The sequence below is a fragment of the Bacillus sp. Marseille-Q1617 genome, from assembly GCF_903645295.1.
In the GTDB taxonomy this organism is placed as follows: Bacteria; Bacillota; Bacilli; order Bacillales; family Bacillaceae_B; genus Rossellomorea.
Window position 1 is genome coordinate 518,181 of the sequence record NZ_CAHJXM010000001.1, and the last position, 57,671, is coordinate 575,851.

Sequence of the window (57,671 nt, forward strand, 5' to 3'; positions counted from 1 at the left end):
TTTCTTTCATTTCATTCACCCCATTCTAATCTCTATTACCTTAGTATATGTAGCTTGTAATATAGTCGAAACAGACATTAGCACAGGGCAAATGTCTGTTTCTCCCGTCTCATTTTTTTCTTTTCTTTTGAGCTATACTGATGCCGCCGCTGATGACTTGCAGTCTTACATATCCATCTCCATCGATCCAAATGAAGAAGTCACGGCCGGCTGCTAAAAACGTTCCCTGTTTATCAAGCAGCTTACTGCCTGCATACACATTGATCTTGTCACCGAGTGTGAAATGTTTATTCAAGATCGTGGTATACGATTCTTCAACTACCTCGTCGTTGGCTGCTGGAGACACTGTTTCCCCTGCATTTTCTTTACCTTCTGATTCGGAGCTATGAGTTGAATCGGTGGTTTTGTTTTTATGATTGCTAGGTTGGGCTGGGGCTTTTTCCTGAGTTTCTGCCGGTTGAACCGGTGTGCTCGAGTGGACGGCGGCATCTTGTGCCGGGGTAACGTCCGGCTCCTCTTCAGTAATTTCTTCAATCCGTTCTTTGTGAGCAACGGATGGACTGTCACCGTCTAATTCCTCGTCATCGTTTTTGGTGATGGTTTCTTCTTGTTTTGGTTGTTCCGTTGAGTCAACAACTAATTCTGCCGTCTGAACGGATGGAGTATCCTCGTTCTGACTTTCATCTTCGAAGATCAGGTTTTCTTCTTGGAATTCTGCATCAGTCCTATCGGATTCTTCCACTTCGTCAGGTGTAATGGCCGCTGGAGGAAGATCCTGTTCTAGTGCGGTGATTGTGCTCATTTCAGTTTCACCAGGAGTAGGATCCGCCGTTTCTTCTGTGTCAGCTGAAGCGTCAGGATGGTTGAATTCCAAGTCTGACTCCACGCTTGAATCTGTTTCTTCCTGTGTGTGTTGATCAGCAGGTTCGTCTTCTTCGTCTTCAGCAGGTTCAGCTGCAACTTCTTCTTCATACTGGACAGATGGAGTACCCTCGATATGGTTATCAGATTCCTCTTCAATGAGTGTTTTTTCCTCTGAGATGCTTTCAAGCGCTGTATCGGATTCTTCTTCATCCTGAATGATGCTGTCTGATGAGAAGTCCTGTTCAAATTCAATGGCCGTGTCCGTTTCAATCTCAACAGGTAGGTGACCCTCCGTTTCTTCTGTATCATCTGAAGTGTCAGGATCGATGAATTCCAATTCTGATTCCTCGCTGCTGTCTGTTTCTTCCTGAGTGTGCTGGTCAACAGGTTCAGCTACAACAGGTTCTTCATATTGGACGAATGGAGTATCTTCGATATGGTAATCGGATCCCTCTTTAATGATTGTTTTTTCCTTTGAGATGCGTTCAAGCGTCGTATCGGATTCTTCCTCTTCATCCGAAGTACTGTTGTCTGCTGAAAGATCTTGCTCGAAATCAATGGCCGTATCCGTTTCAACGGGGTGGTGATCCTCCGTTTCAGCTGAAATGCCAGGGTGGATGAATTCCAATTCTGATTCCTCGCTGCTGTCTGTTTCTTCCAGAGTGTGTTGATCAGCAGGTTCACCATCAATCGTTTCTTCATGCTGGACGGATGGAGTATCTTCGATATGGTTATCGAATTCCTCTTCAATGATTGTTTTTTCCTCTGAGATGCGTTCAAGCGTCGTATCGGATTCTTCCTCTTCATCCGAAGTACTGTTGTCTGATGAAAAATCTTGCTCGAAATCACTGACCGTATCCGTTTCAACGGGGAGGTGATCCTCCGTTTCAGTTGAAATGTCAGGATGGATGAATTCCAATTCTGATTCCTCGCTTCGGTCTGTTTCTTCTGATAGATGGTGATCTGCTGAGTCTTCAACTATTTCTTCCATCTGATTGGATGAAGTATCTTCGCTCAGGCTATCAAACCCTAGATCAGGGTCCATTTTTTCTTCAGAAACAACCTCAGGTGATGATTCAGGTTCTTCGTTTTCTTCGATTGGAGGGATGAATTCCAAGTAGGATTCCTGGCTTCTCTCTGTTTTTTCTGGAGAAGGTTGAACCGCTGAATCGCCAACCGTTTCTTCCGTCTGAACGGATAAAGTATCTTGGATCAGGCTGCCGGATTCGTAATTAGAGACTATTTTTTCTTCAGGAATTTCCTCAATGACTGGTTCAACTATCTCGATTTCTTCACCTGTGGTGCCGTCTTGCTCATAATCGGTAGTATTTGTTTCTGTTTCAGCAGTGTGGTCATCCAATGATTCTTCCTGCTCTTGAATTGTGTCAATAGGAAGGGTGTCGAAGTGATCTTCTTGACCGGCGGGGGTTTCTTCCTGGAAATCATCAACTTTAGGTCCTGCTTCTTTCTTGTCAGGGGATGCCGCACCATTGTGCAGGCGGTCAGATTCATCTGCAAGTGGATCGTCTGCTTCTTCTTCCATGATAGAGTGGTCAATTACTTCCTCCGTGTCAATTAATGCTTCGCCCCTGTTTAGGTCGTCTGATTGCCCATCTGGTTCTTCAACCAATTCATCTTCTAGAGGGCTGTATGCTAATTCTTCCGTTCCATCGGTAAGACTTTTATATTCATTCGTAACTTCCGATTCTTCAAAAGTGACTTCATCTATAAAATGATCAACAGGTTCCACCGTTCCGGTTGATGGAATGTTGTCTTCATGATAGCTCTCATATACAATCCCCGCGTCATCCCGCATGATTTCTTCAGTAGTCTCATCGGCCTCTGTTAATACACCATCTAAAATGTCATCTGGAATGATGGCATTCTCGTGTTCATGTATACCATCCAAATCGGTATCTAAAGAATGATACCCTGCTGTTTCAACATATTCAGCTGTTGTATAAGGCTCATCGGAGACGTGATCGAATTCGGCAGTGAGCTCTGATTCCTCTGCGTTTTGTTCTGAGTCAACGGTTTCGTTATGGACTGGATCTTCAATGAGCGTGTCGTAATCATCTGCTTCTAATTCCGGCTCTGGAGACTCTGGGATTATTGGTTCATCGTTTTCGGGTGTGTCTTCCTCCAGTGGGACAAAGGTTTCTTCGACTTCGACTTCTTTAATCTGGTCGTCAGATATACCGCTCACATCTTCTATTGAAGAAGGGGCAGGGAAGTCAGTTGCTTCTTCACGGCTATGATTCAACAAGCATGCATCAGGAAGTTGAACAGAATCCTCTGCTTGATGACGATCCGGCAGGTGCCCGGTATCACTCAGAAACGGCTCCGCGTGGTCGATTGTTTCCTTCGTTTTCTCAACTTTAGCTCCTTTTTGAGAGGCAGCAGGCTTTTTTGGCCTGTGCACTGGTTTAGTGGCAGAATATTTTAATTGGTGCAGACTTTTGCTGCGGTCTATATAGTTGATTCGTTTAAACGGGCTCTCATCCCGCGGTGCGAGCCGCGGACATTTTCCACGTCTTTTAGGGCGTTTATACTTGGATATTTTAGAAAGAATCACGCTTGGCTCTGCATCATTATCCAGTGTGATATCGAAGGCAGGCCTATCTGATTTAGGGTGGTGAGCAGCTTTTTTGTTAAGGCTGTTCACCATGCTGTAAATCAATTCGGAAACGTGTGCCTGGTCCATTGAAGCATGCAGCTGCTGGGGAGGCGGAGGAAAGATGTACGGTTCTTTATCTTCCTTTAGGTAACGGATGAAAATGGATTGATTGTGGCAGGGAACCAGTAAGTCTCTGTAATAATACAAGGAAAAAATCCTTGGGAGTAGGTGTTCGTTTATAAAAAGATAACAATTGGGCATGGTTTTCTCACCTCCATGTCTCTCTATCTTCTTATAAATTATTCAAACGCCCGATTTGAGTGAGTGGAATTTGCGATTCTACTGCAAAATAGGCTATACATTCTGATTTTACATACATATATTGATTATGAATTGCAGACTAAACGCAAAGGAGTGTAAACGAATATGAATGAAGTCAATGAGCCCTCTGGTAACGACAGAGACCGCCTCGATGATCAAGGTCATTCAGAGCAATCACCTGTGGAACAGGAAGGAATGACAGGCGGGGGGACTGAGCAGCCTGTGGAGAAGAGTAAGGGAAAATCTTCATCTGATGGGGATTTTAATCAAATTCCAAATAAGACTCTCGCAGAAGTGTTAAATAGCATCTTCAGCTTAGGCGATCATCTTGAACTATTATATGAAGATGATCAAATCGATGACAATGGAACATTTGTAGCTGCTTTTAACAAGACGCTCTTATGGGCCGATCATGACGGCAACTTCAATGTGACCGATCTAAATGGTCCGCTTTCTGTAAAGAAGGTGCCTTCTAAGAGGAGGCGAAAGAAGAAACAGAAAGAGAACAAGAGAGGACACCGCGACGAAGAAACGAAGGATCCAAAGTCCATCATGGAAGATGTCATGAACAAGATGGAAAATGAAGACAGCGAGAACGAAACAGAAGAAAATGTGATCCTTCGAGTCATGCATGAAGACAGTGAAAATGAAGAAACGTCTGAAGTCACCTTCGAAATCATCGACGATTCCTCAGAAGATTCAATGGATCAGGAGGAAACCTCTTCGGAGGAAGAAAACCTTGACGAAGCCGGATCTGATGTGGAAGAAATCACTATTGTGATGGATGAGGAGGAAGATCACTCTGAGACAGACGGCAATCTTGAAGTATCTGTAGATGATACAGATGCGGAAGATGAAGACTCAGAAGAAGAAATTTCTCTGGAATTAGCCATTGAAGAAGAAATCGACGAAGAAACAGAAGAAGAAACCGACGAAACCGGCGATGAAGCATACGAAGAAATAGAAGAAGCAGAAGCAGAAGATGAAGCTGCAGAAGAAACCGACGATGAATCAGATCAAGCAGATGAAGAAGCAGAAGAAACGGAAGAAGCCGGAGAAGAAACCAAAGAAAGCATGAGTATTGAGATAGCTGAGGTTCACGACGAGGATGAAGTTGAAGAAGAGCAGGCCATTTCACTAGTAGAGTACGAACCAGAAAAAGACCAGGCTGTTTCACTAGTAGACGAATCACTAGAGACATCCGACACGGAGGAAGAGGAAATGGAAGAAGCCTCCGAGGAAGGATCGGAACCTACTCTCATTGCAATTCCTGAAGGTCCATCACACGAGGAAAAGAGAGATTAGTCTAGTAAAATCTTTTGAAAAAGCAGAAATTTTTTTGAAATCTAGTTATCTGCCTTTACGCATCAACAAATCCGGCATAAATATAGAGTAAACACCGAAAGGAGGAAACATAATGGCAAACTTATTTGGAAAGTGTGGAAACATGGCTGATTTCCTTAATAAAATTTTATCTATGGGTGACAAAATCGAAGTGTTGTCCGGTGACGACGAAATCGAAGAGGGTTCATTCATCGGTGCGAGCGACAACTTTGTAGTTTGGGTTGACGACGACGGGGACATGAACACTTCTGACCTGAACAGTGTGACTGTTCGTAAAGTATAGTCACATTCAGACTGAAAATGACTGGAAAACATTCCAGTCATTTTTTTCTGAAAAAAAATGAAACGATAGGTAAGCGCCCTATCAAATTTCATTTTATTTAATATAAATATATAGACTGATTGATTAAAGGAAGAAGGGAGGAGTCACAATGGGACTTTCTGAAAAGTTGAATAGTGTACTAAAGCTTGGTGACAAAATCGAGGTACTATCAGGTTCTGATAAAATTGACTGCGATGGAACATTCATTAACGCAGAAGATCACTATCTAGTATGGTCTAATGGAGATGGAGACATTTTATTTACTCAGCTGGATAATGTAACGGTTAAAAAGGTGTAATGATATAGATTGACATTTGCAGGTGCAGTACTTTTGTGGCGAAAGTACTGCACTATTTTTATGGATCGGTGTTGGGGCCGCCGGTCGAATGTTATAGAGTACATGGCGGAGATCTTTTTGCTCATACCATGACACGGGGGAAGACGATGTTCATTGCCGGCTTGTCCTATTTGGTATCATGAAAGATTCCTCATTTCTTATGGGGATAGGAGGACGCAGCATGTTCATGTTCGACTCGATATGTGTCGGCTTGTCCGACGGTAAATCTTTTTGAAGACTGTCTTTCCCCTATGTCACGGGAAAGACAGTCTACGAAAGGCGCCGTCTATTTATGTTTTTTCCAGGCATCAAATAGCTTTGGGTTCACACTCTTCACATGCAGAAGGAACTCCTTGGCTAATCCGAATTTATCCATTCCTTTTAACAGCTTCGTCGGAACAGGGGAATCAGAGGTGAACGCGCGTTTATGATCAATGACCTTGAAATCGCCATTTTCATCCATCAGCATATGGCGAACCTCCGTATCCCATCTTGTGAAGCCTAATTTCTTGAATTCATCCAGAACGAATAATATCCTCTTCGTCATATCTTCATCGATTGTCCCGTGCCGTTTCATATGGCGGGCAAGGGAGATCCCTTTGATGAACTCCATTACGATATAATTGTCGCCGTATTCATACAGCCGGGGCATAATGGATGAAGCTTGCCCGATTTGCATTGCCTCCAGTTCCCTTTGATGTGTTTCTTCTTTAAAGAAGTATTTTACGACTTTATTGTCGGCTACTTTGTAAATTTCTCCGTCTTTCCCATCACCGATCATATCAAAGGCTGCAAGATCCTTTTTCGTGATTTTCTTGCTTCCGTTAAATAGATTCTCCACCGGTCTTCACTCCTTTACATAGAATTCTTACACTTTTTCTATATTGTATGGAGTTGGAAGCGTTTATGTAACCGAGCCAAACGTTGAATTTACTAGAAAGGCTGCCAAGCTTTCCGCCATATTGGCTTAGAGCAGGGGTCTGTTATTTGCATGAGCTATTCTTTTGGGAAGAGGGGCCGTGATCTTTATGAGTGTATGAGGTGCTTAAGGGATCAGCTCATATTAGAAAGGGTCCAAGAAGATGAGCCTTCTTGGACCCTTTGACGGCAGGGACTGGGACTGCTGAGCATTTCTACAGCTTCCGCAGTTTATTACTAAGGTATAATGTACCTGACGTTTATCGTTCTACCTTATTCCCTTCGAAAATCTGCACATCGATCGGGGCTGCCATATATTCAGGAGCTCTACCCGCGAAGGAAACGAAATGGCTGCTTGTGTTGTGAGCTTCCACAGCGGCCTGGTCTTTCCAAATTTCAACCATGGTGTAAGTGTGGTCTGTTTCTGTCGATTTCATCAAATCGTAGGAGACATTGCCGTCTTCTCCCCGTGAGGCAGCGACCAGGGACTGCATTTCCTCCAGGAATGCCCCTTCTTTTTCAGGGATGATTTGAAAATGTGCGTGTATGATGATCATATAAATTCCCCATTTCTTTTATAGAATGATTTTTTCAAGTGAAAGGTGGGACAGGGAGCCTGTCCCTTGTCCCGGATTATTTCCACTCTGTAATTTTTTCGACCGGCAGGCGTACGGATTTGTAGCCTGCATCGGCTGCTTTACCGATGGATATGAGCATGACCGGGTAGTAGCGCTCTTTATCCATGCCGTATGCTTCCGCGATTTGATCTTTTTCATAGCCGCCGATTGGATTGGTGTCGTAACCGTGGGCGCGGGCTGCGAGCATCAGCTGCATCGATACAAGGCCGGCGTCAATCAAGTTCATTTCTTTGTATTGTTCTGCTGGCATTACATCAAGAAGGCCTTTGATTGAAGGAAGCTGGCGGTCCCGTACTTCAGCCGGCATATAGCCTTTTTCCACGGCTTCATCATAGATTTCATCCGCGTAATCCAGGCTGTTCATGTCAACAAATACAGCGATGACTGCTGAAGATGTCTTCACTTGCGTTTGGTTGAACTTGGCGAGCGGTGCCAATGTCTCTTTTCCTTCAGGGCTGTCGATGACAAGGAAGCGCCATGGCTGAAGATTGACTGAAGAAGGGGCAAGCGTCGCTTCTTGCAGAATTTCAGTCATTTCTTCTTTGCTGATTTTGACAGAAGGATCATAGTTGCGGATCGAGCGGCGTCCTGTGATGATGTCTTGAAAGTCATTGATTCTTGTTGTGTTCATGTTGCAAAACTCCTTTATATTAGTGTTGAATATCTTTTACATTTTGCTGAATTCGGATGAGTAAATCCGAAAGCATCTCTTGTTCATCCATGCTGAAACCTTTCAGCACCTGGGTAATGAACTGCTTCTTTTCCTGACATAACGCTTTGATTTTTTCCCTTCCTTCATCTGTCAGGCTGACAAATGTGACTCGGTTATCGTCCGGATTCTTTCTGCGTGATACCATTCCCTTGGCTTCAAGCTGCTTTAAATGCCTAGTAACAGCCGCATTGTCGATATTCACTTCGCGCTGCAGGGCACGCTGGCTGATTTCGTCAACTTCCATCAGCTTGTGCAGCAGGTCCAGCCGCGATTGGCTGATACCGGTGCAGCGTTCAAATTTCGGGCTCAGCTGTTTATAAATATCATTCAGATGACGTAAGATCTTTTCTTCGCTGGACAAAGCATTCTCCTCCTATAGAAGATTGAGGGGTCAATTATTGACACGTCAATTAATATAATGCACCTTGGTTTCGAAGTCAAAACATCCGATTCGCCTCTTACTCACTGACGGACAATTGATGAAAAAGAAAACACCCTGAATCCTTATGGATCCGGGTGTTTTTACGTTTTTAGTCATTCGTTTTCTCCAGAAATCACCAATACATCTTCGCCTTCGGATATCGTTTTCTCAATATGCTGCTCTCCCCATGAACAGAGCATCTGCAGGGCGGGAGCCAGAGAGGTGCCGTAATCAGTCAGTTCATATTCCACTTTCGGCGGCACCTGATTATAGATGATCCGGTTTAGGACGCCATCTGCTTCGAGCTCCCTCAGCTGCTGGGTGAGCATTTTCTGGGTGATGTTCGGCATCATCCGTTTCAGCTGGCTGGTGCGAAGCGTGCCGTTATCAATCAGGTGGCAAAGGATGACGACCTTCCATTTCCCGCCGATGACTTCAAGTGCCGCTTCCACAGGGATATTGTACTTCTTCATTGGTATACCTCCTCTAAGTATCTTTTCTTACTGTATAGCTTGTTCCTTATGATAGTGTTCATGAGATTATTTACAGATGAATATAACACAGCCGATCATCCTTTCCTAATGGGCGGATTGCCGGCTTATGGTTACTTCCGGGTGCGTATTGCACTTTAAAGTGCGTACTTCTCAAGCTTTCCGGAAGGGTGCATAATCGACCCTGTACCTTGATGGTACGACAAATTTCAGGACCATTCCATACGGTACTTGCAGGTGCCTATGGAACTTCACGGTACCTACAGCACTTTAAAGTGCGTAATTCCAATTTGGAACCATACGCCTCATAATGTTGGATATGCGGGAAAGCGAAAGGCGCCTTCGGGAGTACCGGGTGTTTAGTATGTAAAAGCTGGGTTTCGCCCCAATAAAATGAATTTAATCTATAAGGAGGAATTCTCTCATGAGTTCTCATGCACATACAATCAATCACTCAAAATCAAAAGGAGGGACGCCGGCATTATTGGCGCTGGCGATCTCCGCGTTTGGAATCGGGACGACGGAATTTGTCCCGGTTGGATTATTATCATCCATTGCAGATGATTTATCGATTTCGATCACACTTGCCGGATTATTGATTTCCGGATATGCAGTCGGAGTGGCGATCGGTGCCCCGATCCTTACTGCTTTGACAAGTAAAATGAGCCGGAAGACGCTGCTCATGTCCCTGATGATTTTATTTATCGCAGGGAACTCTGTTTCTGCGTTGTCATCGAGCTTCGGGCTGCTTCTTGCCGCCCGGTTCATCACGGCCTTTTCACATGGTATCTTCTTTTCAATCGGTTCGACGATTGCCGCGGATTTAGTGCCTGCCAATAAACGGGCGAGTGCGATCGCATTCATGTTTACCGGTCTGACCGTCGCGACCGTTACAGGTGTCCCGCTTGGAACGTTCATCGGGCAGGCGTTTGGCTGGAGAGCGACGTTCTGGGGAGTGGCCCTGCTCGGAATCATCGGCATCATAGCCAGCTCCATTCTTGTACCGAAAGACTTAAAAGAAGCACCACCTGCGAAATTCAGTGAACAGCTGAAGATTTTACGTAATGGAAAGTTACTATTGGCGTTTACCATCACAGCACTTGGATATGGCGGGACATTCGTGGCATTTACGTATCTGACTCCGCTATTGGAAAATGTCACAGGATTCAGTTCAAAATGGGTAAGCATCATCCTGCTTGTCTATGGAATCGCAGTTGCGATCGGTAACGTGGTCGGAGGGAAAGCTTCGGATAAAAATCCTCTTAAGGCATTATTCTGGATGTTCATCCTGCAGGCGGTCATTCTCGTTGCATTGACGTTTGCGGCACCATTCAAGACTGCCGGATTGATCGCAATCTTCCTGATGGGATTGTTTGCTTTCATGAATGTTCCGGGGCTCCAGGTCCTTGTCGTGAATCTGGCGGAAAAATACGTGCCATCAGCCGTTAATGTGGCATCCGCACTGAATATCGCGGCCTTCAACGTCGGGATTGCCATCGGATCCTTTGTCGGCGGCATCATCGTGGATGGCATCGGACTGATTCATACACCTTGGATCGGTGCTCTGATGGTCGGTGGAGCCGTGTTGCTGACGGCTTGGCTGCGCCGGTTGGAGCGGTTTTCAGCTTAAACAAATCTATTATTCTGCAAATCGCCCCGTGAATGGCACGGGGCGATTTTTATATCCTTGGAAATGTTCTACTGGTGAGCAGTGATTATGGTAAAATTAGGATAAATAAGTATGGCTGTCTTTTAGGATGAGTCTTTGTTGTGGGAATTTTTTTAAATCAATGGAAATGACAACAGGAAGGAACTGTGAATCTACTAAAATAGAATTCGGAATGGGGGAGCAGGATGGAACGTTTAGTCATCATGACCGTCGGCAAGACACACAGCGGAAAGTCGACATTCGCAACGAAATTAGAAAAACAACTGGAGAACGCCGTTGTGGTCGATCAGGACCGCCATGCAGAGTTCATCAACACATATTATAGTAAGTTATTGGCAAAAGAGGGCCCGAACACGATCAAATATGCCGTTACGAAGACGATTGTCGATCATGCAATCGAAGAAACCGGCTGCCATCTCATCATCTGTAATTCCAACCGAAGCAGGAGCGGGCGGCAGGATTTGCTTGATTATTTTCACAATAAGGGGTTCACGAGTATCCTGGTCAATTTCGATTTGCCCGACCGTGTTCTGAAGGAACGTATTGCAGCTAGTTCAAGAAGTAAAAAAATTTTCAGGAGTGCTGCTACTTTTGAAGAAGTGCTTGCGCGGCAGAATGCAGAGTCGGACAAAAATGGTGTGACCTCTCCGGTGGAAGGGGAAGCCGATTATTTATTTGTCATAAGGGATACGAATGATGTTAGTGGAGTGATCCAAGAGATTGGGAGGATTTCTTCTAGTAAAAGAGGAGGGGACTTATGAACATCGGACACGAATATTTGAAAATAATCATTGAACGATTTAAGAGCGTGAAAAGCCTGGGGGATAAAACCATTAACCAATTATCTGAAGAAGCCATCTTTTGGATGTATAACAATGAGTCAAATAGTGCAGCAACCATCGTGAAGCACATGAGCGGAAACATGCTTTCAAGATGGACGGACTTTTTGACTTCAGATGGCGAGAAGGCTTTTCGGAATCGGGATGAAGAATTCAATCATGATCTTTCTTCGAAATCAGAAGTGAAGTTGGTATGGGAAAAGGGCTGGCAGATTCTGATGGATGCATTGACGGGGTTGACTGAACAGGATCTATTAAAAACCATCACCATTCGGGGAGAACGTCATTTGGTGATGGAGGCCATCGAGAGGCAGTTGGCCCATTATGCGTATCATGTGGGACAGCTCGTATATATCGGTAAACAGGTAAAAGATGATCGCTGGAAAAGCCTCAGTATTCCAAAGGGAAAATCAGAGGAGTATTTAAAAGAGATGCTCGATAAGCATCATGGCAGCTAAGCCGGGAAATGCGGATTGGCTGATGCAGGTTAAAATGTTCAATTCAAAGGAAAAACTCGCCCGAATAACAATCAGGCGAGTTTTTTAAATTCAAGATTTCAACAAGCGCAATCCATTTAAAATAACCAAAATCGTACTTCCTTCATGCCCGATGACCCCATATGGAAGGTCAAGCAGCTGCAGAAAGTTGGAAGCGATCAGGACCATGATGACGCCGATAGAGAAGACGACGTTCTGCTGGACGATACGCTTCATTTTCTTCGATAGTTTGATAGCTTCAGCGATACGGGTGAGGTCGTTTTTCATCAGTACGACGTCCGCGGTTTCAAGGGCGACGTCTGTTCCTTCACCCATCGCGATGCCGACGTTTGCCGTTGCGAGAGCAGGGGCATCGTTGATTCCGTCTCCGACCATTGCGACCGTTCCGAAGTGGTTCTTCAGTTTCTTCAGTTCTTCCACTTTCGTTTCAGGGAGGCATTCAGCGATCAGGGACGTGACGCCTGCTTCTTTCGCGATGGCATGGGCGGTCTTTTCATTATCACCGGTGAGCATGATCGTTTCGATGCCTTCTTTTTTCAGTAATTCGAGGGCTTCGATCGTTTCCTTGCGAACGACGTCTTTCAGTGCGATCAGCGCTGCGATTTCACCATCTTTAGCGGCGAAAACCGTGGTTTTACCTTCTGATGCGAGCCCGCTGTAAGCACCGTTCATGTAATTGGCGGCCTGTTCTTTTCCGACAAAATCAGCTTTCCCGATTTTCCACTCTGAACCGTCTACTAAGGCTTTGACACCCCAGCCTGACACGTCTTGGAGCGAATCCGGCTGGAAGAGGCCAGTCTTCAATTCCTTGCGTACATGCCCGACGATTGCCTGAGCGAGCGGGTGGTTCGATTGATTTTCAATGGAAGCGATGATGGTCATGACTTCCTGCCCGTCAAATCCTTCAGCGATGAGTGTATCCGTAACGGCAGGTTTCCCTTTCGTAAGTGTACCTGTTTTATCAAATGCAATGGCTTTCAGGTTGCTCAGGTTCTCCAGGTGGGCGCCTCCTTTAAAAAGGATCCCGTGGCGTGCGCCGTTTGAGATGGCAGACAAGCTTGCCGGCATGATCGATGCTACAAGGGCGCAAGGTGAAGCGACAACGAGCAGTACCATCGCGCGGTAGAAGGTCTCCGTCCAGCTCCATCCGATCAGGAAATGAGGGAGGAACATCATCAGGAAGACCACGGCAAGGACCACTTTGACATACGTGCCTTCAAAGCGTTCGATGAACTGCTGGGAAGGGGATTTTTCACTCTGGGCGGATTGCACAAGGTCAATGATTTTCTGGAATAATGTTTCGCTGCTCGGCTTAGTCATTTCGACGGTGATGGCACCGTTGATATTGACCGTCCCGGCGAACACTTCATCGCTTGAAGCTTTTGTGACCGGCACCGCTTCACCGGAAATCGCGGCTTCATCAATGGAAGTCTTTCCTTTTACGACTACCCCATCAGTAGGTACACGCTCACCAGGCTTGATCAGAATGTGGTCACCGATATCAAGGCTCGAGACATGGACTTTCTTTTCACCTGAGTAAGTCACCAGCCAGGCTTCTTCCGGCTGCATTTCCATCAGGGCGGAGATTTCTTTCTGACTCTTGTTCATCGTGTATGTTTCAAGGGCTCCGCTGACTGCAAAGATGAAGATGAGGATGGCACCTTCCGTCCAGTAGCCGATGATGGCAGAACCGACCGCTGCAAAAATCATCAGCATTTCGACATTGAGTTCCTTGTTCTCAATCGTTTCTTCGATTCCTTCCTTGGCTTTGGCGAATCCCCCGATCGCGAAGGCGAGCAGATAGGAGACGGTGCTCAGAGTGTCAGTGTCTCCTTTCGAGAAGAGCCATCCCAGCAGGATGAACACACCGCTTACAAGCGCTGCGATCAATTCAGCGTGTGGTTTTATTTTTTCAAGGAAATGGATCTGTTCTTTGGGATTTCCGAGTGACATGGCTTTGGATTGTGAGCTCATAGGGTACTCCTCCTTTTGTTTAAATGAAAATAGGAATTTCTAATTGATAATAATAATCAACGTCATTATCCTTATAAAACGACGAAAGCTGCCACCTGTTAAGGATGACAGCAAATCTATGCGTGTGTGGATTGGACTTTTTAAAGAAGTTTTTAATTTATAATTATTATAATCTGATAGTACCATATCTTTATGTGAAAGAAAAGGATTTTGTGCGGATTAATTTTGTGTGACTTCCCGGCGCCTGTTTTGAACGGAGAAGACGAGAAGGCTTACGAAAATCACAAGCATCATCAAGCTGATCATATAGAAGAAGCTCGGTCCGCTGAACCATTCGATCACGATCCCGCCGATGAACGGGCCCATCATGCTACCGAAGCTGAAGAAGATGCCGCACATGATATTCCCGGCAGGAAGCAATTCCTTCGGAAGAAGATCGGTCATATAACTGATTCCGAGGGAGAAAGTCGATCCGACCGCCATGCCGGCAAGTGTGAAGCAGGTGAATAAGCCGATTGTTGATTCCGAGACGAAACCGGCAGCGGTAAAGCATAGGAATCCGATCATCATGACGATGAGAAGGACATTCTGTCTGCCGTATTTGTCACTCATCACACCGAGCGGTACCTGCGAAATGATGCTTCCGACAGCGAATGCAGGAAGCAGGATCGAGACGGCTTCGACCGATATTCCGTTTCGGAGGGCGAATACCGGGAAGTTTCCGTTGAGCGATGCTTCAAGGAAACCGTAGCCAAGCGGCGGAAGAAGCGCGACCCATGCATATTTCAAGACCTTCCCGAAGCGCTGGAATGATCCTAGGAACGAAGCACTGCCTATATTTTGCTGCTCGGGGAATTCGTTTTTCAATTTAAAGACGAAGCTCCAGACGAGCAGGCTCAAAGCCGAAGAAATCATAAACGGAAGCGCCTGGCTGTACTCGATGAGCTGTGCCATCAGCGGTCCGACCGCAAATCCTATTCCGAATGAAACCCCGTAGATCGATATGTTTCTGCCGCGATGCTCTTTTGGTGAGAAAGATGTGATCCATGTTTGGGTGGCGAAGTGCAGCATATGATCGCCGATCCCGATGAACAAACGGAGCGCAAACCAAAACCAGAACGACTTCCATAATGGAAAAAGGAAGAGTGACAGGGCGACAACGATTCCGCCGATGATGATCATCGGTTTGTAGCCGATTTTCTGTAGCGGTTTTTCCATCAGTGGTGAAGCAAGTAAGATTCCTATATAGAGGGCGGTGGCGTTCAGGCCATTCAATGAAGAGGAAAGGCCGTCCTGCTCGAAGATGATCGCGATCAGCGGCAGGAGCATCCCTTGAGAGAAGCCTGAAATCGCGACGATGGCCACCAGTACCCAGAAGCGGAAAGATAATGATTGATTCATGTGCAAAAACTCCTAAACTAGTAATTTCCTTATTAGATGGTACCCCGGATTCGATTGTTTGGCAATGGGGAGCGGATAGAGTAAAATTTAGAGCAATCATGATATGAGAGAAAGGATGAGGGTAATGGAATTCAAAATGCAGGAAGGCGGATTTTATTCTGACCTGGGATTTGGGAAGCTGGAGGTGTCAGGTAACGAAGAGTATGGATTCCGTCCATTCCAGCTGCTCGTTTCGTCTATAGCGGTCTGCAGCGGCGGTGTCCTTCGAAAGGTGCTCGAGAAAATGCGTATCGAATTCGATGATATCCATATTAAAGCGGATGTCGTCAGAAATGAAGACGAAGCGAACCGTGTAGAAGAAATTTCGCTGCATTTCACAATCAAGGGAGAGAATCTGAACGAGAAGAAAATCGAAAAAGCCATGAAGCTTACACGCAAAAACTGTTCCATGGTCCAATCCGTGCAGGACTCCATCAAAATCGAAGAAACCTTCGAACTCGTCACGCAGTAACGCACTGCAGTAACGAGGGACGGGCCTTCAAGGGAGAAATCATTTCCCTTGAAGGCCCGTTTTTTTTGGTTTCAAGCACGGTAGAATGTGGGAATAAAGTGGTATCAGCTGGTAAAACCAAAACGAAAGGCCCGTCCCAGACTGCGTTAATGCGTTAAAAGCCCGTCCCTCACTGTGCTAAAGTGTCAGTTCCTGTGGCTCCTTGCCTGGTTTTTCGTAGTAGAGGATGGTGGCCGGGCTTAGTTTGAGCAGCATGTATTCAGGGTCGTCGGGGCTTGCGATCCAATGCTTGAGCTGTTCCGACCAGAATTTTTTCTTGAGTTCTGCTGAGTCCTCGATGGATGCCTTCGCTTCTATTTCTACATAATGTTCATGATCTGAGTCGCGGTCATAGCCGAGGAGGATATGAACATTCGGATTTTGCGCGATATCCTCCGCTTTATGGGCGTGCTCATTTGTGGCTGTGTAAAGAGTTAGATCATCATTGTTGAACATCATGAAACGTGAATACGGCTTGTTGTCACGGATGGTTGCGAGTGTCCCGACCTTGTGGTGGGAAAACAGCTTGGTTACTTTACCTTTTAGCGTATTTGTCATAAAAAGTCCCTCCTGGAAAAAGTTCTATCTATTAATGTGTCTTTTCTCCATGGGTTTCATGAGTTTGTTGGCAAAAAAAATTTACCGTCTCCATACACTAGGTAAGGGACCTTAAATATTCTTAGGAAAAGAGGACTGCACTGTGCATAAAATCTTCTTGATTCTTGTATTGGGAGGCGTTCCGTTATCAGTCATCGGAAATCTTCTTCACTGGCCGACCGTCATGATGTTTGCCGTGTACTGTGTGACGATCATCGCACTTGCAGGCTTTATGGGAAGGGCGACGGAGAGTCTGGCCGTGATTTCCGGCCCGCGGATCGGCGGATTGTTGAATGCCACCTTCGGAAATGCAGTTGAACTTATCATCTCTATCTTTGCGTTAAAAGCAGGACTGATCGGTGTCGTACTGGCCTCACTGACAGGGTCTGTACTTGGAAACCTGCTGCTGGTGGCGGGACTTTCATTCTTCGTCGGGGGGATCAAATTCAAACGCCAGAAATTCAATGTGTTCGATGCCCGCCACAATTCGGGCCTCCTGATGTTCGCTGTCATCGTCGCGTTCGTCATCCCAGAAGTGTTCGCACAGGAGATGGATGATGCAGCAACGATGACGATGAGCCTTGGAGTGGCAGGCATTCTGATCGCACTTTATTTATTTGCGCTTTTCTTCAAGCTCGTCACGCACCGCGGGGTATATCAGCATGATGAGGGTCATGGAGAGCATGCCCATGAAGAAGAGCCGGAATGGAGCAAAGGAAAGGCACTCCTCATCCTGGCGGCATCCACGGCAGCCGTTGCATACGTATCAGAAAGCTTAGTGCACACTTTTGAAGAGGTCGGCACTGCTTTCGGCTGGAGTGAGCTGTTCATCGGGGTCATCATCGTCGCGATCGTCGGGAATGCCGCGGAGCATGCTTCCGCCATCATCATGGCCTATAAAAACAAGATGGACATCGCCGTCGAAATTGCAGTCGGTTCAACCCTGCAGATTGCCATGTTCGTCGCACCGGTGCTCGTGTTCATTTCGCTGTTCTTCGAAACAAGCATGCCGCTCGTCTTTACCCTGCCGGAGCTGGTCGCCATGGTATCAGCAGTACTTGTCACAATCATCATCTCGAATGATGGGGAGACAAATTGGTTTGAAGGACTCACCTTACTGGCCGCTTACTTTATCATGGGTATCGGTTTTTATCTTTTGTAATGAGGCAGCTTTAGAAAGAGCAAAAGAAAGATCAGGAAGCCCAGGTGGCAGTTATGAAACCAAAAAAACAGCGGTGTCCACGAATGGACCCGCTGCCTTTTTGGGAAAATAGGAATTACTTATGAAAAACTGTCAGCATTCTAAGATGTCTGACAACCCTCCAGGTGACTTCATTATAAAATATTTATCGAATTTTGTAAATATTCTTTCAGTTATTAGATTTTATTTTTTTCATGGATAAGCTCCTGCAACTATGAAAAAACTAAGGGCAAACCCTTAAGTTAAAGTTGAAAGGAGTCTATTTAAATGAAATTAATGCGTACTGTTCTCATGTTCATTCTCGCATTTTTTGTCGCCGCTTCCGGCACACATGCTGAAAAGAGTCCCGCTCCGAAAAAAGAAGCGGATTCTGCAAAAGTCACGATTCCCAATTCCGTCCTGAACATTGCGAAGGAAAACACATACCCGAATTCCACGCAGGATCAGCCTTATCTGCAGCCTAGCGAATTCACACAGGAGCTCTTGGATACCGCCAATGTAAGAATCGAAAACCCGAACTTGATCCGCATTCTGAATGAATCTTCGATAAATAAGGCGCCGACCATCGGATTGCGCGCGACCATCTATTTAGGGGAATGGCCGTTGAATTACGCTTCGACCGAGACATCCCCCAACTGGGAATACCAGAAGATCAACACGAATTATTATGATAACCGCGGTGGAAAAGGCAATTACCAAATCCACTATGTACAAGAAGCACAGAAGGTAGTCAAAGGCGGCCTGACGGCGAAAGTCCCTCATGCTGACGATGTCGAAAAAATGATGATGATCAAAGCGATGGACAACTCACAGCTTCCGCTCGCGTTCCAGACGATCGTCGGGGCAGGCACGAAGAAGAACCAGGTTTATAATATTTCGCCAAAACGCCTGGGTTATCTCTACGCCTACGCACCTGCCATCAATGAAAAAGGGAAAGTGACCTACGGGGAAGTATATCTGCAAATGAAAGGGACCAAGCGTTCAATTGTCGTCAAAAATGTGACGTCCCAAGGAGTAGGAGCATGGATCCCAATCCAGGATCACGTGCACTTTGGATTCATGGCAAGTGAAGTACCGAGATAATCGAATGAATGAGGCCCGTCTTCTAGCGAATCAAGCGTTCAGAGGCCGGGTCTTTATTAAATGTTTTGGAAAATGTTTAGAATGTGTCGAATGGTGGAATATAAATATCTCCAACAATACCTTTAAATTTTTTTAGGCATATGTTATAATATTCAGAATACTCTAAATAAAAGGAGGGATACTTTCATGGAATATTTATTAGTATTTGGAGCTGTACTTGTGTTGGCGACAGCGATGAGACTCTGGTTCGGATCGAGGCGCGCGAAGTATTATGCAGAACGAATCAAGCGCTATGGACTAGGTGAACAGCCATTTGAGAAAGCGGCCCGTGAAACGGCACCGATCAACAACAAAACACCTAAATAAAAACACTTCGGATCTCCTGTTCCGGGGTGTTTTTTTTGTTTGATCGGGGGCATGAAGAACTCCTATTTAAAAAAAGGACCCAGCTTCAAGTGGAAGCTGGGCATTTTATGGTTAACGTTCGATCAGAGCTTTTCGCTTAGAAAAATCGACATCCTTATAATACATGGATTTCACCAATACATTCGGTCCCAGACAGCGGGCTGCCGGACAGTGGCAGTTCAACTCCTTTGCAAGCTCCTGATCCTGCCATTTATCGAAGATGTCAGGAAGGGCATCATTCATGATATTGCCAAGCGGCGGTGTGTCACCAAAGTCAGTTACGATGACATCGCCTGTGAAGATATTGACGTTCAAGCGGGATCGGCCGTCAGGGTCATTGCGCACACTTACATTTTTGGCAGCGTACAGCTTCTTCAGCAATTCACGGTCTTCTTCTGATGAACTGCATGGGTAGAACGGCAGTGTACCGAATAGCATCCACACATCTTCATCACGGAACTGGAGGATGTTTTTAATGGCCTCGCGGGTTTCATCGAGTGATAGAGTCTCAAGGCTTGAAGCGAAGTCTGAAGGGTACATCGGATGAATTTCGTGACGTCCGCACTTCATTTCATCGACAACCTGGCGGTGGATTTTTTCAAGATAAGGAAGCGTATTTTTGTTCAGCATCGTCTCGGCCGATACAAGGACACCGGCTTCAGAAAGCGCGCGGCTGTTTTCGATCATCCGGTCAAACAGCTTCTGACGCTGCTCGCGGGTAGGCTTTCTCTCCATATTGGCAAATCCGACATCAATGAACTCATCCGTGGTGCCCCAGTTATGGGAAATGTGTAACACATCCAGATACGGGGCAATCAATAAGTAACGGTCAAGGTCGAGCGTCAGGTTCGAGTTGATCTGTGTATGTACGCCTCTGGAATGTGCGTATTTAAGAAGGGGGAGCACAACATGTTCCACTGATTTTTTTGAAAGCATCGGCTCGCCTCCGGTAATACTAAGAGAACGGAGCGTCGTGATTTCATCAAGGCGCTGAAAGACGGTATCCATCGGCAGGATCTCAGGATCCTTCGGCGTCAGAGTGTAGCCGACTGCACAGTGCTCACACCGCATATTGCAGAGTGTGGTCGTCGTAAATTCAATGTTGGAAAGCGTGATGCCGCCATGCTCCTCAACATCCAGGTAAGCCTCCCAAGGGTCATGGTCAATCGACATTTTCTTGAAGAGAGTGGTTGGTTTCATATAGTAAAAACTCCTTTACAATAAGTCACTAACTCATTATTGAAAACTGTGCCCCCCCTTGTCAATCCGAAAGTTATTGGTTACCATAATAAAGGTATGAAAGGAGAGATTCTCTTGGGCAAAGCCGTAAACGATAAAAACTCACAGGTTGATTACCTGAAACAGCGTTTGAACCTGTTTGTCGATGTGTTAGATTCAATCGACCCCGAGCAGGCTGATGTAGAAGATATCGATCGTTTGATTTCCATGATCGATGATATAGAGACGAAATGCGAACAGTTTAAGAAGAGTGAATGAGAGTCCTGGTGATGGGGCTCTTTTTTTATTATAGTTCTTATTTACCTATATTGCCTCTTTGGATAAAAGGGGTTCTTTTGTATTAAAAAGGAAAACAACTTAGAGTTTATCGGTGATTTTTGTCTCATTTATACTGGAAACAGTGGAAATTTTTTTCAATTTATTTATAATGACTAATTGTGATTAATTTACCAAAATAGGAGGAAAATTACATTGAAGAAAATGTTATTCGGAAGTCTATTGTTAGGAGGCCTATTGCTGGCTGGAAATAGTGCTTCTGCCAACGAACCAGAATTTACTGTTAAACAAACTGATTCATCTTTAAATGTACATATTCATGAAAAGGCTGATTACTACAAAGTATATAACAAGGGGGAATTAATTTATGAGGGTACTTCCCCGGATTGGAAAGATTCAATACAAGAGGACTTTAATAAATACAAAGTAGGAATCTATGAAAATAACAAACTTGAAAAAGTAGTAAATGTAAAAGTGGATAACCAAAAAGCTGACCAGACAAAATCAACTAAGTCGATCATGTATAACCAGCAAAATAGTTTGAAAGAAGATGTCATGTCCAAAAAAGTAAGCGGTAATACACTTGAAAATATCGCCACTTCTGAGGAAGTGAAATTAAAATGGGCGTCACTTCCAGACGATGACGGATTGTACGAGATTTATAAAGATGGGAAAAAGATAGGTCAAACCAAAAATTTGACTTTCACAGACCGGAATGTAAAACCAGGTGAAAGATATTCATACAAAGTCATTAGCGAAACCGAAGTAGATCAGGAACAAAAAAACCTGATCAATGAGCAAATTGGTCAAGAGAAGCTGAAAGAATTCAACCCCCGGCAACTAAGAGAAATGTATGCTGTAAAAGGATCTCTTACAAATATTGTTAAGACTCCTGAAAATACCGAATCCTATTTAGTGGAAAAAGAAGCCTTAATTAAAACGCCAGAAAGTGAATCGGGAAATAACTTGTTAAAAGCAGCATCCTTCCCTGGCACCTCAGATTGGAGAAATTACATTTTCAGATATACGACTTTTATACCGCAAGACTCAGTAGAAGACCCTAAGCCTTTTAACGGAACTTATCTGAAGGGTGACGGCAGAGGGTATAATTACTTCTCTAATTCTTATCGAACAAGAGTTGATGTTAATGCATACCTTACGTGGAATGACTTTTTCTATAACAAAGATGTTGGTGAGTCCCATCGCTGCAGTGATTCAGCTTGTACCGACATTATTGAAAGTGACACAGCTTCTGAATCAGGAATAGAAGTACTCGAGGATTACTCATCAAGCAGTAAAATGCAATGGAGAGTAAAGCATGATGTGGGTATTCCATTTGGTGCAGAATATCCAAATATTACTTACTATTATGATGCGACCCTTACCTCTTCTCCTTCTTTAAGTATTAATGGATCACACGATAAAGCTCCGAGCCATGAGTTCTATATGGCTGTATATGCAAGTGATGTAATGGTGCCATTAGAGAAATACATGGTAGATAGCGAATGGGATTTCATTATGTTAGCACCGGGTATGCCGCAAGAATATTTTAATATTTCCATGTAACACAGACGAAGGGATCCATTTAAAGAAATGGATCCCTTTGGTTATGTAGCTTTTAATCTTTTTAATTTTACTAAGGAATTAATCATCCAGTATATGAAAGCAGTTGCAAAAATGGAAAAGAATATGTCAGGATTTTCGAAAAAGGGCTGATAATCATTGAAAAAATGATAAATTAAATAATGGAAAATAAATGAAAAAGTCAACAGGATGAATAGTCCGGGAATGGAAAAACTTTTAGCAGACCACTTTTCGATAAGTATTTGAATTGGAGTTGCAATGATCAAATAAATCAAAAAAAATAAAGCAGTGTAGGCTATAAATACAAGTATTGTAGAAATTGAAAATTCTTTCATGATTTCCCTTACTCCGTATTCTGAAATAAGGTAAATACAACTGATGACAGAGGAAGATAGTAATGCTGCCAGTATTCTTTGTTTCAAAATCCTTACCTCCCAGTCTAGATGAAATATTTTAGGACGGCCTTATTCTATCTTAGGTGGAAATTACAGTCAATATTTCTTTTTCCATATTATACAAACTGAATCTTTTGTAATAGGAAGCAATATACATAGGGGTATTTGGCTTTATTTCCCGGAAAATGATGAACCCTGTCAAAATCCCCCTGACTTCCGGAAGGGATTTTATCCCCTGAGTCAAATATATAACAGTGGTTCACATATAAAGGAGAGATACATATGCAAATCCAGGCGATACATAAAGAGCAGTGCCCCGCAGCGAAGGAAGTGATCCTGGCGGGTTTCCTTGAGCGATTCGGTTTCATCGACCACACCCTGAACCCCGATATCCAGGACATCTGGAGTGAATACATGCAGGGGGATGATTTATTATTTTATGTGGGGATGGACGGGGATAGAATGGTTTGTACCGGGGCGATCCGGAGGGAATCCGAAGATACGTTTCAGGTCGTGAGGATGTCTGTGTTGAAGCCTTACCGGAAGCACGGACTCGGCCGGCGGATGCTTTCCCATTTGGAAAATAAGGCACATACCCTGGGCGCACGGAAGCTGATCCTTGAAACGAATAAACAGTGGGCGGATGCCATTCAATTTTATAAAAAGAACGGGTACTCGGAGACTCATGAGGATGAAGTGTCCTGTTATTTCCAAAAGGAATTTCCTTTGTGAAATCCCTTTCAATCCGATTCTTATAGGAGTATAATGATTGGTGAAAAATCATGAATCGTTTGTACAATTCAAGTGGTAAAGGGGAATGGGGAAGAATGATGAATAAAGAGACATTGCAGCAAAGTATGTATGACTTGATCGTGGAAACGTCCACGAACCTGCCGAAGGATGTGCGCCGTGCGATCCGTTCTGCGAAAGAGCGAGAGAATGCGGGGACGCGAGCGGCGATGAGCCTTGATACGATTTCGAATAACGTAAAGATGGCGGATGACAATGTATCTCCGATTTGTCAGGATACAGGTCTTCCTACATTTAAAATAAAGACTCCGGTCGGTGTGAATCAGCTGGAAATCAAAGATGCGATTTATGCGGCGATGGTACAGGCGACGAAAGACGGTAAGCTGCGTCCAAACTCAGTTGATTCATTGACCGGCGCGAACTCAGGTGACAATCTCGGTCTTGGTACGCCTGTCGTCAAGTTCGAGCAATGGGAAAAGGATTATGTGGATGCGCGTCTGATTTTGAAAGGCGGCGGCTGTGAAAATAAAAACATCCAGTACAGTCTTCCTTGTGAACTTGAAGGGCTGGGCCGTGCAGGGCGCGACCTTGACGGAATCCGCAAGTGTGTGATGCATTCCGTGTACCAGGCACAGGGTCAGGGATGCAGCGCCGGCTTCATCGGAGTCGGTATCGGCGGAGATCGTTCTTCAGGATATGATCTGGCGAAGGAACAGCTTTTCCGTTCAGTCGATGATGTGAATCCTAATGAAGATCTTCGCAAGTTAGAAGAATATGTGATGGATAACGCGAACGAACTTGGCATCGGGACAATGGGCTTCGGCGGGGAAACGACGCTTCTTGGCTGTAAGGTCGGCGTGATGAACCGCATCCCTGCAAGCTTCTTCGTTTCGGTTGCGTATAACTGCTGGGCATTCAGACGCCTTGGTGTAAAGCTTGATTCCGACGGTGGAATCGCTGAATGGTTCTATCAGGAAGGCGACAAGATTGATTTGACTCAAGGGTCCGAGGCACAACTGGAGACGGCAGCTGCTGATTCTGGAGAAACGCCGAATGTAGTGACGCTTCAAGCGCCGATCACAGAAGAGCAAATCCGCGAACTGAAGGTGGGAGACGTTGTGCAGATCAACGGCCGGATGTATACGGGACGCGACGCAATCCACAAACATTTGAGTGACAATGATGCGCCGGTTGATCTTGACGGGCAGATTATTTACCACTGCGGACCGGTCATGCTGAAGGACGACGAAGGCAACTGGCACGTGAAAGCGGCTGGACCGACGACGTCGATTCGTGAAGAGCCTTATCAAGGAGACATTATGAAGCGTTTCGGTATCCGCGCGGTCATCGGTAAAGGCGGAATGGGTCCTAAGACGCTTGCTGCCTTGAGGGAGCACGGCGGTGTTTACTTGAACGCGATCGGCGGAGCGGCGCAGTATTATGCTGACTGCATCAAAGGTGTGGACGGAGTAGACCTGATGCAATTTGGTATTCCTGAAGCTATGTGGCACTTGAATGTTGAAGGGTTCACTGCGGTCGTGACGATGGATTCTCATGGCAATTCCCTTCATGAAGAAGTGGATAAGTCATCATTGGAGAAGTTGGCGCAGTTTAAGGAGCCGGTTTTTAAATAAGAGAATAGAGGATGTCAGCGGAAGTAAGAGCTGGCTTTTAGGAAATGTCCCGTGATTTTTCACGGGGCATTTTTATGTAAATTTTCGGACCATTACTTTTGGGTGCATGGTAAAATAAGGGTATTATAATTTTTTAAAAACATATAGGATGGAGAATGTCGGATGAGTTCAAATCAAAGTACGCAACAAGCATCTACACCGCCAAAGCATATCGTCTCTGCTGCCACGATTGTCATTAATAATCAGGGGGAGATGCTTCTGATCAAAGGACCGAGAATGGGCTGGGAAATGCCCGGTGGCCAAGTGGAAGAAGGTGAATCGCTGAAAGAGGCGGCAATCAGGGAAACAATCGAGGAATCCGGGATCGAAGTCGAAATCACTAAGTTCTGCGGTATTTTTCAAAACGTGGAACAATCAATCTGTAACACGTTGTTTTTGGCCAAGCCGGTTGGCGGTACGCCGACCACTTCTGATGAGAGCCTTGAGGTTGGATTTTTTCCTATTGAGCAGGCGCTGGAAATGGTGACGTTCCCGAATTTCAGGGAGAGGATCAGATATTGTCTGGACGAAGAGACTCATCCGTTTTATGTAGAGTTTTAAGGATCGCCGGATTGTCATAGGATATGAAAAGGAGGCGATGGCTATGTGGTGGTTCTGGGTCATGATTGCAGGGATTTTGATTTTTGCCTATTTCATCGATGTACGCAGGAAGAAAAGGAATAACGATGATCACCTGCCTGGGATCAATCCAGGTGCGAAGCCGGGGGAGGATCAGAATTATTCGGTGGGGAGTCATAGGGATTCCGGCGGGAGTACAGGACAGTGAATAGTTGTCAGTTAGTTAGGTGAATTTTTTAAAACGCAGCAGGTTTGGTTTTCGCTGCGTTTTTTGTATGAATTAAAGTCGGTCATTACCTAAGAACTTTCCAATAATCGCCATGTTTAGTATACTACAAGCAAATGGAGGGATCGTATGAAACGGATAACATTTATCCTCATGATGGCGGCTGCGGCTGCATTGATTCTGGCTGGTTGCAGCGAACCTGCCAATAAGGTGAAGATTAAGACGATCGACGGTGTAAATATTGAAAAATTACAGGAAAAGACAGGTACATACGTCGGGGACAATAGTAGCGTATACAGCATCGTTCAGCAGCTTGCCGGCGGTGAAACCGTGAAAGGGCTCGATTTGTCCGGTGAAAGGATTAAGGTCACATACGGAATAAAAGAGGGTTCCGAGATTTCTGAGGAACAATTGAACGAATATTGGTTTAATGGGCAGAATGTAGATAAAAAGAACTTTTATTATAATGCCATTTACCTGACGCTTCTGGTGCCGAATGCAAAAGGGTTTGAGTTCAGCATTGATGAAACCACCGTGGCTGTCACGAGACAGCAGGTAGAAAAGGAGCTGAAAGAGGAATTCAAGAACTATCCCGATGTAAATGATGAGGAAGCGGTCAGGAAGTTCATTGAGAGTAATAAGTCTAAATTAAAGGAACTCGCAAGCGAGGAGTATCAGGCTTTTCAGTAGAAGCTGGGTGGAATTTGGAGAGATGATTTGATTTGTTCAGGGCAAGGGTTCGGGGTTCGTAAGCTGAGAAAAATCGACAAATCGAGCAAAAAATCCTGAATTCGAGCAAATATGTTGGATTTCGAGCAAATATTCGGAGTGCCCGAGCAAAAATTCCAGATTTCGCGCATAAAAGCTGCCGTGAACCTGATCGCACACAATTTGGATACTTTTAGTAAGCATGAAACCATCAACTTCTCAAAAACTAAAGAAAAAGAATGAGAAGGAAGGTTAATATGGCCAAGTTACTGAAAATCCTATTGATTGCATCCCTATTCGTATTGATCATGCCGGCTAATGCAAAAGCCGTTTCGAATAATCCGATTGGCTGGGGCTTTAAGAAGAGCCGCGACGAAGTGCCGGCGGAAGCAGGATCTGCCCATGACGCACTGCTTGAAAAGTACGGGGCTTTCTATAAAGGGTCCCCTGGTAAAAAAGACATTTACCTCACTTTTGATAACGGCTACGAAAATGGATTCACGGAAAAGGTGCTTGATGTACTGAAAAAAGAAAAAGTCCCGGCAACGTTCTTCGTCACAGGGCATTATCTGCTCAGCGCTGAAGACCTTGTGAAACGAATGGTGAAAGAAGGGCATATCGTCGGGAATCACTCCTGGCACCATCCTGATTTTACCGCTACCACCGACCAGCGGGTGCGGGAAGAGCTGGAAAAAGTCAAAGTAAAAACCGCTGAACTGACAGGTCAGAAAGAAATGAAGTATCTCCGTCCGCCTAGAGGCGTATTCAGTGAGCGTACCCTTCAAATTGCCCAGCAGGAAGGCTACCGCCACGTCTTCTGGTCACTTGCATTCGTCGACTGGAAAACAAACGAACAGCGCGGATGGCAATACTCCTACGACAACATCATGGCGCAGATCCATCCGGGTGCCATCATCCTGCTGCATACGGTCTCCAAAGACAATGCAGATGCTCTGGAAAAATCAATTCAAGATCTTAAGAAACGCGGGTACACATTCAAAAGCTTGGATGAACATCCGGCAATGAAATAAGAGGGACGGGCCTTTAGTTCGCTAAAGGCCCGTCCCTCGGCGCGTTAATGGGTTAAAGTTATTCGTTTTATCAGTTGTACCAAAGCACAATTTCTTCAGAATTTTTCTTTCCGCATTCTGTCAGTTTGTACACGTTGTCTGCCATATCGTTTGTTGTGGAGTATTCGATATTCGTACAGGTCATGATGATCAACTCTCCTTCTCCAAACTTATCACGTCGGGAATCCGTTATGGATTTAAAAAACATTCCGTCGTAACTTAGATCCTGCAGAATCGGATCGCCTTCCTCTGTATAGTAAACGATGCGTATATTGTCTTCCATTCCGCTTTGCGCATTTTCATAAAATTCATCAAAGCGCTCAAGATTCTCAACATTCCCATGTGTATTCACGATATCCGTTTCCTTTGGTTCATAGTCCTCGACCGGTTTCCCCACTTCCATCTCAACCTGATCCCCCGGCTCGTCACAACCTCCAGCCAGCAATACAAGCAGCATCCCGGCTGCCATCCACTTTTTCAAACCCACCAGCCCCTTTTACCGTATTCTACCACACTAGACGTACCGTAACGTTGAAGGGTTACACCCGGCATATGCTATAATACACATACGAGTTTTGACGCGGAGGGATGAGGACGATGGTAACGAGGAATGTTAGGATTGAAGGACCTTATAATTTCGACCGGGTGCTGGACAGGCTCTCGCTCGATCCGTTGAATGCAGTGGACAAGGATGACCGCAGCGTGAAGGTTCCATATTATCTCCCGCATGGCGAAGGAGAGGTCATCAAAGTACAGGCAATCGGCACGACGGACGACCCAGAGTTCACTATTACGTTTGAAAACGAGGATAACCTTGAACAGAAGCACAGCCGGATCGCAGAGATTTTTCAGTGGCATATCGGGCTTCACGACGTGCACGAGCACTTCCTGCAAACTGAGCTGAAGCCGATCTTCGAGGAGCATATCGGCACGCCGATCATCCTTGAATTTGATCCGTTTGCCACGATTGTGAAAAGCATCATCCACCAGCAGCTCAACCTGAAATTTGCATTCACGCTGACGCACCGGTTTGTCACCACATATGGCTGGCAAAAGGACGGCGTCTGGTTCTATCCGTCACCTGAAAAAACGGCCGGAATCACCGTGGAAGAACTGAGAGAACTTCAATTCTCACAACGAAAAGCGGAGTATGTAATCGGCCTCGGCCAGAAGGTGGCGAGCGGTGAGTTGAACCTGGACTCACTTGCCCATGAAACGGACGAAACCATTATTAAAGAGCTCACAAAAATCCGCGGCATCGGACCATGGACGGCACAGAGCTACCTGTTATTCGGACTCGGACGCCCGAATCTGTTTCCCACAGCCGATATCGGCATTCAGAACGCCATCAAACTTTTATTCAAAATGGACCGGAAGCCTACCCAGGAAGAGCTTGAACAATTCAGCTCGCCGTGGCATCCTTATTTAAGCTATGCATCCCTGTATTTATGGAGAAGTATCGAATAGAACGGACGTGAATCAATGAAAAAGCAATACACGAAAAAAAGGCAAGGCAACAATAATGAAGTGAAAATAGAGCTGAAACAGCAGTTTCCTCTTACGATAAAAAAAATCGGCATCAACGGGGAAGGCATCGGGTTCTTTAAACGAAAGATCGTCTTCGTACCAGGAGCGCTGCCAGAGGAAGAAGTGGTCGTCGAAGTCACCAAGGTGCACCCGAAATTCACCGAAGCACGCATCAAGAAGATCCGGAAGAAGTCACCGCAGCGCACGAAGGCACCTTGCCTCGTCTACGAAGAATGCGGCGGCTGCCAGCTTCAGCACCTCACCTATGAGGGCCAGCTCGAAGCGAAGCGCGACATCGTCCTGCAATCGCTTGAACGTCATACAAAACTGAACCTTGACGAGCTCGACATCCGTCCGACGATCGGCATGGAAAATCCGTGGCACTACCGGAACAAGAGCCAATTCCAAGTGGAGTCCCATAAAGGGAGAGCCTTCGCCGGCCTCTACAGCATGAACTCAAACAAGCTGATCAACATCGACGAATGCATCGTCCAGCACTCGGCAACCAACAAGGTAACAACCGAAATCAAGCGCATCATCAACGATTTCAACATTCCTGTGTTTGATGACAAAAAGAAGAAGCCGATCCTGAGAACAATCGTGACACGTGTCGGATTCGAAACGGGACAGGTTCAAGTGGTACTTGTTACGACAGAGAAAAAGATTCCACGCAAGGATTTACTGATTTCTGAGATTGAGAAACGCCTTCCTGAAGTCGTTTCGATTGCACAAAACATCAACCCGAAGAAAACAGGCATCATCTTTGGAGATGAAACCCTTCATCTTTCCGGAAAAGAGAGCATCGAAGAACGACTTGATGAGTTCACATATGAACTTTCAGCACGTGCCTTCTTCCAGTTGAACCCGATCCAGACCTCGAAGCTTTATAACGAAGCTAAAAAGGCAGCGGGACTGACCGGAGAAGAAAAGGTTGTCGATGCTTACTGTGGAGTAGGAACAATCGGATTGTGGCTTGCTGACGGAGCTAAGGAAATCCGTGGAATGGATGTTATTAAAGAAGGTATCGACGACGCCAAGAAAAACGCAAAGCGATTTGGAGTCGACCATGCCGAATATTTTGTCGGCAGTGCGGAAGAACTCATGCCGAAGTGGAAAAAGGAAGGCTGGAGACCGGATGTGGTCGTCGTAGATCCCCCGCGTACGGGCTGCGATCAGAAGTTCCTTGATACGATCAAGGAAGTGAAGCCGAAGAAGTTTGTGTATGTGAGCTGTAACCCTTCTACATTGGCGAAGGATATTGAGTATTTGAAGAAGCAGTACACTGTTGAATATTTGCAGCCGGTGGATATGTTTCCGCAGACGGCGCATGTGGAGTGCTGTGTGTCGATGAAATTAATTTAAGAAAAAACAGTGGAAGGCAAGAATCGGTAATGGATTCTTGCATTTCCATCTGCTGTTATTTCAATGCGTTCAATTAGGCGATGAAGAATATTAGGTGTAAGTTCTTTAATGTCCTTGAATTCTTCAAGCCTATTTCTAATTTCTGTAAATGCTAGTGTATCGTCTTTTGTGTTCACAGAAGATAGCAAATGCTGTCTATTTAGCAATAATGCTTCAATTTCTTTATTGGTTACATCTACGTACTCATTGTACTCTTCTTTTGTTGTGTTTCCATCATAATAGTCGTCCAATGCTCGTTTTTTTCTTTTCTTGAATTTTTCAATTTCAGTTTCAATATCTTTGAATTTTTTCTCATCTTTCTGCTTCTGCTTTTTTAACTTTCTTTCCAAATCCCCCATCACTTTGTCATTCCTTAAAGAACCAATTAAGTAATGAATATCTTGTATGATAGCGGATTTTAATTCAACTTCTCTTACAAGGTGATCACTACATTTCGATGAACCAAGTTTCACATAATTACCGCACATGTATCCTTTAGAGTTAGCTCTATAGTGCATTCCACGACCACAATCAGCACAGTAGGCAGTGTTAGTGAATAAATGTTTCTCTTGGTAAGGCCGTTTTTTCCGCTTACTTGCTATCAAAAGTTGCACAGCCTCAAAGTCCTCGTAGGAAATGATAGGTTCGTGTGTTCCTTTTACAATAATGAAGTCTTTAGGCTCTGCATAATTTCGCATTTTACTGGTAACGTCTTGGGTTGTAGAACGGCCTTGCACCAGATCACCAGTGTAGTGAGGATTTTCTAAGATTTTTCTTATTGCAGAACCTTGCCAATTTACACCAGCATTACTTTTACCTGAAATTTGTCCAGGGGTAGGGATGCCCTCTGCTGTTAAGTCTCTTGCAATATGATCAAATCCTTTTCCAGAAATGTAATCTCTGAAAATACGTTTAACTAAGTCTGGTGTGAAGTCGTCTCTGACATAAAGTTTTCCCTTAACTGCTTTATAGCCAAGGGGGGTGTGAACGCTAGAATAAAGTTGACAGTTTTTGCTCGATAAGATTTTACACTTTTGCTCAATCAACCTATTACTTTAGTAAAATAAATAGTGACGTTATTTTACTGGAGGTTAGGATTTTTGGAGGAAAAGTTAGTGTTATATGTAAAGATTCATGAACTACGCAAAAGAAAATTTAAAGTAGCACAAATCGCTAAGGAGCTTAAGATTTCAAGGCCAACTGTCTACAAGTATTTAGAAATGACATTTAATGAGGCAAGAGCATACACTGAACAGCCCTTGGGGAAGAAGAAAAAGTTAGACCACTATAAAGACTGGATACTTGCTTGGCTAGAAGAATATCCTCACCTGAGTAGTGCTCAAATTCATGATTGGCTTTTGGAGAGGTATCCCGACCTTTCGGTTGGGGGAAGTACTGTGAGGACTTATGTTCGAAATATCCGTGAAGTCTATCAGATTGAGAAAAAGGTTATTGTCCGTCAATACGAAGCAGTTCCTGAACAACCAATGGGCAAACAACTTCAGGTAGACTGGGGTGAAACAAAACAGAAGTCGACAGACAACAAAGAAATCAAATTGTACTTTATAGCCTTTGTACTCGCTCATTCTAGACATAAATATATGGAATGGCAGGCACGTCCGTTTACTACAAGAGATGCGATCAGATGTCATGAAAATGCATTCCAATTCTACGGTGGACGTACAAATGAAATTGTCTACGATCAGGACCACTTAATCGCTGTGAGTGAAAACGCAGGTCAGCTACTTTTAACAGAAGAATTTCAAAACTATGTGAATGAGCGTCAATTCAAAGTTCACTTGTGCAGAAGAGCAGATCCGGAATCTAAAGGCATGATTGAAAATGTAGTGAAATACATAAAAGGGAATTTCGCAGACAGTCGAGTTTTTAGAGACATAGAAGATTGGAATGATCGAGCATTACAGTGGCTTCAACGTACAGGGAACCATCAGGTTCACCAGACAACGAAAAAAAGACCAGCAGAAGTGTTTCTCCTCGAAAAGCAACACTTACAGCCAGTCTCTTCGTTACTTTCATATGAAAGTACCAATAAACAAAGTATAACAAGAACTGTAAGCAAGGACAACACGATCCGTTATAAGTCTAACCGTTATTCTGTTCCACTAGGGACTTATCAAACAATGACTGAAAATATAGTATGGATTGAAGTGACAAACAAAGAACAACAGACTCTTGTGGTACGCAAAGAAGCAAGTGGTGAAATCATCACCGAACATATTATTAGTTCAGAAAAAGGAAAACTCATTCAAAACCGTCACCATACTCGCGATCGTTCAAAGGGGATTGAAGAGCTTAAACAACGTCTTATCTCTTACTTTGAAGATCAGACTCAGGCAGCTGTGTATTTTGATGAGATCAGTCAAAGATACCCAAGGTATCGTCGAGACCAATTTGCGATCATATACAAGGTGATTCAACAGTATCCATCATTAATTAATACTGTGTTGGCCAAGTGCACTACAGAAAAACTATACAATGCGAATGACTTTCGGGATATCGCTCATCACCTTGATAGTTTGCGTGATGAACCAGTTAAAGAGGTACAATCCTTTTATGCCAATCTAGCAAAACATCCTCCTATTAAGGCTTCTACCCGTTCTTTAAACGCGTATACTAGCATTTTGGGAGGTCGAGGATGATGAACAAGACGGTGCATGAATTACAAGATCAATTTCGACAGTTACGTTTATCAGAGACGGCGGAGGAGCTACCACAGCTTCTTCGCGAAGCTGAAAAAGCATCCTGGACTTACTTGGAGTTCTTAGAATCTATCACACGATATGAATTAGTAAAACGTGAAGCAAAGAGCCTTGAAAAAAGAATGAAATGGGCACGCTTCCCTTTCGTGAAGTCATTAGATGAGTTTGAACTTAAAGGTCAAAACGTTCTAACAGCCCGCCAGCTTTCTCAACTTAGAGAATTAAGCTGGTTAGAGCAACAGTATAATTTGATTCTCTTAGGTCCCCCTGGGATTGGAAAAACATATATCGCAATTGGGCTGGGACTTGAAGCCGTTTATAAAGGATTCAATGTTTACTTCGCTACAATGGGTGAACTAGTACAACTTTTAAAGACAGAAGAATACCTGAATAAATCTAAAGTTCAACTCAAGCGAATTAGAAATGCCGATCTTGTGATTATCGATGATTTAATGTACATGGCGATGGATCAGAGAGAAGCAAACTTATTTTTTCATTTAATTAATCACTTATATGAACGAAGTTCAATCATCCTTACTTCAAATAAAAGTCCAGATGAATGGGGTAATCTAATTGGAGATCAAGGGATTACGACAGCTATTTTGGATCGTTTACTTCATCGAGTGGAAGTCATACATGGTGGAGAGAATGAGGAGAGCCATCGGATGAAAAACCGAAAGAGCATTTTTTCAGCAGAAGTGTAAAAAGGAAACGAGCAAAAAGTGTAAAATTCAACTTGACGTCTACAGGGGGGAATGGATCCCTTAAACAACCCTTTTTGTGCTACAGCTCTACGATAGCCCTTAACACGGTTACTTGTATTTTGTGCTTCCATTTCATACATTGATGTGTAAATCCCAAACATGTGCCCAGTATTACCATTTTCATAGGTGTTTACGACCCCATCCATTGTAACAATATGGATTCGGTTATTTTGGGCAATCTCTTTGATTTGATAGGCGAGGGAAACACTACGGGCTAGGCGTGAAAATTCTTTTGTTAGTATAACATCGAAATTCTTCGATTTTGCGTCCCTAATTAGTCTTTGTAACTCTTTTCGCTTTGCAGTTGTTCCACTTTGGATGTCTTCGTAGAATTCGTAAACATCCCAACCTTTGCTACTTATATACTGAATAGCTTGTTCTCTTTGATGTTTTAAAGAGGTTTTTTGTTCGTCATGATCTGTTGAAACTCGGATATAAATAGCAACTTTCATGCCACTTCCTCCTCTTTCTTGTTAGAAGAGTCAGTGGAATTCACCTTATTACTATCATAAAATTCCTTGATAAGTGCGTCAATTTTTTCATTCAATATTGATTGGAAAATGTCTTCGAGGGTAAATGGGGATTGGTTGTTGAAGATTCTTTCGATTCTCATTATGTTTCCTCCTGGTGTGGTATTTTTAGATGAGGTATTATGGGGTATCTAAATCATTGAGGCTTGAGGTTTTGCGGAGATATATCATTAATTTTATATGAAAACTCACTTCCTTCCAACGAATCAATTAGTTTATGTATCTATCATAATTAGGATGAATTCGAAAATCAAAATTCTTAGGTTCGAGTGTAAAAAAAGTTTTTCGAAAAAGGGTACAAGGTATACTCCTAATTGAAAAAAGGAGCATTATGAACTATACTAATTGGTAAGTAACCACAGAAAGATGGAAAACCTATGTGTAGTACAATTTCATTTCAAAACAAATTAATAGTGAATAAAGAGTTCGTATCCTAAAAGGGGTACGAGCTCTTTTTTTTACCATTGACTATTGGCAATGGAATAAAAAAGTACAAAAGGGAGAGGTTTTTATGTGGCTTTTGATGATTTCTGGGTTAGCCATTTTAATTGCTATTCTATTGGGTATTACTGCTGCTATGGTTATTTGGAAATCAAAATGACAGTATAACTACTAAAGGAGACTAGAAAAATGACAGAGGAAGAGAATATTAAATTTATGATGGAATTGAGTGATATGATTCACGATAAATACTTTAGAGAATACAAGGAGCAAGTTAGAACTTTAACGAAGAGAGTTGATGAACTGAAGGTCTGATTGTTGACATAATTGAAAATGATGCGAAAACTAGCGAAGACAAAGTAAGACTATTTAGAAATGGCATAAAAGGATATTTTTAATCAGGGGGAAGAGGTATTGGATAGGGGAAAAACATGTAGTATTTGTGGTGAACATATCTCAATAAAGAATTTCGCCAAAAAGGATAAACAAAGATGGCGATCATATTGTAAGAGTTGCAGGATGCTTCGAAATGAAATGTTAAAGGCAAGGCAAATTGAAACCCCAGAACTTGAAAAAGGGACTCAAATTGAGGTAAGGGGGAATATGTCAAACGGTCATAGGTATAGCTCCTTCGTTTCTTATGAAAAGGCAGTTCAAATGGTAGATGAGAAGGTGGCTTATATTGTAAATCCCAAGTTAATCCGTAAATATTTTGATAGGGAAACATTTAGAAAACTTGTATTTAGAAGATACGGGAATTGTTGCATTTACTGTGAAGATGAGGCCACTACAATTGATCATGTGATTCCAAAGAGCCAAGGAGGTATTTCATCTTTCGCAAATTGTGTACCTGCCTGTTCCCAATGTAATGAGGCAAAAGGAAGCATGAATGTAGAAGAATTTTTATATTATTATGATTTGTCAACCACAATTCCAGGTATGTCAAGAGTTGCGACTGTAAGATACGGTTTGATGGAAATAATGGAGAAACTTCATAATATCCATATATACCTTAATATGTGTTTGCAAAAGATTGAGATAGAAGAAATCGTATTTAACGATCTTGTTGAAGTGGAGGAACTGGAGAAAAAAGTGAATGAAGTAAACGAGACTATTAAGATGTATAAGAAATTAAATAAACAAAGTCTAGTATAGTGAGTGATTCCTTTGACTTTGAAACGCTTTGAGAAGATGAAACAATAGCTTTTCCATTATGAGATTATATGAAACAAAAGGTTGGGATAAAAATGAACAAGATGACAGATGTAATAAAAAAACAATCACCAGATATATGGAAATGGGCTGGAACACAAATTTCCGCACTCTCTTGTAGCGAAACGCTTATCGACGAAATGATAGAAAATGAGAAAAAGCAACTTGAAGAAAGTGGGAGAGAGCTGTTGGATGTACATGTTTTTAAGTCGGAGGAAAGGGTTTTTCCGATTGTAGGGATTGAATTTTTAACAAAGCCTAAACAAACGGGGAATGTAGATTAGCTACTTTTAAAGAAGAAAATCAAAGTGAATGTCTAGTGATTCCAATGTTAATGGGAATAACGAAATAGACTAATCAATATGGAAAATAGGAAGTGAAACTAGATGGATAAAGTAAATAACCAGAATGTTCCCTTATTGCATATTTACCCACAAAAACTTCCTCATGATGATGTAGTAATTGTTTCAAGTAGAACAGCTTTATTAAGACTACAGAAGAGTATAGAGAACGCACTTGAAAAGGGGGAGGGGGATTGTGTAGTAACCACTTCTGATTTCGAAAGGTATGAAATGAAAATAATACTTAATGACGAGGGGCTACAAGCAGATTTTTGGCGTAGGTTACAGTTGCCACATTTTGAAATTGATGAAAGTAAAGTGGGAGAAATCCTTACCATTGAAGACATTATTGGTTTTGATATAAAAAATTCAGAGGATTTAAGAAAGGTTAAGTCAGTAATGGAGGAATACCGAAAATATAGTCAGGAGATGACTGAAAAGATGAAGCAATTTGCAAAAAGGAACAAACTAAGGGACGAATAGAGTAGAAGAGATAGAAAAGCGAAAGGAATTGTAAACGGATGAATAGTTTTTGAACTTAACCATTTACGTCAAGCTATGTATATCGAAATGGATATCGTTAAACAAAGTTTAAAAGAGTACAAAAAACTATTAGAAAAAGGTAAATTGAAAACGAATAATAAGATGAATGTTCCAGAATGAGACACCAAAAATACATTAGTACCCTTGCAGGGAAAGGGGGAAATACAGGTATGGAATATTTAAGAATATTAGATGCAAATGAAATGAAAGAACTTTATGGATATGTACATAAACACGGTGTAAATCAAGAAATAAGTGGTGCTAGTCTTTTATACTGGGCCGTATATTGCAACAATCAATCGTTTGTTATAAGACTGTTAGAGATGGGTGCTGATCCAAACCATAAAGATTCTAATGGAAGAAGTATCCTATCTATAGCTTGTTATTTTGGTTTTATAGATATTTCAAGGCTTTTGCTAAAGTACAATGCTAGGATAGATGTAAGTTGTGTAGAACGTGCTTATCACGGTTGGGACAATCATATCCAGATTGAGACCCTGAATTTGCTTCAGGATTACTGGTTTATCAATCTTTATTTGGATGATCTTCGTGATGTTCCAAAAGGCTTTGTAGGTGCTAGAACGGTAGGGGAAGCAATTTCATTAATGGAGAATAACTGTATACACACTCTTTCACTAGATCATGACTTAGGGATGGATGATGAAGGGAACTTGCGAAAAACAGGTTACGATTTAGTCAAATATGTATGTGAAAAGGGAATAAGGCCAGCAAATAGAATCTACTTACACACCGATAATGTTGTAGGCAGAGAAAATATGTATCAAACCCTACTTGCAGCACAAAGAAAAGGGTTCATTGATACAGACATTAAAATTTTTTGTTATCCATTTACTAGAAATAGATATTCAGGTTAACAGTATTTAAGGATAATGATTTAGTAAAACGATTTATTTGTTAATACAAGTAAATAGCTAATAAACGAAGCCGTAAGAATCCAGCTCTTACGGTTTTTTTCTGTAACCATATATTTGTAATCTAATAAGACAACGGGAAAATACTGTACCTTTACTATTATGCAAATACTGTAATGTTGTTGAACGATTTTATGAGGCCACTTATGAATATTTTTTTCATAACTTCAGTAGTATGCTTTACTTCATGATCACATTGGTTTTTATCAATGTGTTGGAAAGTCATTTAAATTAGTTTGGGTCGGGAAAAATAAAGCTAAGAGAGCCCTTGATAATAAAGGGTTTCTTTACTCCCAAGACCGAGAATAAAGGAGATGGTTTAATTGATTCACACATTCGAAATTATGATACTCATAAGCTACGAAGACTTTCATCACCTCTTTTCTATGTACGGTGTTAGATTAAACAAATACCATTATGTCCGTGCAGCAGTTAAAGAACTAAATAAAGAAATAAAAAAAAGTCTTCCAGCGTATGCAATTACCCGCACTTGGGAGCAAGTGAACGGTGATTGGAATTTGCAATTGAAGGTCGATGCTATAAAGATGTTGAATAGAGGGACAATTACAGAAGAAGACTATGAATTGATAGAGTTAGATATTCGTAGATTCCTTATCCGACATTTTGGGCATTCTGATTATTTTGATTCACATACACTTACAAGAATTGATTATAGAATGGATGTGGAATTACCGAATCCAAAAGACCGGGAGCTGTTATTTCATTTACTTGAAAAATATACTGCTAAGTATGCCTTCAAAGAAAAAATCAATTGGGGCAAGGATGAAAATGGCAACCCTGTTAAATATGAAACTTCGCAATACCATAAATGTAAAAGTATTGAGTTGATCATTTATGATAAAGAAGAAGAACGAATTGCAAATAACGAAGAAATCCAATCGTATGATTCTGGACGTATCAGGTACGAATTGAGATTGAAAAATTCCCATCTGAATAGCATGAAAAGAAAAGACAAAGGAAAAGGTAGACCAAAGGAATTAAAAAGCTACTTTTCGTACCAGTTATGGAAAGAGTACATGGAAAAGCACGTACTACCAATTGTTCATAGAGGTGATTATTTTAAGATCACTGAAGCCGAAAAAATCATTGAAAACAGTAATTTCTCAAAAAGGAAAAAAGATGACCTTCGTGCATTCCTCGTAATGATCTCCAGAGGGAATATAGACACCCCTAAACAACACATGTCCCTACCTACCTATCGAAAATACCTTCGAGATCTTGCTTCTATCGGAGTAAGCCCCATCCTCATTCCAAAAAACCGCACCGATTTCCCCAATTGTTTAAAAAATCCATTAAAAATCTAAGCATAAATGAAAATAACATTGAAGGTGTCTAAAATGTGTTGTACCCAACGCATTAGACACCTTTTTTATGTAAAAATAACACAAAAAGACGAGAGCATTTTATTACTCTCGTCCGTTTTCTGGTTTATACCTATTCATTGCATCAATTAGTGCTTGTGCGATGACATCTTGAGTTTTTAAATGGGGAAAATACTCTTCGCAAAATCCGGTAAAAGCCTCGTAAATCGGATTATTCATTCGGATGCTTTTATTGACGAACTCTGCATCCTTACTGTAGATGCGTTTATCAAGGAGTAATAGCCCTTGTTCCTCAAATTGTTGAATTACCTTTTTCAAGGTATCTACATGATTTTTGATGAATGCTATCTCATCACTTTCTCCATTTTGTGGGTTTTTCACCCTTTCCTCTTCGGAACGAACAAATGGATAGTATTGCTTGTCTGCTTGATGGTACAGATAATCCCCCTCTCGCATGAGTTTGCTGAATGATCCACTTGGGATCCCGATGGTTTCGCATATTTCCGCTAGACTATGCTTTTTTAACATCGTATTGACTTCTTGTACTCTTTTTGCTGGTGGCATTGTAATGATTGTGTCTTTATCCATATACACAACCCCTTTCTTATAATGAAGTTAATACATTATAGACTCAAATTTTTTGGGTATAACTGTATTTCATTTGTTATTTATTTCTATAGAGTTAGGTTCATTACCAGTAAGGATTGACTTTGGTTAAATTAAAGTTATATACTGTATTTAACGATTATTGTTAAATATTATATTTAACATTATATTTAACGTATGAAGAGGAGGTGTAACATGCATCTTGGTGAGATTGCCCAAATAAAGACTGGATTGGTATTAAGTAGGAAGAAGGCAGAATTTGAATATGATGCAAAGGCTAGATACAAACTTTTGTCTCTCAAAAATATAAGTGAAGATGGGGCAATTGTTAACGAATTATTTGATGAATTCATCAGTAATGATGACTTAGATGATCATTACTTTACTGAAGAATGCGATGTACTAATGCGGTTAAGCCAACCTTATACAGCAGTGTTTATAGATAAAGACCATACTGGTTTATTGGTTCCGTCATACTTTGCTATCATAAAGGTGAATGAAACTAAAGTTTTACCACAATATGCAGCATGGTATCTAAATACATTGAATGTAAAGAAGGAATTGGAGCGTTCTCAAGCAGGTAGTAGGATTCCTAGCACAAATCAACATGCAATAAGAAATATTCCTATTATGTTAACGTCCATCTCTAAACAACAAATGTTGATTGAGCTTTTCCAGCTACACCAAAGAGAAAAAATGCTTTATAAGAAATTGATTGAAGAAAAAGAGTTGCTCTTTCAGGGAGTTACTCAGCAAATAATAGGAGGATAAAAGAATGATTGAACAGACATCACAAGAAAAAATCAATAGTGTATTATGGCAGGCGGCAGACACCTTTAGAGGAAAGATTGACTCTTCTACATACAAGGATTACATCCTTACTACGTTGTTTATTAAGTATTTAAGTGATTCCTACAAAGAGAAAGTAGAAGAATATTCAAACCGTTACAATGGAGATGAACAGCGTATTCAACGAGCTATATCAAGAGAACGTTTTGTGTTGGATGAAACGTCAACATTTGACTATCTGTATAGCAAAAGAAACGACCCAGAGATTGGTGAGATCATAAACAAAGCATTAGAACGAATTGAAAATGAAAATACAGGAAAACTTCGTGGTGTATTCCGTAATATAGACTTCAATAGTGAGGCAATTCTTGGTAAGGCGAAAGAACGTAATGCAATGCTACGTTCTTTATTGGAGGATTTTAATCAACTATCGTTAAGACCGTCCCAATTAGGTAATGAAGATATTGTTGGTAATGCTTATCAATACATGATTGGATTATTTGCTTCTGATGCAGGGAAAAAAGGTGGAGAATTCTACACACCTGCTGAGGTTTCAGAACTTCTGGCACGATTAGTTAAACCGCATGAAAATGATCGTATTTATGACCCAACTTGTGGCTCTGGTTCTTTATTGTTAAAAGTAGCTAAACAAGTACCTAGTAAGAAGGTAGCGATTTATGGTCAAGAACGTAATGGGGCAACTCATTCATTAGCATTAATGAATATGTATTTGCACGGGATAGATGATGCAAAGATTGAATGGGGTGATACATTAGCTAACCCATTGCATTTGGATGAAGGCAAATTAATGAAGTTTCAAGTCATTGTTGCAAATCCTCCTTTCTCATTAGATAAGTGGGCGATGGGATTTGCTGGTGAAGGAAATGATAAGAAATTTAAAATGGAGCCAGGGCTTGATCAATACAGAAGATTTGAATGGGGAGTTCCACCAAGTTCAAAAGGGGACTATGCGTTTGTACAACACATGCTCTATTCATTAGCTGAAAATGGACGGATGGCTACAATTTTGCCTCATGGAGTATTATTCCGAGGTGCAAGTGAAGGGAATATCCGTCAGCAAATTATTAATATGAACCTTTTAGATGCTGTTATTGGATTACCAGAAGGACTATTCTATGGTACTGGAATTCCAGCATGTATTATGGTATTTCGAAAAGACCGTTCACGTAAAGATGTTATATTCATTGACGCTTCCGGTGAAGGAAACTATGAAAAAGGGAAAAACCAAAACAAATTAAGAGAGCAGGACATTGAAAAGATTTTTGCAACGTATGAGAAGAGGGAAACCATTGATAAATATTCGTATGTGGCAACATTTGATGAAATTAAAGAAAACGACTATAACCTAAACATCCCACGGTATGTTGATACGTTTGAAGAAGAGGAACCCGTCGAAATGGCTACGGTTAAGGAAAATATTGAGAATATTAAACAAGAGATTCATGAAGTTGAAAGACAAATGGAGAAGTATTTGAAAGAGTTGGGATTGTAGGTGAAAAGTATATGAATGACTTAGTGAATACACAACTTGTTAGTAGAATAGGTCAATTCCCAAAAGATTGGAGAATAACTAAAATTGGGGAAATAGCCTCTGTAACAAAGTTAGCTGGTTTTGAGTTTACAGAACACATTACTTATAAAGATGATGGTGAGATTATTGCTCTAAGAGCACTTAATTTGAAAAAAGGGAAGTTGGATTTAAGTGATGTTAAGCGTATTGATAAAAGTGTATCCGAGGGTTTAATGCGTTCAAAATTGTTTAAAGATGACATTGTTTTTTCTTATGTTGGTACAATTGGTGAAGTGGCAAATATAGAAGAAGATGATAAGTATCACCTGGCTCCTAATGTTGCAAAAATTGTTGTTAATAAAAAATATGATTCAAAGTATGTAACTTACTATCTTGTATCACAAAATGCTAATAAGGAGATAGAAAGATTATTAACAACTTCTTCTCAACCGGCGTTATCAATGGGAAATATTAGAGAAATCCAAATCCCGATTCCACCGCTTGTAGAACAACAAAAAATTGCTTCAATCCTCTCAACTTGGGATAAGGCGATTGAGTTAAAAGAAAAGTTGATTGAGCAGAAAAAAGAGCAGCAAAAAGGGTTAATGCAGAAGTTGTTGACAGGAAAAGTTAGATTATCAAATTTTAATGGGGAATGGAGAGAAACTAAACTCGGTGAAATAGGGAAGTTCCTCAAAGGTAAAGGAATTTCCAAAAATGAGACAGTGGAAAAGGGAATAAATTGTATTCGTTATGGTGAAATATACACTTCACACCATTTTTACATCAAAGAATTTTACTCGTTTATTACAAAAGAGGTTGCTCATAAAAGTACCAAAATAATAAAAAATGACCTGTTATTTGCAGGATCAGGTGAGACTGCAGAAGAGATAGGGAAGGCTGTTGCGTACTTAGGGAATGATGAGGGATACGCTGGTGGTGATATAATAATTTTACGACCAACAATGGATGTGGATAGTCTGTTTTTATCATATATGGTTAATACAGGAACTGTTGCCTTTGAGAGAGCAAGGTTAGGACAAGGGCACTCTGTAGTGCATATATACCCTTCAAATTTAGCAAATCTAAAAATTTTACTACCTCCAATTGATGAACAGAAGCAAATAGCAGATTTGCTAAAACAATTTGATAAGAATATAGATTTGATTGAACAAGAAGTCAATGAAATAAGAATGCAAAAGAAAGGCCTTATGCAATTGCTTTTAACAGGAAAAATTCGAATGCAGGTTTAAAACCTTCACTCACTTTCCTATTTTTAGAATTGGAGGTGTTAAAATGACAAGGGAGAAGAGTTATGATGAACGCTTTATTAGCCAAGTTCCAGCTATTGAAGTGTTGCAGGAGCTAGGTTATCAATATTTATCACCGGAAAGAGCGAATCAAATACGTGGAAATCACCATGACGTTTTATTAAAAACGGTTTTAGTAGAGAAACTGAAAGATTTAAATTCTTACGAATACAAAGAGGAAATTCGTAAGTTCAGTGATACCAATATCCAGCAGTCCATTCGAGATTTAGATGAACCGCTAACAAATGGCTTGGTAAAAACAAATGAAGCTATTTACGAAACCATCATGAACGGACGAAGTTATACAGAGTTTTTACCAGACGGTTCAAAGAAATCATTTACTATAAAATATGTTGATTGGAAGAACATTGAAAATAACGTATTTCATGTGGTAGAAGAATTTGAAGTAGAGCGAATGGATGGGCGTGGAACGATAAGACCAGATATTGTCCTGTTTGTAAATGGGATTCCTTTTGTAGTGATTGAGTGTAAAAAGGCATCCATTTCTATGAAACAAGGAATTAGTCAAATGATTCGTAATCAAGGCAAAGATTATGCCCCACAGTTGTTCAAGTTTGTACAAATGGTTATGGCTACAAATAAAAATGAGACACAATATGCAACTTGCAATACACCGAAAAAGTTTTGGTCTGTTTGGAAAGAAGAGAGAGAGTATTGGCTGAATTCTTGGTTAGACAAAACGGTTGAGGGCAGATTACCGACAACACAGGACAAAAATATCATATCCTTGTTCCAACCTGAGAGGCTACTTGAAATCACCAAGTTCTTCACATTATTTGATAAAGATGTGAAGAAAGTGGCACGTTATCAACAATATTTTGCTATTAAAGAAATTATTAAAACAATAGATGAACGGGATGAAAATGGTAATCGTCAAAGTGGTGTTATTTGGCATACACAGGGATCTGGTAAATCACTCACAATGGTGATGTTGGCTAGATATATCTTGGCGGAGCTGCATGATTTTAATCCAAAAGTCGTAGTGGTTACAGACCGAGTGGAATTGGATAAACAAATCCATAAAACATTCCGCCATTCAAGGTTAAAGGCGAGTAGAGCTACTTCAGGCGGTCATTTGGTAGAATTAATCAATGACAATAATTCGGATATTGTTACAACATTGGTTCACAAGTTTGATTCGGCATCAAGTAAGCAAAAACCTATAGAATCTAGGGATATTTTTGTACTGGTTGACGAGTCGCATCGAACTCAATATGGAGAACTTCATATTAAGATGAAAAAAGTCTTTCCGAATGCTTGTTATTTAGGATTTACAGGGACCCCACTGATGAAGAAAGAAAAAAGTACAATGATAAAGTTTGGAAAACTCATTCATAAGTATACGATTGCTGATGGAGTTCGTGATAATGCGATTGTTCCTTTACTATATGAAGGGAAAATGGTGGAACAATCGGTTAATCAAAAAGCAATTGATAAACGTTTGGAAATGATTACTCGAAATCTAAATGATAAGCAAAAAGAAGAAGTAAAGCAAAGATGGAGCAAATATGAAAAACTTGCTTCATCTGAACAACGGATTTATTTAATTGCGGAAGATATTAACAAGCATTTTTTGGAGAACTATAAGACACAGGGAAGCCAATTTAAGGCGATGTTGGCTACCAATAGTAAAATAGAGTCTATTCGCTATTTGGAGGCATTTGAAGAGTTTGAGGACTTAAACTGTGCTGTCGTAATCTCTCCACCTGACCAACGTGAAGGGCACGAAGCAGTTGATGAGGAATCGAAAGATAAAATTCAGCGTTTTTGGAAACGGATGATGAACCGCTATGGGACTCCTGAGAAGTACGAAGATGGAATTAAAGATGATTTTGTTAATGGTGATGATCTTGATTTACTGATTGTCGTTGACAAGCTGTTAACGGGCTTTGATGCCCCTAGAGCAACGTTGCTATATGTAGATAAGCCGATGAAGGAACACACGCTTCTACAAGCTATTGCACGTGTAAATCGACTATATGAAGGAAAAGATTATGGATTAATCATTGATTATCGTGGTTTATTAGATAAACTTGATCAAGCAATGCAGATGTATTCTGGTGCTGGTCTGGAGAATTTTGATCCAGAAGATTTAAAAGGTGCCATTTACGATGTTATTAGTGTCATTGGTTCATTACGTCAGTATTACTCCGATTTATGGCAAATCTTTGCTCCTGTTAAGAACAAAAATGATCGGGAAGAATATGAGGTATTGTTGGAGGATGAAGAAGGCAGAGAAGGGTTTTATAACGTTTTAAGCAACTTTGGGCGAAACCTTGGAATCTCCTTAGAGTCGGAAAAAATCTATAATGCCTTGCCTCCAGAAGAGTTACAAAAGTACAAAAAGGATTTCAAGTTTTTCCAGGACTTGCGGAAAAGTGTGAAGCTACGATATTCGGATACGATTGACCATAAAGAATATGAAGCAAAAATGCAGAAGTTGATGGATAATTATATTTCTGCAGAGGAAGTTATTCGTATTACCAATCCAGTAGATATTTTAAATGCAAAGGCTTTTGAAGAGGAAATAGAACGACTTGGTTCCAAACGAGCGAAAGCAGATGCCATCCGTACTCGTTTAACAAAAAGTGTTCATGCAAAATGGGACGAAAACCCATCCTATTACAAAAAGTTTTCTGAACGTATACAAGAGGCCATTCAAGAATATCGAGACAAACGGATTTCTGAGGCTGAGTATTTGAACCGTATGAAGGACATTATGAAGGATTACCAGAGTGGTCAATCAACTGAGCATTATCCTAATGTGATTAAAGAAAATCGAAATGCACAAGCCTTTTATGGCGTTACAAGGGATATTTTGGGTGAAACAAAAGAATCTGCTACAAGCTATAACACTAATAATCTGGGGGACTTGGCACAGAAGATGGATGAAATCATAAAAGAACATCAAAAAGTTGATTGGCATGATAACTTAGAGATTCACAATCGAATTGCTCAAGAATTGGATGATCTTCTTTTTGATTTTAAAGAAAAGTACAGTTTGGAAATTGACTTTGATACAATTGATAAAATCATTGAGCAAATCAAAACGGTTGCTCTAAGACGTTACTAAGGCAGGGAGCAGCATGGAAAAACATCAAATTGAGTACGCCAATAATGTCATAGATTTCATTATTAAGCGGAAACAAGTCAAAAATGTAAACCTTAATGTCAAACCAGACATGACGATTGAGGTTACTGCAAATGACAGAGTGCCGTTAGATTTTATTTCCGATTTTGTTAAATCAAAAGGCTCATGGATTCTTAAAAATGTTGGGAATTTTAATGATGTACAGCCTTTGAAGCAAAGTGAAAGAGAATATGTCAGTGGCGAGACGTTTAAGTATTTGGGAAAGCAATACCGCTTACGAGTACAGCAGTCAATGGAAGAAGAAGTAGTGAAATACTTCCGAGGCTTCATTTATTTGTACGTGAAGAAAACAGATAATGTTAGCCGAAAATCGAAATTGATGGACGAATGGTATCGTGAAAAAGCCCAAATGACATTCAATGAATCATTAGAGAAAATGTATCCACTGGTGCAAAAATACGGAGTGGAGAAGCCAGAAATTGATATAAGGTTGATGAAAGCACGATGGGGTTCAGCACTAACCGAAAAAAACACGGTACTTCTAAATACTGAGCTTATAAAGGCACCAAAATACTGTATTGATTACGTGGTTCTTCATGAATTAATTCATTTTAAGTATAACGATCACAGTGATAACTTCTATCAGATGCTTTTTTCATTAATGCCTGATTGGGAAAAGAGAAAAGCGATATTGGATGAAGAAGTTGTGAAGGATTTATGAGATGAACTATATAGTGATGAACACAACAGAAAGAACAACAGAAGGTAGTTCCTATATATAGGTGCTGCCTTTTACACATTTTGACTATTTAGAGGAGGGATTATATTGGGGAAAAGTAAAACAAAGCAACGAAGACCAGATGATTACGTAAGATATGGACCTATTGAACTTGCTAGATTTGGCAAGGAAGTTGTTATGCGGAACAACATGACCGATGAAGAACATCAAGACTATATCAATAGTCTTGCAGACCAGTACCAAGAAATAAAAGATAGAATAGACCTACTTGTTAATGAAATTCGTGATTTAGTGGCAAGTTGCAATCCATTAGCATTATTACAGCAAAGCTATTGGAGTATGTTTATGTCTATGTTAAATAAAACATCTGAATTTCAGTATGGCTTTGACCAAATGATTGCAGTTCGAATGATAGATTATGTACAAAGTGTTCTTGTTTCAACTGATTCGATAAAAAGTAATGATGAAGAAGGAGATACAGATAAGTGGCATTTGATTTATGAAAAAGTTGCTGAGTTGTACAGAAGTATAAGCCATTTTCATATCTGCCACTCAGTTTACTTACAAAAGACAGACCCAAACTACAATGAAGGTTATAATTCTCTTTATGTACAAGCACAAGAATTAAGAACTACAGTAAGAGGTCAAAGATACCCAGTTTTTGAGTTTCCTCACTACCTTGATTTATTATTACCGCATGATGAAGTCTTTCAAGAACTTTTTGGAATAAGCATTGAAGAATTTCTAAAAGGTATTGAGAAAATGCAAATGTCCTTGATGTGTGGAATGAACAATTTAATAGAAGATTTAGATCATATGATGGAGAAGACTGCCCCTATAATTGAACAACAATTCGATAATGTTCAGAAAAATTCTACTGAAAAAGTGGAAAAATTATTTGAAGAATTGGGTTTAAAGGAAAAAAGAGATTCTTTTAATGGGCGATTTTTTGGATATGATTTATTCGATGTAGAGAAAGTAACAGGGCTACCTAGAGCATTAATAGAGGAACTATCATGGAATTTGGGTGAAGAAACAAGTTTTTACTCTGATGGTGAATATACAGGTTGGCCATTAAGAAGGTTACCTATTGAAGAACGTCCTTTTATTTGTATAGAGGACAAGATTTATTGTTTTGAATATTATAGCCTTTTTGATAACTTATACAGGGTAATTCAAAGATTAATAACTAGGCTTAAACCGGAATACAAAAAAGATTGGAACGAGAAACAAAAACAGGTTTCAGAAGAATTACCATTTGAATTGTTCCGCAAGTTACTTCCAAGATTAGAATCCCATAAATCAATTTATTATCAGAGCAATACGGGTAATACTGGAAAAAAACAATGGTGTGAGTGTGACGGGATCATAGAATTTGATAGTCATTTAATTGTTATAGAAGTGAAAGCAGGTTCGTTTACCTATACTCATCCTTCAACTGATTTTAGTGCTTTTATTAAATCCATAGAAAATCTAGCAAAAAAACCTCATGAACAAGCAACTAGATTCATAGAGACCTTAAAAGAAGAGGGGAAAGTAATCGTTTGTAATGAGGAACACGTACCGATAAAAGAATTAAAATATGATGATTATAGGCATATAACTTCATGTAGTGTTACTATTGATAATTTTAACGAGTTTGCTGCACGGATTGATAAACTATCACCCATTGGGATTCAACTTGGTGATTTACCGTCATGGAATATCTCAATTGATGAGTTACGGGTTTACGCTGACTACTTTGAATCACCTAGTATTTTTCTTCATTTCTTGGAACAAAGATTAAAAGCAGCACAATCTCCTGATTTAGAGGTTATTGATGAGCTTGACCATTTGGGCATGTATATTGAACACAACCGCTATCTTAATACTGCCAAATTGGGAAATGGAAACCGTATACTATGGCATGGGTATAGGGAAGAATTGGATAATTACTTTTCTTTACTTGTTTTTCCTGACATAGAAAAACCAAAGAAACCACAACAGGAAATACCCGTGAAGATGCAAGAAATTATAGACATATTAGAAAAACAAGGAAAAAGTGGATTTACCAGGGTAGCAAGTACACTTCTGGATATAGATTTTGAATTAAGAGTAGAGTTAGATAATAAAATGAATACATTATTGGAAAGACAAGCAGATGTGAATAGAATTATGCCATTAAATATCTTTGAAGATTCAAAGATTACTCTTATTTGCAATCAAGATGAAATTAGTAATTTCAGAGGGGATAAAGCAAAAGAATATGTATTAGCAACAATGTTAAAACCTAATGATGACAATAGATTGGCTTTGTATTTAGACTACAATTCTAAAGGGAAATTGTATAATGTGGATTTCGAATATCTAACTAAGGACGATATACCGCCTGAAAGAGAAGCAGAACTTATTGAGTTATCGGAAAGGTATGCTCAACAACGAATTCTATCATACAAAAAACAAACTGGAATAAAGAAAATAGGAAGAAATGATCCATGTCCGTGCGGAAGTGGCTTAAAACACAAAAAATGTTGTGGTAAATAAAATGTTATAATATTTTACTGTTTTCTTTTATCTTAAAAAGCATTGGAAGGAATCGAATCCATCCAATGCTCATTTTTTTCTGTTTTATTTGTTCTCTTCTACCCAATTAGCCATACTGAGTCGATGAAAATTACCAGTATAAACTGTCCCATGTTTAGAGTGGTTTTGCTCTTTAAGCCAATCCTGGAAGGTCTGTTTCTTTTCAGCATTAGCGATGAAGGTGCCAACACTGTCATACACTTTTTTTGTTACACAAATGGGAAAATTATATTCTTTATTGGCTAAGCCGCACATTTTGGAAGCTCTATTTACTACATCACCCATATAAATGAGATCTTTTATTCCGCTTCCACTGAAACCTGCTTTGATTACTAAAGCACGTCCTAAAGCTACACCTATTCCGGCTTTTATTTCTTTGAAATCTTTGCCCCACTTTTTTTGGTATTTCAGGTTGAAAATTTCCATCATTCCATTACTCATTGATGCGGCCTGCATAGCCTCGATAACAGGGGATTCACTACCTTCTTCTTCACCAGCAAACATGGCTGATACACAATCCCCTATAATATTTATTTCCTTGCATGTTTTGAAGCTGTTTACGATTGCAACTATTTCGCTGATATAAGACCGGTAAATTCGGGCTAATGTTCTTGATTTTCTTCCCTGTGTCTCAATTAGATCAGTAGATCCCCGGAGGTCAATAAAAAATGCCGAACATTTGACATACTTTCCGTTCTTAAAAGTCAAATCATCAATTTCTGGAATATCATCGCTCTCTTCATATGTATTCGAATCGCTTAGAATGTCATCAATTCGGGATAAGCTACTTTCCAGATTAAAAATTTTATAATTTGATCTCATATTCATCACCCATAATTGATTTGTTTTAAAAGTTTCTATTCTAACAATAGAAGCTGGTTTCCTTGGATTTCATTCTTTAGCCCAAGTGCTTTTAAAATCTTCCATAATTCGAGACGTGTTTCTTGACTAACATTGTGATATTTGCTGCAATACAAAACAGCATCTAAATAATCTCTTTCTTTCCCAAGCGTCTTTACAATAGTAACGATCAGATCGTTAGAAGGAAACACTAGATAAGGAAGTTTGTTCATTAGTTGTTCAATAATCAATGAATATGCAATAAAGGACTCTTTGTCTTTAAAATACTTAATCAACTTCCAATAATATAAGTCATTATGGCAATGTGCTGTACTGAGCCCAATTTTGTTACCAATAGTTTCTACTTCTTTCATAAGCTGAAGAGCTGTTTCTATTGTAAAAGAATCAATATTTTCCTTGAAATATAGGACTTTAACTTCATAGATAGCTTTGTTTCTAGCATATTCAGTTGCTGATGAAATCTTTGCTTCCTTTTCTGATAACTCTCTTTCCTTCTTTTCAATAGCAACAACTTTTTGGGCAACCTCCTGCTCTTGTTTTCTTAACTTATTCTCTCTTTCTATTACAGTTTCAAATTGTTCAAGCAAATTCAAAGTTTTTTGTCGAATATCTTCTAAAATGGTGGTAACGACCTGTTGGTTTTGATTGCTTTCATTCTTTTGATTGAGAGTATCGTCTGTTTGTGAACCTGTGGTTATTGTCTCATCAATACAATCTAAATAGTAATCAATAGTCCCGTAGCCTTCATAGATTGAATCGCCCTTTATACGGAATCGTTTTTCCCAAATATCTGTTTTCAATCCAGCTGGCATTTTGTTGTACACTCTATTAGAAATGAAAATTTCTCTCTCTAATGCCAAATCAGTCAGTTTGCTTGCAACATTAGCGGTTTTTCCTGCCCATACTAAATCTCTTGCATCATCGTCTTCGTGCTTAATCCCGATTGAAGTAGTTAGTACCCTTCCTGTATCAATTCCAACCCCACATTCAATACTCTTGTTGTTGACATTCGTTTTACATAACGGGTTAAACACATGTTCTACAACTGTAATAATTGCACGTGCCGCATTCATTGCTTTAGAAACAGATCCTTCTTCTGCATCGTCAACAAAAACTCCCATTACTCGATCTCCCGCTATCTGTCGCACACTTCCACCACTTGAATAAATGCAGATACTCATCGCTCTTGCAAACGCCCGATATATTTTCGCCATGCTTTTTGCTTGAGAACGGTCTGAAAGCTGGGTTGAACTTCTTATATCCACAAACAGTATGGAACAATTTGTAATAATTAGTCCTTGATTTCTGTCAGGAAGGTCGTCAATGGAAGGAACCGTATCTCCTGTGAAATCATTCACTTCCATTTCCGTTGTAAAGATACCTTCAATTTTCTCTTTAATTTTGTCTAAGACATCCCAACCCATCATGCTCATTATTTTCCTCACCCAATCGACTTTTTTCTACTTCTATTTTAAACTCAAGTGTATAATATTGGAAGAGTTTCTTAAAATGGGAAGAAAAGGGGGAAGGTTTATATGAACAGTTCAAATAATGAAAATGTAGAAGTAAATAAAGAAGAGGTAATAGAAACGTTAGATAGGATTAATTTTTGGATTGGAAATTGTGATACAAAAGTTTCTTTTTCATTGGCTTTTGCGGGAATACTCCTAGGAGGCTTCTTCTCAAGTAGTATAATAACTGGTTCGTTAAACTTACTTATAAAGAAATTGATACGAATGTATAGCATTAATAATTATGGGGAAGTGGGAATGGTGTTACTAACTAGCTTTGTCTTGGCGATGTTCTTTTTCTTTATGGCTTTAACCATCACCTACCTATTTAAAGCGTTGAAGGGTTCGATTGATTCCTCTGTATATAAACAGCCTGGTCTCACTACTGATTCAATAAGTTTTTTTGGAACTATTGCTGGTCAAAGTTTTGATTCATATAAGCAAAAAGTAATGACCGCTACTTTATTGGAAAAGCAAAATGATCTTCTTTCACAAGTATATATTAATTCAAAGATTTGCCAGAATAAATTTAAACTATATAATAATGGACTAAGATACTTGGTAATATCTACTTTACTTTTTGCCATTCTCAATCTGTTCTTTTTATTTATTAAATAGATAATTAAGAACCCCAGTGTTTTTCTTTGTCAAACTTAAAGTAGTTATGTAAGAAAACAGGTAAAGTAAATTACCTGTTTCAGATTAAATAAATATTTTACACAAATTTTACGCATTGCAATTAAAAACCTTATTAAGTCAATACTTTGACCGCCATTTCAACCCCGACCATCAGTATCTATGGATGTAACAGTGATTGAGCAATTAAAAACAGCGGTTAAAATATTTATTAGTTAAAAATACAATATGAGTGAATACACAGATTTTAGGTGAATTCCACTGCTCTGGTGTATTGACTATGATGGATTATCTACACCTAGCACTCTGCACATGTGGAGTGTGTGGCGAAGTTGGTTTTGAAATAGAATTTTATTATATATTTATGGGTGCCTGATTCCCTGCGCGTTAACTAACGCATTAACGCGCAGGGGATCGTGCCTTTTTTGTGTTAATTGCAGCGGGTCAAGTGAAGCCGGAAAGAACTGACAGCGAGATTAAAACCACTGTTAATTATTATTTGCCACTCCTCACTTTACGTTCTTGAAATGCCCATAATTTGGGTTTACTCCAAATGCTGCAGGGAAGAGGACAAGTAGTGAGGAAGGAGGAGTATGATGTTTTTTTCTAATTTTGATGGGATTCAACGAATTGTCGTTATAGCTGTTTTTTCTTATGCTTCACTTGTTATCTTTCTTAGGGTCTCTGGAAAGAGAACACTCTCAAAGCTAAATGCGTTTGATTTAGTTATAACAATGGCGATGGGGACTACCTTAGCCACTACCATTTTGAATAGAAATGTTACTTGGGTAAAAGGAATAACTGCGTTTCTAGTTTTAATAGCACTTCAGTATCTTGTAGCCAAGTTAACAGTACGTCTGCCCTGGTTTGAGAACATAATTAAATCGGAACCACAAGTTCTTTTCAAAGAAGGAGAATTCAAAGAAGAAGCGATGAAGAAGGAAAGGGTTTCTAAAAGTGCAATATTTCAAGCAATGCGCTCTCAAGGCCTTGGATCGATGAAACAAGTGAAAGAAGTTTTTTTGGAGTCAGATGGCTCCATTTCTGTCATTAAACAATACGAAAAATAAGATTTATTGAAACAAAAAATTAGAAATTCTATATAGGAATGATGGTTTATAAATGTATGTGTAAGGTCTTTTTCTAGACAACAGAAAAAGGACAAAGTACTCTCTGAATATCACCACAATAATCGAGAGGAGTCCTTTGTCCATGTCCAATGATAACACAAAAAACCTTAATCTTTCTAGTCTGTTAGAGTCCACTATGAAAGAAGTCCTTAAAGAAAAAGTAGAATTCATCCTCCAAGAAGAAATTAAAGAGGTCCTTAAAAATGAACCTGTGGGACAAAACAACTCTCGGAATGGATATTATCCACGTACGCTGGATACTGTCTATGGACGTGTTGAAGACCTTGATGTTCCAAGAGATCGTAATGGCGAGTTCCAAACGGAACTCTTCGAGCCTTACAAACGCAGAATGGTGGCTGTTGATGAGCTAGTCATCCAATTGTATCGTCATGGCGTTGGGGTTCGTCAGGTCGGTAAAATTATGAAAAGCCTGCTTGGCGACTCTTATTCTCCAGGCACCATTTCCAATGTAACGGATACTGTTCTACAAGATATCCGGGAATGGCAGAACCGTCCTTTGAAAAAACGGTATTGTGCCCTTTATCTTGACGCTTTATTTGTAAACGTTCGTCGTGACACGGTTGGTAAAGAAGCTGTCTATATTGTTCTTGGTATTTCGCCGGAAGGAAATCGTGAAGTTCTGGGATTTTATATTGGTGGCAGAGAGTCTTCCAACGGCTGGAGTGAAATTCTGAATGATCTTCGTGAGCGTGGAGTGGAACAAGTCCTTCTTGGGGTATTTGACGGCTTGTCTGGATTAGAAGATGCATTCCTTCGTGCTTTTCCAAAAGCGGATGTACAGCGCTGTGTTGTACACAAAGTAAGGAACACGCTTAACAATGCGCGAAAAAAGCATCAACCCGAATTAGCCCAAGATCTAAAGACTATTTATAAGGCAGACAGTTACGAAGAGGCTCAAGCTGCACTCCAAGAACTGAAGGAGAAGTGGAAGAAAACGTACAAACGAGAATTTGAATCCTGGGAGAATGACCTTCCTGTACTTCTCACGTTCTTCAAGTATCCTAAAGATGTTCAAAAATACCTTTATACAACAAACCTGATTGAACGTTTAAACAGGGAAGTCCGAAAGAGACTGAAAACAATGGATAGTCTACCGAATATTGAAGCAGCAGAGAAAATCATTTATATGAATGTGTCAGATTACAATGATCGTTGGGCTAGAAGAAAATTAAGCGGATTTGGTTTAGCGAAAGATGAGCGTTACGATGAAAAATGATAGTGAGCGATTTTTCCCCTCCGGAGGCTTCAGCCTCCGGAGGGGAAAGGCAACCCCCATTACCCAAGAGAAGTATATATGCAGGGAGTACTCTCTTACACATAATTATTGACACTACCATAGGAATCCTAAAAAGGGATATCTCAGTGCCAAAGAGGCTTACGCTTTGACCCTCCGATTAGTTATGGTATTTAGCTGTATGATCTCTAGTGGATTATTAACTCGTGATTAATAATATGAATCTTTTTTTAAACTATAGGTAAGCGTATCTAAAACAAACAGATACGCTTTTTTATATTATTTACATTGGACTAACGCAATCCCTGCAGGAGCATCTCCGACTTTAATCGAATCGATTACTTTTTGGCGTTTCCTATTAATCACTGAAACTGTGTCTTGAAGATTATTGATGACATAAGCAAATTTGCTGTCTTTTGATATTGCAACTAGCACGGGGCCATCGCCAACAAGGGAAGGGTGTATAGGCGTTCAAGGAGGTTGACATAATTGATGACTGAAAAGCTTTAAATGAAGAAGATTAAATCAGCGATAAATCCAGCATCCGTAAATTGGAGGCTTTAAGGGAAGGTTTTCTGGCTTTTAGGGATTGAAAAAAATTTCGGCACGAAGGGCAAATGTTTTTGATGAAAGGTGCAATTAGCTGTTATCTGAAACAATCTTCAAAATTAGTGCTTGACCAATGTGTGAAGCCCATTTCAAGGTCTGGTTAACGGAGTATTTATGATATGGAACGAAAATTCCAGATAGTAACCTACTGAACTCCCGATAACCCCCGATTTATGAAGTTATACAAAATCCCCGCCATCTCCCCGGGCGTCTTTTCCAACCCATTCTCCAGCCAATTCTTAATCACATGAATACTTCCGCTCACCAGGAATATATTGATATATTCATACGTTTCCTGATCGATCCGGCTGTCGGTGATCCAATTTTTGAAGATGAATTCGTGAGTGATCATCATACCTTTTTTCAGGAAGTACATATCGGTGTTCTCGCTTAGGAGGGTGTGGCAGATGTCACTTTTCTCGGCGAGGTATTCGAATAGTTTTTCGGTCATTTGCAGGGCCTCTTCTTCTTTAGAAAAGTTGTATTGCCCAAGTGTGCCGACGAGGTCTTCGATGAATTCTTCCTCGATAGAATCGAGCAGTTCGTATTGGTTTGGGTAGTGGGCATAGAAGGTGGAGCGGTTGATGTCTGCCGTTTCACAGATTTCTTTGATGGTGATACTTGAGATCGTTTTTTCCTGCAGCAGTTTCAACAGGCTTTCTTTTAAAACCATTCGTGTATATTGTTTTCGTCTGTCCATTTTTGAGGTCACTTTCGATGTTCCTTTCTGTCCATTTTTAGCCGTCGAGAGAGATATCCAACATACCGGAATGAAATGTTGGTTATCGAACATTCGCTAACCAACTGTCCGTTGTATAACCAACACGGTGTTTATTATAATGATAAGGTGAAAATGCGAGAGATACAAGTGAGGTTGAGAAATGATAAATATTGCATCGTGGATCATAAAGCATAAGAAGGCTGTGCTTATTGCGTTCATACTGGTGACGATCCTGTCTACAGTGGCGCAGTTTTTTGTGAAGGTCAATTATAATATGGTCGATTATTTACCGGATGATGCCCAGGCGACGAGGGCAATGGACATCATGGAGAAAGAATTCACGGGGGCCGTGCCGGATACCCGGGTCATGGTGACTGATGTGTCGATCCAGGAGGCGCTCTCCTATAAAGAAAAGCTTGAAGCCATCGACGGGGTTTCGGATGTCATGTGGCTGGATGATATGGTCGATCTGAAGACGCCCTTGGAGGTAGCGGATCAAGAGACGGTCGAGAACTATTATAAGGACCGGAATGCACTGTTCTCGATCAGTGTACGGACCGGGGATGAGGTCCGGATCACGGATGAAGTGTATGAACTGATCGGGGAAGATGGTGCAATTGCGGGGGAGGCCGCCAATACGGCAAATTCCCAAAAGATGGCCGGCAACGAATCGATGTATGCGGGGATGCTTCTCGTTCCGCTGATCATTTTGATTCTGGTCATTTCGACGACGTCATGGGTCGAACCGCTGTTCTTCCTGACGGCGATCGGGGTGTCGGTGCTGATCAATCTGGGCACGAATATCTTCCTCGGGGAGGTTTCGTTCGTTACCCAGTCGGTGGCA

At 41.0% G+C, this 57,671-nt stretch carries 60 protein-coding genes (2 of these 60 cut by a window edge); 39 read left to right on the forward strand and 21 right to left on the reverse strand.

Annotated features, from left to right (window positions below; genetic code table 11):
• Positions 1-10 carry the start of a PIG-L deacetylase family protein gene (locus tag HWX64_RS02570; RefSeq protein WP_175986999.1) on the reverse strand. The gene continues 647 nt to the left of window position 1, outside the view, so the window shows 10 of its 657 coding nt (coding positions 1-10); the start codon lies at positions 8-10; the stop codon falls past the left edge of the window.
• Between the two features lie 99 nt (positions 11-109).
• Entirely contained in the window at positions 110-3,688 is a 3,579-nt protein-coding gene (locus tag HWX64_RS02575) for a hypothetical protein (RefSeq protein ID WP_175987001.1), read from the reverse strand.
• 219 nt (positions 3,689-3,907) lie between these two features.
• Here HWX64_RS02575 and HWX64_RS02580 point away from each other — a divergent pair, with 219 nt between their 5' ends.
• The 4 genes from HWX64_RS02580 to HWX64_RS02595 all read left to right on the forward strand — a co-directional run bounded on the left by HWX64_RS02580 (position 3,908) and on the right by HWX64_RS02595 (position 5,948).
• Positions 3,908-5,107: a hypothetical protein gene (locus HWX64_RS02580; protein WP_175987003.1), complete on the forward strand. Its 1,200-nt coding sequence runs from the start codon at positions 3,908-3,910 to the stop codon at positions 5,105-5,107.
• A gap of 112 nt (positions 5,108-5,219) precedes the next feature.
• Entirely contained in the window at positions 5,220-5,429 is a 210-nt protein-coding gene (locus HWX64_RS02585) for a hypothetical protein (protein ID WP_175987005.1), read from the forward strand.
• 148 nt (positions 5,430-5,577) lie between these two features.
• The gene (locus tag HWX64_RS02590; protein WP_175987007.1) at positions 5,578-5,766 is read left to right on the forward strand and encodes a hypothetical protein; all 189 of its coding nucleotides are present in this window, start codon (positions 5,578-5,580) and stop codon (positions 5,764-5,766) included.
• A 35-nt stretch (positions 5,767-5,801) separates the two neighbouring features.
• Positions 5,802-5,948: a hypothetical protein gene (locus HWX64_RS02595; protein ID WP_175987009.1), complete on the forward strand. Its 147-nt coding sequence runs from the start codon at positions 5,802-5,804 to the stop codon at positions 5,946-5,948.
• A gap of 143 nt (positions 5,949-6,091) precedes the next feature.
• Here the strand turns inward: HWX64_RS02595 and HWX64_RS02600 are convergent, their stop codons facing one another.
• From HWX64_RS02600 to HWX64_RS02620, 5 genes are all read right to left on the reverse strand, one after another.
• Entirely contained in the window at positions 6,092-6,646 is a 555-nt protein-coding gene (locus HWX64_RS02600) for a kinase (protein ID WP_175987010.1), read from the reverse strand.
• Between the two features lie 337 nt (positions 6,647-6,983).
• Positions 6,984-7,280, reverse strand: coding sequence for a putative quinol monooxygenase (locus HWX64_RS02605; protein ID WP_175987012.1), 297 nt, complete (start codon positions 7,278-7,280; stop codon positions 6,984-6,986).
• A gap of 76 nt (positions 7,281-7,356) precedes the next feature.
• Positions 7,357-7,992 (reverse strand): nitroreductase family protein, encoded by a 636-nt coding sequence (locus HWX64_RS02610; RefSeq protein ID WP_175987013.1) that lies wholly within the window; start codon positions 7,990-7,992, stop codon positions 7,357-7,359.
• Between the two features lie 19 nt (positions 7,993-8,011).
• Positions 8,012-8,434 (reverse strand): MarR family winged helix-turn-helix transcriptional regulator, encoded by a 423-nt coding sequence (locus tag HWX64_RS02615; RefSeq protein WP_175987015.1) that lies wholly within the window; start codon positions 8,432-8,434, stop codon positions 8,012-8,014.
• Between the two features lie 173 nt (positions 8,435-8,607).
• Positions 8,608-8,967, reverse strand: coding sequence for a helix-turn-helix domain-containing protein (locus HWX64_RS02620; protein WP_175987017.1), 360 nt, complete (start codon positions 8,965-8,967; stop codon positions 8,608-8,610).
• A gap of 442 nt (positions 8,968-9,409) precedes the next feature.
• Between HWX64_RS02620 and HWX64_RS02625 the strand changes: the two genes are divergently transcribed.
• The 3 genes from HWX64_RS02625 (at position 9,410) to HWX64_RS02635 (ending at position 11,951) form a co-directional block, all read left to right on the forward strand.
• A complete protein-coding gene (locus HWX64_RS02625; protein WP_175987018.1) occupies positions 9,410-10,615 on the forward strand; it encodes an MFS transporter in 1,206 nt (401 codons plus the stop codon).
• A 224-nt stretch (positions 10,616-10,839) separates the two neighbouring features.
• A complete protein-coding gene (locus HWX64_RS02630; protein ID WP_175987020.1) occupies positions 10,840-11,415 on the forward strand; it encodes an ATP-binding protein in 576 nt (191 codons plus the stop codon).
• Entirely contained in the window at positions 11,412-11,951 is a 540-nt protein-coding gene (locus HWX64_RS02635) for a DUF1572 family protein (protein WP_175987022.1), read from the forward strand. Before HWX64_RS02630 ends, HWX64_RS02635 begins: the two co-directional genes overlap by 4 nt.
• Positions 11,952-12,041: 90 nt before the next feature.
• Here HWX64_RS02635 and HWX64_RS02640 read toward each other — a convergent pair whose 3' ends face one another.
• Positions 12,042-13,964: a heavy metal translocating P-type ATPase gene (locus tag HWX64_RS02640; RefSeq protein ID WP_175987023.1), complete on the reverse strand. Its 1,923-nt coding sequence runs from the start codon at positions 13,962-13,964 to the stop codon at positions 12,042-12,044.
• Between the two features lie 219 nt (positions 13,965-14,183).
• Complete coding sequence (locus HWX64_RS02645) at positions 14,184-15,365, reverse strand: MFS transporter (RefSeq protein WP_175987025.1); 1,182 nt, start codon at positions 15,363-15,365, stop codon at positions 14,184-14,186.
• A 124-nt stretch (positions 15,366-15,489) separates the two neighbouring features.
• On the opposite strand from HWX64_RS02645, the gene HWX64_RS02650 reads away from it, so the two are divergent.
• The gene (locus HWX64_RS02650; protein ID WP_175987027.1) at positions 15,490-15,876 is read left to right on the forward strand and encodes an OsmC family protein; all 387 of its coding nucleotides are present in this window, start codon (positions 15,490-15,492) and stop codon (positions 15,874-15,876) included.
• A gap of 177 nt (positions 15,877-16,053) precedes the next feature.
• On the opposite strand, the gene HWX64_RS02655 is transcribed toward HWX64_RS02650, so the two are convergent.
• Positions 16,054-16,473, reverse strand: a complete 420-nt coding sequence (locus HWX64_RS02655; RefSeq protein WP_175987028.1) for a pyridoxamine 5'-phosphate oxidase family protein — start codon at positions 16,471-16,473, stop codon at positions 16,054-16,056.
• A gap of 142 nt (positions 16,474-16,615) precedes the next feature.
• Between HWX64_RS02655 and cax the strand changes: the two genes are divergently transcribed.
• From cax to HWX64_RS02670, 3 genes are all read left to right on the forward strand, one after another.
• On the forward strand, positions 16,616-17,674 hold the full coding sequence (cax, locus tag HWX64_RS02660) for a calcium/proton exchanger (RefSeq protein ID WP_175987030.1): 1,059 nt from the start codon (positions 16,616-16,618) through the stop codon (positions 17,672-17,674).
• 306 nt (positions 17,675-17,980) lie between these two features.
• Positions 17,981-18,796, forward strand: coding sequence for a YfkD famly protein (locus HWX64_RS02665; protein ID WP_175987032.1), 816 nt, complete (start codon positions 17,981-17,983; stop codon positions 18,794-18,796).
• Between the two features lie 186 nt (positions 18,797-18,982).
• Positions 18,983-19,162 (forward strand): hypothetical protein, encoded by a 180-nt coding sequence (locus HWX64_RS02670; RefSeq protein WP_175987034.1) that lies wholly within the window; start codon positions 18,983-18,985, stop codon positions 19,160-19,162.
• Positions 19,163-19,273: 111 nt separating this feature from the next.
• Here the strand turns inward: HWX64_RS02670 and yfkAB are convergent, their stop codons facing one another.
• Positions 19,274-20,401 carry a radical SAM/CxCxxxxC motif protein YfkAB gene (yfkAB, locus tag HWX64_RS02675; RefSeq protein WP_175987035.1) on the reverse strand — a complete coding sequence of 376 codons (1,128 nt, stop codon included), beginning with the start codon at positions 20,399-20,401 and terminating at the stop codon, positions 19,274-19,276.
• Positions 20,402-20,515: 114 nt separating this feature from the next.
• Here yfkAB and HWX64_RS02680 point away from each other — a divergent pair, with 114 nt between their 5' ends.
• Entirely contained in the window at positions 20,516-20,698 is a 183-nt protein-coding gene (locus tag HWX64_RS02680; protein WP_032085683.1) for an SE1561 family protein, read from the forward strand.
• Positions 20,699-20,911: 213 nt separating this feature from the next.
• Positions 20,912-22,282 carry a hypothetical protein gene (locus HWX64_RS02685; RefSeq protein ID WP_175987037.1) on the forward strand — a complete coding sequence of 457 codons (1,371 nt, stop codon included), beginning with the start codon at positions 20,912-20,914 and terminating at the stop codon, positions 22,280-22,282.
• A 41-nt stretch (positions 22,283-22,323) separates the two neighbouring features.
• Here the strand turns inward: HWX64_RS02685 and HWX64_RS02690 are convergent, their stop codons facing one another.
• Positions 22,324-22,722: a UPF0715 family protein gene (locus tag HWX64_RS02690; RefSeq protein WP_175987039.1), complete on the reverse strand. Its 399-nt coding sequence runs from the start codon at positions 22,720-22,722 to the stop codon at positions 22,324-22,326.
• A 255-nt stretch (positions 22,723-22,977) separates the two neighbouring features.
• Between HWX64_RS02690 and HWX64_RS02695 the strand changes: the two genes are divergently transcribed.
• The 6 genes from HWX64_RS02695 (at position 22,978) to pdaA (ending at position 27,662) form a co-directional block, all read left to right on the forward strand.
• Positions 22,978-23,427: a GNAT family N-acetyltransferase gene (locus tag HWX64_RS02695; RefSeq protein ID WP_175987041.1), complete on the forward strand. Its 450-nt coding sequence runs from the start codon at positions 22,978-22,980 to the stop codon at positions 23,425-23,427.
• A gap of 98 nt (positions 23,428-23,525) precedes the next feature.
• Positions 23,526-25,079 carry a fumarate hydratase gene (locus HWX64_RS02700; protein ID WP_175989601.1) on the forward strand — a complete coding sequence of 518 codons (1,554 nt, stop codon included), beginning with the start codon at positions 23,526-23,528 and terminating at the stop codon, positions 25,077-25,079.
• A 162-nt stretch (positions 25,080-25,241) separates the two neighbouring features.
• Entirely contained in the window at positions 25,242-25,679 is a 438-nt protein-coding gene (locus HWX64_RS02705) for an NUDIX hydrolase (RefSeq protein ID WP_175987043.1), read from the forward strand.
• A gap of 43 nt (positions 25,680-25,722) precedes the next feature.
• A complete protein-coding gene (locus HWX64_RS02710; protein ID WP_175987044.1) occupies positions 25,723-25,905 on the forward strand; it encodes a hypothetical protein in 183 nt (60 codons plus the stop codon).
• A gap of 147 nt (positions 25,906-26,052) precedes the next feature.
• A complete protein-coding gene (locus HWX64_RS02715) occupies positions 26,053-26,613 on the forward strand; it encodes a DUF4825 domain-containing protein (protein WP_175987046.1) in 561 nt (186 codons plus the stop codon).
• Between the two features lie 275 nt (positions 26,614-26,888).
• Positions 26,889-27,662: a delta-lactam-biosynthetic de-N-acetylase gene (pdaA, locus tag HWX64_RS02720; RefSeq protein WP_175987048.1), complete on the forward strand. Its 774-nt coding sequence runs from the start codon at positions 26,889-26,891 to the stop codon at positions 27,660-27,662.
• Positions 27,663-27,732: 70 nt separating this feature from the next.
• Here the strand turns inward: pdaA and HWX64_RS02725 are convergent, their stop codons facing one another.
• Positions 27,733-28,182, reverse strand: coding sequence for a DUF4362 domain-containing protein (locus tag HWX64_RS02725; protein ID WP_254871020.1), 450 nt, complete (start codon positions 28,180-28,182; stop codon positions 27,733-27,735).
• A 116-nt stretch (positions 28,183-28,298) separates the two neighbouring features.
• Here HWX64_RS02725 and HWX64_RS02730 point away from each other — a divergent pair, with 116 nt between their 5' ends.
• On the forward strand, positions 28,299-29,168 hold the full coding sequence (locus HWX64_RS02730; protein ID WP_175987050.1) for a DNA-3-methyladenine glycosylase: 870 nt from the start codon (positions 28,299-28,301) through the stop codon (positions 29,166-29,168).
• Positions 29,169-29,183: 15 nt separating this feature from the next.
• A complete protein-coding gene (gene rlmD, locus HWX64_RS02735) occupies positions 29,184-30,590 on the forward strand; it encodes a 23S rRNA (uracil(1939)-C(5))-methyltransferase RlmD (RefSeq protein ID WP_175987052.1) in 1,407 nt (468 codons plus the stop codon).
• Here rlmD and HWX64_RS02740 read toward each other — a convergent pair.
• A complete protein-coding gene (locus HWX64_RS02740) occupies positions 30,587-31,675 on the reverse strand; it encodes a recombinase family protein (RefSeq protein ID WP_175987053.1) in 1,089 nt (362 codons plus the stop codon). The genes rlmD and HWX64_RS02740 overlap by 4 nt on opposite strands.
• Positions 31,676-31,744: 69 nt before the next feature.
• On the opposite strand from HWX64_RS02740, the gene istA reads away from it, so the two are divergent.
• Both istA and istB read left to right on the forward strand, forming a co-directional pair.
• Positions 31,745-33,289, forward strand: coding sequence for an IS21 family transposase (istA, locus tag HWX64_RS02745; RefSeq protein ID WP_175989603.1), 1,545 nt, complete (start codon positions 31,745-31,747; stop codon positions 33,287-33,289).
• Positions 33,289-34,053 carry an IS21-like element IS643 family helper ATPase IstB gene (istB, locus tag HWX64_RS02750; protein WP_175989604.1) on the forward strand — a complete coding sequence of 255 codons (765 nt, stop codon included), beginning with the start codon at positions 33,289-33,291 and terminating at the stop codon, positions 34,051-34,053. Before istA ends, istB begins: the two co-directional genes overlap by 1 nt.
• On the opposite strand, the gene HWX64_RS02755 is transcribed toward istB, so the two are convergent.
• Together HWX64_RS02755 and HWX64_RS02760 are read right to left on the reverse strand one after the other, a co-directional pair.
• Complete coding sequence (locus HWX64_RS02755) at positions 33,966-34,565, reverse strand: recombinase family protein (RefSeq protein ID WP_175987055.1); 600 nt, start codon at positions 34,563-34,565, stop codon at positions 33,966-33,968. The two genes, istB and HWX64_RS02755, sit on opposite strands and share 88 nt — an antisense overlap.
• On the reverse strand, positions 34,562-34,726 hold the full coding sequence (locus HWX64_RS02760; RefSeq protein ID WP_175987056.1) for a hypothetical protein: 165 nt from the start codon (positions 34,724-34,726) through the stop codon (positions 34,562-34,564). The genes HWX64_RS02755 and HWX64_RS02760 overlap by 4 nt, the downstream gene beginning before the upstream one ends.
• A 547-nt stretch (positions 34,727-35,273) precedes the next feature.
• Between HWX64_RS02760 and HWX64_RS22045 the strand changes: the two genes are divergently transcribed.
• The 6 genes from HWX64_RS22045 to HWX64_RS02785 all read left to right on the forward strand — a co-directional run bounded on the left by HWX64_RS22045 (position 35,274) and on the right by HWX64_RS02785 (position 39,437).
• Positions 35,274-35,399: a hypothetical protein gene (locus HWX64_RS22045; RefSeq protein ID WP_303049453.1), complete on the forward strand. Its 126-nt coding sequence runs from the start codon at positions 35,274-35,276 to the stop codon at positions 35,397-35,399.
• A gap of 99 nt (positions 35,400-35,498) precedes the next feature.
• On the forward strand, positions 35,499-36,239 hold the full coding sequence (locus tag HWX64_RS02765) for an HNH endonuclease (RefSeq protein WP_175987058.1): 741 nt from the start codon (positions 35,499-35,501) through the stop codon (positions 36,237-36,239).
• A gap of 92 nt (positions 36,240-36,331) precedes the next feature.
• Positions 36,332-36,580, forward strand: a complete 249-nt coding sequence (locus tag HWX64_RS02770; RefSeq protein ID WP_175987060.1) for a hypothetical protein — start codon at positions 36,332-36,334, stop codon at positions 36,578-36,580.
• Positions 36,581-36,682: 102 nt separating this feature from the next.
• Positions 36,683-37,120, forward strand: a complete 438-nt coding sequence (locus HWX64_RS02775; RefSeq protein ID WP_175987061.1) for a hypothetical protein — start codon at positions 36,683-36,685, stop codon at positions 37,118-37,120.
• Between the two features lie 230 nt (positions 37,121-37,350).
• Positions 37,351-38,055 carry an ankyrin repeat domain-containing protein gene (locus HWX64_RS22160; RefSeq protein ID WP_175987063.1) on the forward strand — a complete coding sequence of 235 codons (705 nt, stop codon included), beginning with the start codon at positions 37,351-37,353 and terminating at the stop codon, positions 38,053-38,055.
• A gap of 380 nt (positions 38,056-38,435) precedes the next feature.
• Positions 38,436-39,437 carry a phage/plasmid replication protein gene (locus HWX64_RS02785; protein WP_175987065.1) on the forward strand — a complete coding sequence of 334 codons (1,002 nt, stop codon included), beginning with the start codon at positions 38,436-38,438 and terminating at the stop codon, positions 39,435-39,437.
• Positions 39,438-39,539: 102 nt separating this feature from the next.
• Here HWX64_RS02785 and HWX64_RS02790 read toward each other — a convergent pair whose 3' ends face one another.
• Positions 39,540-40,043: a hypothetical protein gene (locus HWX64_RS02790; RefSeq protein WP_175987067.1), complete on the reverse strand. Its 504-nt coding sequence runs from the start codon at positions 40,041-40,043 to the stop codon at positions 39,540-39,542.
• A gap of 213 nt (positions 40,044-40,256) precedes the next feature.
• Between HWX64_RS02790 and HWX64_RS02795 the strand changes: the two genes are divergently transcribed.
• From HWX64_RS02795 to HWX64_RS21840, 6 genes are all read left to right on the forward strand, one after another.
• Entirely contained in the window at positions 40,257-40,832 is a 576-nt protein-coding gene (locus tag HWX64_RS02795) for a restriction endonuclease subunit S (RefSeq protein ID WP_175987069.1), read from the forward strand.
• 4 nt (positions 40,833-40,836) lie between these two features.
• Positions 40,837-42,363 carry a type I restriction-modification system subunit M gene (locus HWX64_RS02800; RefSeq protein WP_175987071.1) on the forward strand — a complete coding sequence of 509 codons (1,527 nt, stop codon included), beginning with the start codon at positions 40,837-40,839 and terminating at the stop codon, positions 42,361-42,363.
• Between the two features lie 11 nt (positions 42,364-42,374).
• Positions 42,375-43,634, forward strand: coding sequence for a restriction endonuclease subunit S (locus tag HWX64_RS02805; RefSeq protein ID WP_175987073.1), 1,260 nt, complete (start codon positions 42,375-42,377; stop codon positions 43,632-43,634).
• 43 nt (positions 43,635-43,677) lie between these two features.
• Positions 43,678-46,785, forward strand: a complete 3,108-nt coding sequence (locus HWX64_RS02810) for a type I restriction endonuclease subunit R (protein WP_175987075.1) — start codon at positions 43,678-43,680, stop codon at positions 46,783-46,785.
• 13 nt (positions 46,786-46,798) lie between these two features.
• A complete protein-coding gene (locus tag HWX64_RS02815; protein WP_175987076.1) occupies positions 46,799-47,524 on the forward strand; it encodes a M48 family metallopeptidase in 726 nt (241 codons plus the stop codon).
• A gap of 105 nt (positions 47,525-47,629) precedes the next feature.
• Positions 47,630-50,065, forward strand: coding sequence for a YecA family protein (locus tag HWX64_RS21840; protein WP_175987079.1), 2,436 nt, complete (start codon positions 47,630-47,632; stop codon positions 50,063-50,065).
• 84 nt (positions 50,066-50,149) lie between these two features.
• Here the strand turns inward: HWX64_RS21840 and HWX64_RS02825 are convergent, their stop codons facing one another.
• Positions 50,150-50,926 carry an adenylate/guanylate cyclase domain-containing protein gene (locus HWX64_RS02825; RefSeq protein WP_175987080.1) on the reverse strand — a complete coding sequence of 259 codons (777 nt, stop codon included), beginning with the start codon at positions 50,924-50,926 and terminating at the stop codon, positions 50,150-50,152.
• A 35-nt stretch (positions 50,927-50,961) separates the two neighbouring features.
• Positions 50,962-52,398 (reverse strand): adenylate/guanylate cyclase domain-containing protein, encoded by a 1,437-nt coding sequence (locus tag HWX64_RS02830; RefSeq protein WP_175987082.1) that lies wholly within the window; start codon positions 52,396-52,398, stop codon positions 50,962-50,964.
• A gap of 102 nt (positions 52,399-52,500) precedes the next feature.
• On the opposite strand from HWX64_RS02830, the gene HWX64_RS02835 reads away from it, so the two are divergent.
• The 3 genes from HWX64_RS02835 (at position 52,501) to HWX64_RS02845 (ending at position 55,479) form a co-directional block, all read left to right on the forward strand.
• Complete coding sequence (locus HWX64_RS02835) at positions 52,501-53,094, forward strand: hypothetical protein (protein WP_175987084.1); 594 nt, start codon at positions 52,501-52,503, stop codon at positions 53,092-53,094.
• A 611-nt stretch (positions 53,095-53,705) separates the two neighbouring features.
• Positions 53,706-54,182 carry a DUF421 domain-containing protein gene (locus HWX64_RS02840; RefSeq protein ID WP_254871022.1) on the forward strand — a complete coding sequence of 159 codons (477 nt, stop codon included), beginning with the start codon at positions 53,706-53,708 and terminating at the stop codon, positions 54,180-54,182.
• 142 nt (positions 54,183-54,324) lie between these two features.
• Positions 54,325-55,479: an IS256 family transposase gene (locus tag HWX64_RS02845; RefSeq protein WP_175987086.1), complete on the forward strand. Its 1,155-nt coding sequence runs from the start codon at positions 54,325-54,327 to the stop codon at positions 55,477-55,479.
• 297 nt (positions 55,480-55,776) lie between these two features.
• Here the strand turns inward: HWX64_RS02845 and HWX64_RS22165 are convergent, their stop codons facing one another.
• Positions 55,777-55,932 carry a hypothetical protein gene (locus HWX64_RS22165; protein WP_175987088.1) on the reverse strand — a complete coding sequence of 52 codons (156 nt, stop codon included), beginning with the start codon at positions 55,930-55,932 and terminating at the stop codon, positions 55,777-55,779.
• Positions 55,933-56,251: 319 nt separating this feature from the next.
• On the reverse strand, positions 56,252-56,899 hold the full coding sequence (locus tag HWX64_RS02855; RefSeq protein ID WP_368495561.1) for a TetR/AcrR family transcriptional regulator: 648 nt from the start codon (positions 56,897-56,899) through the stop codon (positions 56,252-56,254).
• An 88-nt stretch (positions 56,900-56,987) separates the two neighbouring features.
• On the opposite strand from HWX64_RS02855, the gene HWX64_RS02860 reads away from it, so the two are divergent.
• On the forward strand, positions 56,988-57,671 hold the beginning of the coding sequence (locus HWX64_RS02860) for an RND family transporter (protein ID WP_175987089.1). Its footprint extends 1,374 nt past the window's final position; the window shows 684 of its 2,058 coding nt (coding positions 1-684); the start codon lies at positions 56,988-56,990; its stop codon lies off the right edge, out of view.

Coding starts and splice junctions, on each gene's coding strand:
- HWX64_RS02580 (WP_175987003.1), top strand. CDS start 3,908: ATGAATGAAGTCAATGAGCCCTCTGGTAACGACAGAGACCGCCTCGAT.
- HWX64_RS02585 (WP_175987005.1), top strand. CDS start 5,220: ATGGCAAACTTATTTGGAAAGTGTGGAAACATGGCTGATTTCCTTAAT.
- HWX64_RS02590 (WP_175987007.1), top strand. CDS start 5,578: ATGGGACTTTCTGAAAAGTTGAATAGTGTACTAAAGCTTGGTGACAAA.
- HWX64_RS02605 (WP_175987012.1), bottom strand. CDS start 7,280: ATGATCATCATACACGCACATTTTCAAATCATCCCTGAAAAAGAAGGG.
- HWX64_RS02610 (WP_175987013.1), bottom strand. CDS start 7,992: ATGAACACAACAAGAATCAATGACTTTCAAGACATCATCACAGGACGC.
- HWX64_RS02620 (WP_175987017.1), bottom strand. CDS start 8,967: ATGAAGAAGTACAATATCCCTGTGGAAGCGGCACTTGAAGTCATCGGC.
- HWX64_RS02625 (WP_175987018.1), top strand. CDS start 9,410: ATGAGTTCTCATGCACATACAATCAATCACTCAAAATCAAAAGGAGGG.
- HWX64_RS02630 (WP_175987020.1), top strand. CDS start 10,840: ATGGAACGTTTAGTCATCATGACCGTCGGCAAGACACACAGCGGAAAG.
- HWX64_RS02635 (WP_175987022.1), top strand. CDS start 11,412: ATGAACATCGGACACGAATATTTGAAAATAATCATTGAACGATTTAAG.
- HWX64_RS02640 (WP_175987023.1), bottom strand. CDS start 13,964: ATGAGCTCACAATCCAAAGCCATGTCACTCGGAAATCCCAAAGAACAG.
- HWX64_RS02645 (WP_175987025.1), bottom strand. CDS start 15,365: ATGAATCAATCATTATCTTTCCGCTTCTGGGTACTGGTGGCCATCGTC.
- HWX64_RS02650 (WP_175987027.1), top strand. CDS start 15,490: ATGGAATTCAAAATGCAGGAAGGCGGATTTTATTCTGACCTGGGATTT.
- HWX64_RS02655 (WP_175987028.1), bottom strand. CDS start 16,473: ATGACAAATACGCTAAAAGGTAAAGTAACCAAGCTGTTTTCCCACCAC.
- HWX64_RS02665 (WP_175987032.1), top strand. CDS start 17,981: ATGAAATTAATGCGTACTGTTCTCATGTTCATTCTCGCATTTTTTGTC.
- HWX64_RS02670 (WP_175987034.1), top strand. CDS start 18,983: ATGGAATATTTATTAGTATTTGGAGCTGTACTTGTGTTGGCGACAGCG.
- yfkAB (WP_175987035.1), bottom strand. CDS start 20,401: ATGAAACCAACCACTCTCTTCAAGAAAATGTCGATTGACCATGACCCT.
- HWX64_RS02695 (WP_175987041.1), top strand. CDS start 22,978: ATGCAAATCCAGGCGATACATAAAGAGCAGTGCCCCGCAGCGAAGGAA.
- HWX64_RS02700 (WP_175989601.1), top strand. CDS start 23,526: ATGAATAAAGAGACATTGCAGCAAAGTATGTATGACTTGATCGTGGAA.
- HWX64_RS02705 (WP_175987043.1), top strand. CDS start 25,242: ATGAGTTCAAATCAAAGTACGCAACAAGCATCTACACCGCCAAAGCAT.
- HWX64_RS02710 (WP_175987044.1), top strand. CDS start 25,723: ATGTGGTGGTTCTGGGTCATGATTGCAGGGATTTTGATTTTTGCCTAT.
- HWX64_RS02715 (WP_175987046.1), top strand. CDS start 26,053: ATGAAACGGATAACATTTATCCTCATGATGGCGGCTGCGGCTGCATTG.
- pdaA (WP_175987048.1), top strand. CDS start 26,889: ATGGCCAAGTTACTGAAAATCCTATTGATTGCATCCCTATTCGTATTG.
- HWX64_RS02730 (WP_175987050.1), top strand. CDS start 28,299: ATGGTAACGAGGAATGTTAGGATTGAAGGACCTTATAATTTCGACCGG.
- rlmD (WP_175987052.1), top strand. CDS start 29,184: ATGAAAAAGCAATACACGAAAAAAAGGCAAGGCAACAATAATGAAGTG.
- istB (WP_175989604.1), top strand. CDS start 33,289: ATGAACAAGACGGTGCATGAATTACAAGATCAATTTCGACAGTTACGT.
- HWX64_RS02755 (WP_175987055.1), bottom strand. CDS start 34,565: ATGAAAGTTGCTATTTATATCCGAGTTTCAACAGATCATGACGAACAA.
- HWX64_RS02760 (WP_175987056.1), bottom strand. CDS start 34,726: ATGAGAATCGAAAGAATCTTCAACAACCAATCCCCATTTACCCTCGAA.
- HWX64_RS22045 (WP_303049453.1), top strand. CDS start 35,274: ATGACAGAGGAAGAGAATATTAAATTTATGATGGAATTGAGTGATATG.
- HWX64_RS02770 (WP_175987060.1), top strand. CDS start 36,332: ATGAACAAGATGACAGATGTAATAAAAAAACAATCACCAGATATATGG.
- HWX64_RS02775 (WP_175987061.1), top strand. CDS start 36,683: ATGGATAAAGTAAATAACCAGAATGTTCCCTTATTGCATATTTACCCA.
- HWX64_RS22160 (WP_175987063.1), top strand. CDS start 37,351: ATGGAATATTTAAGAATATTAGATGCAAATGAAATGAAAGAACTTTAT.
- HWX64_RS02790 (WP_175987067.1), bottom strand. CDS start 40,043: ATGGATAAAGACACAATCATTACAATGCCACCAGCAAAAAGAGTACAA.
- HWX64_RS02795 (WP_175987069.1), top strand. CDS start 40,257: ATGCATCTTGGTGAGATTGCCCAAATAAAGACTGGATTGGTATTAAGT.
- HWX64_RS02800 (WP_175987071.1), top strand. CDS start 40,837: ATGATTGAACAGACATCACAAGAAAAAATCAATAGTGTATTATGGCAG.
- HWX64_RS02805 (WP_175987073.1), top strand. CDS start 42,375: ATGAATGACTTAGTGAATACACAACTTGTTAGTAGAATAGGTCAATTC.
- HWX64_RS02810 (WP_175987075.1), top strand. CDS start 43,678: ATGACAAGGGAGAAGAGTTATGATGAACGCTTTATTAGCCAAGTTCCA.
- HWX64_RS02815 (WP_175987076.1), top strand. CDS start 46,799: ATGGAAAAACATCAAATTGAGTACGCCAATAATGTCATAGATTTCATT.
- HWX64_RS02825 (WP_175987080.1), bottom strand. CDS start 50,926: ATGAGATCAAATTATAAAATTTTTAATCTGGAAAGTAGCTTATCCCGA.
- HWX64_RS02830 (WP_175987082.1), bottom strand. CDS start 52,398: ATGAGCATGATGGGTTGGGATGTCTTAGACAAAATTAAAGAGAAAATT.
- HWX64_RS02835 (WP_175987084.1), top strand. CDS start 52,501: ATGAACAGTTCAAATAATGAAAATGTAGAAGTAAATAAAGAAGAGGTA.
- HWX64_RS02840 (WP_254871022.1), top strand. CDS start 53,706: ATGATGTTTTTTTCTAATTTTGATGGGATTCAACGAATTGTCGTTATA.
- HWX64_RS02845 (WP_175987086.1), top strand. CDS start 54,325: ATGTCCAATGATAACACAAAAAACCTTAATCTTTCTAGTCTGTTAGAG.
- HWX64_RS02855 (WP_368495561.1), bottom strand. CDS start 56,899: ATGTTCGATAACCAACATTTCATTCCGGTATGTTGGATATCTCTCTCG.